Here is a 57,671-nt window from a genome sequence, read left to right on the forward strand (position 1 = left end):
AATTGTCTGGCTTACATGGACAAACCGGCAGAGTACCAGTCAGGAAAAACAACAGCAAATCGTAAACTTGCAGAAATAGATAGCCGATATTGTACTTTCTCCCCAATTCTTGTATAATTGAAGCAAGTTAGGTTGATCAGAAGACTGAAGGCCAAGCGGAGTTACTATCCGTTTGCCTTCAGTCTTTATTTTTTTCAAGAGGGTGATAAATAAATGGGTGACAAGACAAAGCTTAGTTTTGCGACAAAATGCATTCATACGGGCAATGGGATTGACAAAGAAACTAGCGGCCAACGTGCCTTTGCCGTTCCGCCCGGAATGGTATGCCAGTGACCCGTTTGACAATATCAAAGAAGCGCAACAAGGTTGATGAAATCCTTACAGAGGAAGCCAGCAAATACTGGCGGTAATGCAGAATAGAAGAGCCATCTTTTGGTATCATAAAGAATACTAGGGCACAGATAAGTGCGTACTTGCCCATATGGTAAATAAAGGTTACTATTAATATATATTCGCATTAAAGAAGTTTGCAGCGAATACCAAAGGAGGGTTTCATTTGAGCCATTTGTTAACCCCGTTACAGGCAGGCTCCTTATGCTTGGCAAATCGCTTAATTATGCCGCCTATGGCCACTTCCAAAGCGGAAGCAGACGGTAAGGTAAGCCGGGCTATTCTGGATTACTATCAGGAGAAGTCGGCCGGCGGTTATTTTTCTTTAATCATTATTGAACACAGCTTTATTCAGCAAGCCGGCAAGGCCAGTGAACGCCAGCTTTCCGTTGCCGATGACAGTGTTATTGACGGCCTACAAGAGCTTGCTGCCGTAATTCACCGTAATGGTTCTAAAGCCGTAATGCAAATCAATCATGCCGGCAGCGCGGCAATCACGGAGGTTACAGGCGTCAGGCCTGTCGGGCCGTCCGCTGTGAAAAACCCACGCAAAGGCGGAATTCCGCATGAACTTTCCCAGACGGAAATTCATGAGATTGTTGCCGAATTTGGCGCAGCCGCCCGGCGTGTAAAGCAGGCCGGTTTTGACGGTGTCGAAATTCACTCGGCCCATGGTTATTTTCTCAATCAATTTTTCTCGCCGCTGACGAACCGGCGGACAGATGAATATGGCGGCGATGTACTGGGAAGAATTCGAATTCATTTGGAAGCTATCAAGGCCGTGCGTGCTGCAGTAGGCGGAGATTTTCCCATCCTGTTGCGGCTGGGAGCCTGCGATTATGCAGAAGGCGGCACCACCGCTACCGACAGCCAAATTGCCGCCAAGGAATTTGCAAAGGCTGGCGTTGCTATTCTGGACATTTCTGGCGGATTTTCCGGCTATACCATTCCGGGAAATAACGAACAAGGCTATTTTGCCCCGCTTAGTGCGGCGGTGAAACAAGTCGTAGCTATGCCGGTCATTGTTACCGGCGGCGTTATTGACGCCCAGGCAGCCGAACAGCTTTTAGCCCTGGGAAAAGCCGATCTTATTGGCGTTGGTCGGGCAGTGCTGCAAGATTCCCTGTGGGCGAAGAAGGCCATTGAAAGTTTTCAGTGACGCTATAGGAAACCTGCAGTGAATACTATAAAATAATTGGAGGTTGGTAAGATGGTCAATGATGTTCTGGCAGCAATAAAAAGACGGCGAAGCATTCGGGCCTTTACAGAGGCGCCGGTCACTGTCGAGGAAGTGCAAACCGTTCTGGAAGCAGCTGTTTATGCGCCTAGTGCGGGCAATCAGCAGCTTTGGCATTTTACGGTAATACAGAATCAGCAACTGCTTGCCGATTTAAATGTCAGGGCTAAGGCAGGGGCCGCGCAAATTGACAACGAACATATTCAGCAGCTGGCTAAGAATGAAAAGTTTAATATATTTTATGGAGCGTCAACAGTGATACTGGTTTCCGGCAAGGTGGACGGCATGGCGATTGAGGCTGATTGCGCCGCCGCTACGCAGAATATCTTGCTGGCAGCCGAATCGATCGGCTTGGGAGCATGCTGGATTAATCTGATTTTGTTTGCTTTTGCGGGAGAAGCGGGGAAACAATTTAGCCAGCAGCTGGGTTTGCCGCCAAGGTATAAGCCCTTTTATTCTGTTGCCTTAGGCCATAAAAAGGTGGATTCGGTTAACATACCTCACCGCAAAAAAGATGTAGTCAATTATATTAAATAGTTTCCAACACAAAGAACCGGCAGACGTAAGTGTCGCCGGTTCTTTGCTGTTTCTATTCCTGTGTAGCTTGAGTCTGGCGTTTAGCTAATCTGTTTTTCATAGCCTTATCGCCTGCGGTACAGAAGATCATACAACGTCCGCATAAGGTTGCGCCGTAGTTCCCTTCGTCATGTTCGCTGCAGCGAAGCATACCTCAGCAATATGTTAATTTAGATTTTGCTCGGCAAATCTTTTTTCCAGCCCTTTGAAAAAGGCATCGTCCGGATAGGTTTTTAACACTTTAGCCAGTGCATTTTGATATAATTCAATGTTGATATAATCGGCAGGATTTATTTGCGGCTGCAAGTAACCCATAGCGGCCATTTCCTCAAAGGTTCTGATTACTCCCTTGCGATTGGGGTCAGAACTGTTAATGGAGTGCGGCTCTAACGTAAAGTCACGGATTACAGCTTCATCTAATTTGAGATATTTATTGTTGATTTTTACCGCTAACTCCGGATTTTCTGCTTTTATCTTTTCAGAGCGGATAATTCCTTCCAAAAATGCCTGAAAACGCTGCGGATCTTCCTTTAGCAACTTACATCCTTTTTGCTGTCAATACCGGCTTTGGCCAGCGCGCCGCGGAAGACAATGTCCGCCGTGTATAACCGGGGTGAAGCGACGGTTTTTCCTCTGTAATCTTCAATTGATTTAAACTGAGACGCTTTTTCCTGGGTGGCAATGATGGGATGGCCGCCGGCCAGTGACCCGCCGATGATGACCAAATCGGCGCCGTTATTATCTAAGGTTAAGGGGCCGGCCGTGCCGAAACCGATTCCCAAATCGATTTTTCCACTGTTTAACGCATTGAGCCCGTCAGCCGTGCTGGTAAAGGGAAGTAATTCCACCTCTATGCCGGCTTCTTTAAAATAACCCTGGTCTAAAGCGATAAAGGTCAGCAAACTGCTGCCGCCGGCAGGACTGTAGCCAACCGTTATTTTCTTTAATGGTTTCGGTTGATCTGTTGTTGCCTGCTGTTTGCTGCCGCAGCCACTAAACATGATGGAAGCAACAATGAGCAGTAACACAATAGCTACGATACTTGATTTTTTTTTCATAAGATTTCCTCCTCGTGTAGTTTGGGCCTCGTCAACGTCATGGGTAACAAAAACAATTGTCTTTTGCTGATCCTTGCGCTGCTTCCATAGAACGGAAACTAAGTCTTGCAGGAGGGCTCTGGTGACGGCATCCAAGGCGCCAAAGGGCTCATCCATTAGTAAAATCGGCGGGTCCATGGAGAATGATCTGGCAATGGCGGCGCGTTGCCGCATACCGCCTGAGAGTTGAGAAGGAAGTTTTTCATAAACATCAGGCAGTCCCACCAAGTTTAGGTATTCAATCGCTAATTCTTTTAACGTTTTTTGGGGTTTGTCCGGAAAAGCCTGTTCTAACCCTAACACGATGTTATCCCCTATGCTCATCCAGGGGAACAGACTGTATTCCTGAAAGACCACGCTGCGGTCCAAGCCGGGGCCGGTAATTTTCTTATCGTCAATATAGATGGACCCGGTTGTCGGTTCCGATAGACCGGCTATTAGACGTAACAGAGAGCTTTTGCCGGAACCGGACGGCCCGATTAAGCAGATAAAATCACCGGCAGTGATTTCTAAATTAATGTTGCTTAATACAACCTGTTGCCCATATTGCAAACCAATGTCTTTGAGCTCAATTGAATGCATGCTTTTTCCTCCAAAATTATTAAATTGTTATAGGCTATAGGCAAAAATAAAAAAGGCCAAATGCGGTTTAGTCCCGGTGTTTGGCCAGCAGTGTGGAATAAATGTCTTCCACAAGATTGAGACCGCCGTTGTAGCCTATGCAAGTGTGATGGAGAATCAGGCGGTCAATAATCGGTAACGTGACACTCAGATGCAGGCCGGGGATATCCTTGGCAACATCAACCTCCCAGGAGCTGGCGAGTAAGAGGGGAGTGGTTACCGGTTTCCCGGAACGGATTTTTTCCTCGATTATGCCGCTGTCCTGCGCGAAGGTGATCTCGGAAGAAATCGCGGGACTAAGCTCTTAAAGTAGTTTTCAATCGTTCCCCGGTATTCTTCCGGTACATCTTCGGTGATAAACTGGTGGATGGGGAAATAACCAAGTTCATTTACTAAAAACTTGCTAAAAGCGAGGGCATAGGCAGCATCATTAATATTATAGAAGCGTTTTGGCTGGTTAAGCTGGTATTCTGTCAATACGTCGGATGCCTTGGCTGCCTGGTTGCCGGCTTATCGAGGCAGTCATATTGATCCCAGTGTGGTTATGACCAGAGGCGAATTTGATTAAGAAAGAGGGAAAAATATGAGTAATCTGCTGGAATGGCAAAGTATTAGCAAAAGCTATGGCGACGATGCTATTTTATCTAATATTTGGTTTACGCTGAACCGGGGAACGGCAATAGCAATCGTTGGGCATTCCGGGGGTGGTAAAACGACGCTGTTATCGATCATGGGATTATTACAAACAGCAACCTCAGGGCAAATATTGATTGAAGGCCAGGAGATTGATCATTTAGATTCCCGCAGACTGGCTAAACTGCGTGGTCAGTATTTGAGCTTTGTTTTTCAGAGAGCCCGTTTGATTAACTCGTTGACTGCGCTGGAAAATGTCATGGCACCGGCCTGGTTTATTCGCAAGGGGGAAAATGTGGAGCAACAGGCAAAAGATCTATTAGAGCAATTCGGCTTGTCTCACCGTCTATACTATAAACCCCAGGAGCTGAGCCTCGGCCAGTTGTGGCGAATTTCTCTTGCCAGGGCGCTGTTGTTAAAGCCTTCTATTTTATTGGCCGATGAACCAACCAATGATTTGGACCCGGCTTTAGCCGAGGAAGTTGCCCAATGCCTGCTGCAAGCGCGCCAAAACGGGGCTGGGGTGGTCATTGTTACTCATGATGTAGGTCTGGCAGCACAAGCGGATCAACCTTTCCGCCTGGAAGCGGGAACGTTGCTGCCGGTTGTCTGCCAATAATGTTGATAGTGGAAGCTGTGATGGAAAAAGCATAGAAAACAAAGGAGAGCTTACCTAGCTTGAATTTTGGTAAGCTCTCCTTTGTTTTTCATTAATAGTTGCTGTGCGGGATAATTAGTTCTTTTTTTGTTTTAGTAACCATTCGGTAATAATGGAGACTAGCTCAGTGTGGGAGTTTGCGTCACAGTAAAGTTATGGGCCTGGACCATGGCGGAAAGCTTGCGGTCTTGACTGATTATCCATTCATGTTGTTTCATGGTATAGTTTCCCCCTTAAAATAAGCAAAGACCCAAAAGCGACAGGTGTCGCTTTAAGGCCTTTAGTTTGTCTAATCAGCATTTATATTAAATTTAATTCATAGTTTACCAAGGTTTCAAAGATTTGTAAAGAGCATTTTATTTGCTTTCAAGGAAACAAGGGAACGGCAGCAATTTATCTTAGCTGTTTAACTGCTAAGGCGATTCGTTGTAGCCCTTCTGCTAACAACGGGCGCGGGCAGCCAAAATTGAGCCGCATAAAGCCAGTGCCCTGCCGACCAAAGGTTATGCCGTCATTAAGACCTACCTTGGCTTTTTTGGCAAAGAATTGGACGAGCTCCTGCTGGGAAAGGTTTAAGTTGCGGCAATCCAGCCAGGCCAAATAGGTGCCTTGCGGTTTATTAACTTTAAGCGCGGGAATATTGTCGCTAATAAATTCTGTCAGGTACTCAGCGTTTCCCTCCAGATAGATTAACAGCTCATCAAGCCAGGGAGCACCATGGCGGTAAGCTGCTTCCAGCGCGGTAATGCCGAATACATTGCTTTTATTTATACCTAATTTTTGGATAGTTTGAGAAAATTGTCTGCGCAGCTCACTGTCCGCAATAATGGCAATTGAGGTATAGAGACCAGCCGTGTTAAAGGTTTTGCTGGGAGCGGTCAGTGTGATTATTTTGTCTTCCGTGCCAGTTTCCAGGGAAGCCAGCGGTATATGCTGATGGCCGGTATATACCAAATCTCCGTGTATTTCATCTGTCAAAACCAGAACGTTGTTTTCCAGGCAGATTTCTAGCAATTTGGCCAGCTCCGGGCGCGACCAAACCCGGCCGACAGGGTTGTGAGGACTGCACAAAATCAGCATTTTAGCTTCACGGGCTTTGACCGCTAAGTCGTCAAAATCCATATGATAGCTGCCGTCTTTATAGAACAAAGGATTTTCTATGACAGTACGATTCTGATTTTGTACGCTGGCAAAGAAAGGGGGATAAACCGGAGGCTGGATAATTATTTTATCACCAGCTTTGGTAAAAGTTTGAACCGCTAACGTTATAGCCGTTACAACTCCCGGAGTGCTTACCATCCAAGCTGGCTTGGTTTGCCAGTTATGGCGTTTTTCCATCCAGCTTACAACGGCATCATACGCATAGGAATGGGGAGAAGGATAACCGAAAATACCATGCCGGACCCGGGCAGCGAGTGCCTCGGTAATGGCGGGTGGAGAGGGAAAATCCATGTCGGCAACCCAGAATGGGAGTACATCCGTTGAACCAAAGAGGGTTGCGGCATCATCCCATTTTGTGCTGCCACTGTTTTGGCGGGTAATTACAGTATCAAATTTATTGGTCATAGTATCACCCTATTCGTAAAAAATAAGTGAATTCAAAATGCCGGAGCGCAAATAAAGATGCACGAAAAGGCTAAAGTACGTCCGGAAAAGACAGTACTTTAGCCTTCAGGCCTTCTGATCAGCTAAATGAAAACCAGTAATATATATTTATAAGCTACCATTCAGAAAGACAATTGTCAAGGAAGGAAATAAATACGCAAAAACATTTTTTTTATAATCTTGTTTTTTTGGTAATTGCTCGCTATAATAAAAAATAAGTTTAAAATTCAATAGACTGATTGGTATGAGCCGAAGGTCAGAATAACAGTTCCCGGGGGACTGTCGTTCTGGCCTTTTTGGTTTTCTAAACAATCCGGGAGGGGTATTTATATGGGCAAAAAAATTAAACAAATTGCAATCTATGGTAAAGGTGGTATTGGCAAATCAACGACAACATCCAACATTAGTGCATCCTTATCAAAGCTAGGTTATAAAGTCATGCAGTTTGGCTGCGACCCCAAAGCGGATTCTACGAATACGCTAAGGGGCGGCACTTATATTCCCACCGTGCTTGATACGCTGCGGGAGAAAAATAAAGTTCAGCCGGAAGATGTTATTTTTAAAGGCTTTATTAAAGGTATATGATGAATTGGAGCTTGACGTTGTTATCTATGATGTGTTAGGTGACGTGGTTTGCGGTGGCTTTGCCGTCCCTATTCGTAAAGGGATTGCCGAGCACGTATTTACCGTATCTTTGGCTGATTTTATGGCTATTTATGCGGCCAATAATTTGTTTAAAGGCATAAAAAAATACTCTAATTCAGGTGGCGCACTGCTGGGCGGTTTGATTGCCAACTCGATTAACGCCCCATATGCCAAAGAAATCGTTGACGATTTCGTTAAGCGGGATAAAATTTTGGAGGCCTTGCAAGATTGTCAGGCCATATTGACCATGCGCATCGGTTATCATGCCAAAGAACAGTTAGGGAGAAAGGGAATATTTATTTCAGAATACTGCGATACCGTCGAAAGTGGCCTTCGTTATACGGTTAATCAAATGACAAAATTGCCGCGTAGGCAAATCAGTGTGTAAAGAAATTTTTAGATTGACAAATATTTCCTGATAAGTATAATTATAGGTGTTAATATAGTAAATGATATTAGCTGATCAGAAAGACTGAAGGCTAAGGTATTTCCGTGAGGATGTGCCTTAGTCTTTTTATTTTCTTGGTGACGCGGGGAGTACCAATGGCAGACATTATAAATTAGAGTCTTTTAATCCAGGCGGGAGTATTAAGGATCGTATTGGTTTTAGCATGATTAAAGATGCTGAAGAAAAAGGGCTTATCAATAAGGATACGGTAATTATTGAACCCACCAGCGGCAATACGGGGATTGCGCTGGCTTTCATATCAAGGCGTAGACGGAGAAGGTATATAGTTTTTCGGGCGGAGGAAAGTTCAGTGACGATTACTTACGAGCTTGGCAATGCTTTATATATTAATATGACTACCGTTGTACCCAAAATTGCTCATTTTGCATAAGAAATGAACCGGAAGGGATGTCTCAGACAGTCTTTTTCTTGTTTTAAACGCTTTAATTGTAAAGAATTAGAAAGATTAAAAATAGAAGACAATATAAGCTATATATTAGTTTATGGCTTGATAAAAAACAGACACTATTTGTTGAGAAACGATAGTGCCTATTTTATTGCTTTATGTTCCAAAAATTCTCCTTAATATATACAAAAAAATTTTTATGACGATCCAACAGTGACAAATGTACTTTTTCTGTGAACAGATAAAAATACTGACATTTAATAATGTGGTTCAACAAGTATTGCGTAGAATTACATAGGTCTAAAGTCCCGAATGTTATTTATCTTGCGATACCAGCTATAGCGTGTCGAAGATAGTAACAATAAAATTGTTGAAAATAATTGACCCTGTAGTAGAATAAACATTGCCGGCTGAATTTACAGTTATTGCCAATAAAAATCTTTGCTCTTTGAGTGATTGATCGTTTGATTTATATTTTATACCTCGGTGATGTAAGTAAAGGGGCTACTCGTGAACGGATAAACGCAACTTACACAAAATGGCTTGTTTGGTAAATTCTGTCTGGTATAATGAATAAAAAATAGGTCAAAGGTCCTAGAAAACACGGAATGCGCTTAACTTTGCGATACTGATTATAGTTGTTAAGGCAAAAATATAAAAATTATTAATAAGAATTGACTTTACTTTAAGTCTACATTCTTCCATGTTTATCTCCGGACAATATGCTATGGATTCCTTTGATAGTTTGAGCCTTTGTCTCATCACAGTGTGTTGGACTAGTCGTGCTATGGCTAGAGTAAAACCCGCTTTCTAGGAGGATGGAGAGATGGTGAAAGTCATTTTAGTTAATAATGAGCATTGTTCGTTGGAGGAACTGGCGTGCGTGTTCGGCCCAAATGTGGAGGTTGCCGGCAGATTTCTTAACTTATCTGAAGCTATGGCTCAAATAAGAGAAATGAAAGCGAATGCCATGTTCTTAAACAATGATGCTAGTGACAAAGAAAGGCTAAAGGTAGTGAATACGGCAATCGGACGAACTTCAGATAACGGTGTTGTTTTTGTCTTAACGAGTGCGCAACCTAATGGAAAGCGAATTAAAGAGTTGCGTATCCCTGCCATATCGGCCAACAACGAAACTAAAGCTGCCCATGGCAATCCAATAGCAAATAAGACAGAAGAGATGGTACATCAATATGCACTTAGAAAAAAATCGGAACGGATAACGCTGTGGGAAAATGAGCGGATCGTATTGATAAATGCCGCTAAAATTGCCTGCTGTTTTATGCAAAAAGGACAGCGGAAAGTAACTGTTGCGGTTGAGAACAAGCTTTATAAAAGTAACGATACATTAAACGCCTTTATTGATAAGATTGGCCAAAGCCAGCTAATACGTTGCCACCGTAGTTTTGCTCTCAACCCCAATTATTTGTTAGAAATGGTTCCCGCAGAAAATAATACTATGGTTGCCAAGGTTGCCGGTTATGACCGTGAAATTCCGATTAGCAGGCAATATAGTCCGGTACTTAGGAGTATAGCCGGACTACATATTCGTGCTGATTGTAAAAAAATATTTTAAATTAGGATAATCAACTAATGAACGTATAAACGCAATTCATACAAAAATCACTTGTTTGCAAAAGTCTGTAGAGTATAATTAAGATCTGTATTAACAATATTTACCAAACGGTTGCCGCTGTAAATAAAGGACACGGAGGTTGTTAATGAAAAAATTGGTAGGTGTCATCCTGGTTCTGGTCATGCTGCTGAGCATTGTCAATATTACTTATGCCGAAGATTATCTTCTTGGACCGGGCGATGTGATAGCCATCGGTGTACTGGGGTTTGACGAATTGCAGGTGAAAGACTTGACTGTTAGGAATGACGGCAAAATTGCCTTTCCAATAGTCGGCGAGGTACAGGCCGGTGGACTTTCTCCCGGCCAGTTAACTAAGGTTATTACCGCAGGCATCAGTCGCTATACGAAAGACCCGCAGGTAACCATTAACGTTTTAAAATTCCGTACTACCCGCATTTACGTATTGGGCGAGGTTGCCAAGCCCGGACTCTATGAACTGGAGAAGCAACATACGTTAATTGACGCCATAGGTGCCGCCGGCGGTTATACCAAGGATGCCCTGAAAAAGAAAGTTTTTATTATTCGTAAAGATAGCACCACTAAACCGGTAGCGGTTAATCTTCTTAAGTTGCTGCGCGATGGCGACATGTCGCAAAATTATCTCTTACATGATGGCGATACGGTATACCTTGCACCTAACGGGCGGATCGATATTAGCCGGGATATACTCCCGTTTATGTATCTTGCTGCACAGATTGCCGACAATGATTAGAAGGTAGGGACAACGCTGAAAAAATAACGGAGGATTTCTAGTATGATTCAGAAAACAATCAATCTGCAAGATTGTGCTGCGATTGTAAAAAAAAGGTTTTGGCTAATCCTGGTGATTAGTTTGGTAGGTCTCCTGGCAGCGATACTTATTAATTTAATGGTTCCACCAACCTATGAAGCGGTAACAAGTCTGAGGGTTAAAGTACCGAGAGGACTTGCAACCTCACTCTTGTCAGATATGCCGGGAGCTTCAACGGCTGACAGCAGACAAAACCTGGCCAATTATGCCGAAATGCTTAAAAGCCGTACGGTAGTGCAACCGGCAATTGATCGGGTCTATGCGAATGAGAACGTTGTACCCCAATATGAACAACTGGTAGGTCGTATCAATGTACAACCCTCGAAAACCGCCGATATGTTGTACGTAAGGGTCCAAGCCAGGACTCCGGATGAAGCACAGTTAATAGCCAATGCTCTTAGTGATTCCCTTATTTCCTTACTTACGGCTGAGCAAGGAGCGGTGCGAGAGTTCATCGGCCAGCGCTTGCAGGAATCAAAGCAGGAACTGGAAAAAGCGGAAAGTGCTTTGGAACAATATAAGCGGACACAAAAGATGGTTGCTCCCGATGTACAGTCTAAGGCGATGCTGGATAAAATGATCGGCATTGATAAACTTAAAGCAGAGAACCGAGTCAATTTAATGGCCGCGCAGGCAAAGTTGAGCAGTATCGATAACCAGTTAGCGGGAGAAAAACCAGGTTTTATTGCCGATAATCCACTTATTCAACAGTACAAGTCTAAATTGGCGGATCTGGAAGTGGAATTAGTAAGTACCTTGCCTAAGTATTCTGAAAGTCATCCTAAGGTAATCTCTCTCAGAGCAGCTATTGAGGAAGTTAAAGCAAAATTGAAAAACGAAGCCGCCCTGGTTGTTAACGCTGATGCTGCTTCCGGCAACGCCATTCATCAGAATTTGCTGCAGGGAAAAATTACCGCTGAAGCAGAAGTTGCCGCCACAACGGCGCAAAGAAGTGCGCTTGACAGTATCATCGCCGCCAGTGATAAAGAACTGTCAGCGTTACCAGCCAAGGAACAGGGAATAACCCGTTTAATGCGAGAGGCACAGGTTGCTCAAGAGATCTATATCATGTTAGACAAACGCTACGAAGAAGCACGAATTAATGAGGTTATGCGCCCCTCTGATGTAAAAGTCCTTGATCCTGCGATTGTTCCCCAAGTGCCGATTAAACCTAACATAGTAATCAATGCATTTATCGGTGCGTTGATAGGATTATTTGCCGGTACAACAGTAGCACTTTTCTTAGAATTAACAAACTGGACAATTCGTAATGAACAAGAGGCTATGGAGTTGTTAAGTTTACCTGTTATTGGAATTATCCCGGATTTTGCAAAACCGGTAACTAAGAAAGAACTCCTTTGGCATAAAATCCGTAAATTATTCTTCCGTAGAAAGCATTAAATTGAGATGATTGGAGGTGAGATCATTGAAAAGCCAATTGTATCTAAATAATGTGATTGACCAAACATCTCTTACTAAAGAAGCCTTTCGAGTCATAAGAACAAAAATTTTATATTCCAAGTTATATGCCAATACCAAGTCCCTGTTGTTTACAAGTGCCGGAGCGGGAGAAGGAAAGTCCATGGTTGTTATCAATACAGCCATTACTTTAGCCCAGACCGGGAAAAAGGTAATAATATTGGACTGTGATTTACGCAATCCCAGTCAACACAAGCTTTTTGTAAAACCTAATATTGGGTTAACAAATTTTTTTGATCAACCATGTTCCATCAATAATATCGTGCAAGACACAGGCATTCATAATCTCCAGTTGGTTACCAGCGGGCCTATACCGGCAAACCCTGCTGAATTGCTGGATTCCAATCAATTGACGGAAATACTATCCTTGCTGTGCAACCGGTCAGACTACTTGCTTATTGACAGTCCGCCGGTACTGCCGGTTACCGATGCCTGCATACTCGGATCAAAGGCCGATGGAATTTTGCTGGTGGTAAGCATTGGGAAAGTAAGACCCGAAATGTTGCAAAGAGCAAAGGCTCATTTGGAAGAGGCTAACGGTAATCTTCTGGGCTTAATTATTAACCGTTCTGAATTATACAGTGAGCAGCGGGCCTACTATCACTATTATGAAAATATTGCTAAAACAGCAAATTAACTTTTATGGGAGATGCTGGAATGCGACGCAACATGCGCTTGGTTTTGTTGGTATTGATTGATATAGCAATAGTTAGTATAGTACCGCTGCTGGCACTGATCATACGCTTCGAAGAAATGGCCGATATGGAGCCTTATTTTAACATACTATGTTCAATTCTGCCGGTAATTATTACAGTTCGCCTGCTGTGTTTCTATAGTTTTGGCTTATATCACCGTTTATGGCGTTATGCCAGTATTAATGAATTATTTGCGATTGGGTCGGCAGTAACTGTAAGTTCGATTATCCTTGCGGTATATACAGCTTTTGTAGGTCCTGTTATACCGAGAAGCATTCATTTTATTAGTTGGATTTTTACGATCTTTGTAATTGGGTTTTCCCGCTTATGCCTGAGAATCCTTTTTTATCTGCGTCATAAGCGCAGCGAAAAGATGTGTTGTAATGTATTAATTGTCGGCGCCGGTGATGCCGGAGCTATGATTGCCAGAGAAATTAAACAGCGATATCACGAAAGCAAAAAGTTGGTGGGCTTTGTTGATGATGACCCATATAAGCAAAACAAAATGATGTTCGGGATAAAAATACTCGGAGGGCGGTCAACGATCAGACGATTTGTGAATGATTTTCAGGTGCAAGAAATTATTATTGCCTTACCTTCCGCCGGTGGCAACATAGTGCGGGATATCGTGCAAGAATGCAAAGATACCGGCTGTGCGGTTAAAACCCTGCCGGGAATATATGAACTACTTGATGGCAAAGTCACGATCCAGCAGCTGCGGGATGTTGACGTAGAGGATTTGCTAAAACGGGAACCTGTCCGACTGAATCTGGACGAGATTGCCGGATATATTACCGGCAAAAAGGTACTGGTAACAGGTGCCGGGGGATCAATCGGCTCGGAGCTATGCCGTCAAATTGCAAAGCTGTCGCCGGGTTGCCTGTGCCTCCTTGGTAAAGGGGAAAATAGCATTTACGAAATTGACAGGGAATTGGGCACAAAATTTCCTCAACTAGACATTCGGCCCATTATTGCTGACATACGTGACAAGGAGAGAATGGACGAAGTTTTCTCCAGTAACACGCCGCAAGTCGTTTTTCATGCTGCAGCCCACAAACACGTACCGCTTATGGAAATGCAACCGAAAGAGGCTGTGCGCAATAACATCTTTGGCACGAAAGTGCTGGCTGAAGCAGCAGACAAGTTCGGGGCAGAAGTCTTTGTCATGGTTTCAACAGACAAAGCAGTCAACCCGACCAGTGTCATGGGGGCTACCAAAAGAGTGGCCGAATTAGTGATTCAAAGTATCAATCATTGCAGTAATACAAAATTCGTTGCCGTTCGTTTTGGCAATGTACTTGGCAGCCGCGGCAGCGTAATACCGCTTTTTAAAAAGCAAATAGCCGCAGGGGGACCAATTACCATTACTCACCCGGACATGAGACGCTACTTCATGACTATTCCCGAAGCCGTACAACTAATACTACAAGCCGGCTCAATGGCCAAGGGCGGAGAAGTCTTTGTTCTGGATATGGGCAAACCGGTTAAAATTGTCGATTTAGCCCGTGACCTGATAGAACTTTCAGGGTTGATACCGTCTATAGACATAGCCGTAGAGTATACCGGAATAAGGCCAGGCGAAAAGTTGTTTGAAGAGCTGCTTACTGCCGATGAAGGCACTAATGCAACCAAACATGAGAAAATTTTTGTCGCCAATATAAAAGCTGTTGATGAAGTGCAATTCAGTCAAGGAATTATAGCCCTGAGGAGGGCGGTGAATAATAATGAGTTAATGGGGATTATTCGAAAAATGGTACCGATGTATTCAGTGGCGATTTTATCTAATAATGACTCAACGTGCAACCAAGCAACAACAAAAGACGGCGAAAGCAACGGCTACGCTCGATCCTACCAGACGGCAGCAGGAATGTTACGATAAACCCAGGGTATAGTGATACAAAGGAGAGAATCTATTGCGAACTAGTTGGAGTGAGATCTATAAAAAATTGTCTCCTGAACTAAGGTTAATATTACTATGTTCTAATATAGAGACGAGGGACGCTAATCGTAGACAGATAAAATTGTTAATTAGTGGTAACGTTAATTGGCCTGACTTTACTCGTTTAGTATTACGTCACAGGCTATATCCTATCGTTTATCGATATTTTAAAAAGTTAGCACATCCTGGAGTACCTGACGACGTAATGACAAACTTAAGTCAATTTGATAAAGAGAACATTTACAAAACTCTAAAAATGCTAACGGAATTTCAAACACTATTAAAATCTTTTGATGAAGGCGGAATTACTGCGGTACCCATTAAGGGATTTCCCCTTGCATACCAGCTTTTTGGCGATATTACACTTAGGACGTCAAGGGATTTAGATATATTGATAAGTCCAGTTGATGTTGATAGATCAATGAAAATACTAGAAAGAAAAGGATATGTTTGTAACCAATCACTAAACGGTGCATTTTCCTTAAAGAGATGGATGAAATTCAACAAGCATTTGGAGTATCAAAATCATCACCTAGGGATATGTGTGGAACTTCACTGGCGTTTGAATTGTCACTGTATGGATTTACCACAAGATATCATCAGGGGCAATATGCAACTAGTGCGAATGTTAGACTACTCAGTAAAAATTTTTGGGAGAGAATCACTTCTTCTGTATTTAGTCATTCATGGTGCAGCTCACGGTTGGTTCCGGCTTAAATGGTTACTCGATATTGACACAATGATCAGAAAAGGAGATTTTTGCTGGGATAAGTTATATCAGTTAGCCAACCATCTTGAGTTAAGAACTGTAGTTAATCAGACACTTATTTTAGTAAGGACGTTCTTTGGAACGCCTCTTCCCGACGATGTTACTCAATCAGCTAGGATGGATACGAGAGCACATTGCCTGGCAAACATGGCTCTACATTTAATAACAGATGAAGATAATCAGCCGAGTAATACGAAACCTCTGATAGAAAAGTGTCAACTATTCTATAGGCAAAAACTATATGAATGTAGCCTGCTTAGAACTCAGAATAAACTATCTTTTATTTCATGCGTTTTTTCACCGTCAGTCGAAGATCTAGAGCTTCTTCCGTTGCCTGAAAAGCTATATTTTATTTATTATATTATATCGCCTTTGACATGGATCTATAGAAGCACATTTAAAGTTATGTTGAGCTTATTTCAAGGATGTGATAGCGATACACTTTAATATATTTGCAACTAACGGTTAGTTGGATGTAGAGAAAAAACGAGGGAGAGAACATGAGATATTTGGTTGTTGTTGCTCATCCTGATGATGAGGTTTTAGGAGCTGGGGCGACAATATACAAGCTTGCCCAAATTGGTCATAAAATAACTGTCTGTATTTTGTCGGGAGAAGTTAGTGCACGGGATCATCGGCCTAGAATAGACGAACTTCATAAAGATATTAATAGTTCTAGCAGTATTTTAGGGGTTAAAGGAGTTATTACAGGAGATTTCCCCAATATAGAATTTAACATAGTACCACATCTAAAATTAGTCCAATTTATTGAGTCAGCAATTATTGAGACAGAAGCAGAAATTGTCTTCACTCATCACCCCTCTGATCTAAATAATGATCATGTCCATACTTCTCTTGCCTGTCAAGCAGCCGTAAGGCTATTTCAAAGAAAAAGCGACGTCTGTCCTATTAGAGAACTGTTGTTTATGGAAGTACCGTCTGCCACAGAATGGGGATTGAATGAGGCTATACGCAAGTTTACTCCCAATACTTTTATTGAGGTAGACGAGAAAGGTGTAAATAAGAAGATTGAGGCACTTATACAGTACAGGGATGTTATGAGAGCTTACCCTCATCCACGCAGTCAAGAAGCTATAAAAGGATTAGCTGCTTATCGCGGCGGGCAGGCAGGGATGATCTATGCGGAAGCCTTTGAATGTGTTTTTAGGAGAGGGCTTTAAAGTGAGGTATACATGGAAGATAAAAAAATACAAAGAATGCTGAAACGGTTATTTGATATTTGTTTTTCGATACTCTTGTTCATAGGTACTTCACCAGTTCTACTTATAGCAATAGTGATCGTGAAATTATATTCTTCCGAGAGTCCGGCCTTTTTTAAACAGGTTCGCGTGGGATATAAATGTAAGCTGTTTACTATATACAAGTTAAGAAGCATGACAAATGAACGTGATGAGAATGGTGAACTGCTGCCAGATCACAAGCGATTGAAGACTTGGGGAAAGGTTATAAGAAAAACTAATATCGATGAAATACCTCAAGTAATAAACATCCTAAAAGGCGAAATGTCGTTGATTGGACCAAGACCCGTACTGCCATCTGATGTTGAAAAGTTTAATAAATACCAGCTGCGTCGACAAGATGCACTGCCGGGAATATCAGGCTGGGAAGCGGTTAATGAATGGAATACTCCGACTTGGGAGAAGAAGTTTGAATATGACATATACTATGTAGATAATTTTTCTCTTTGGCTGGACTTTAAAATCATTTTGAAAACGATATATGTAGTCTTTTTAGCCAAGCGCCCTGGAGAAGACTATAGGCCGGCAAGGTTTGAAGGTAATAGTGTTTTTCAGAGACAGAAACCTCATGCATGATTTATACGAGGAGTGATACTATGATTGTTTCTATACACCAACCTGATTATATACCATATATAGGTTATTTTTATAAGATATCCTGCTCAGATGTATTTGTATTTTTAGATGATGCACAGTTTTCTAATGATAATATGCATCACTGGAACCGGATAAAAACCCCTCAAGGGGAACACCGTTTAAAGATACCGGTAGAGTATAAGTTCGGAGACCCTATTACCCAAGTCCGTACAAAAGATGAACTAAACTGGAAGGAAAAGCATCTAAAAACAATACAGATGAACTATATGAAAGCACCCGCATTTCGGGAGATATTTCCGATGTTCAGAGAACTGCTGATGGCTCACTACGATAATCTTGCAGAAATGAATATCGCTATAAACCAATGGATATGTACAGGTTTTGGCCTACGGCCAAAATATTATCGTAGTTCTGATATGAAGCTGCTCACGATAAAAGAGCAAAGGGTAATAGATATTTGCCTTGCGGTCGGAGGTAAAACGTATATTTCTGGAAACGGTGCCAGAGCTTATCAGATCGAGCAGCATTTCTCAGATAATGGGGTAACCCTTCAGTACACTAACTATCACCCTATTACCTACAAGCAGCTTTGGAAGGAATTTATACCCAATATGTCTATTCTTGATTACTTATTCATTTATGGATTTAATTGGAATCACATTGATGAGGCTGTGTGAGGATTAGATGGAGATTGGCAGTTTTATTGAAATGGAATTTCCTAGACAAAATGAGTACTATTCGGGACCTGGTATAGCGAGATTAAATAGCGGCAGGGCAGGAATTTTTCATGCAGCTCGTGTGCTAGAATGTAGTACAGTATTTCTTCCTTTTTATCAGTGTGATACGGTTAGAGACTTTCTTGTTAGGAAGGAAATTGGCGTCCGTTACTATTCGATTGATGAAAAGTTTAACCCGTTGATACAGAAAATTCCTACTGATTCTGCCATAGTTATTGCCAATTATTTTGGCATAATGGGTCAGAGCAGGTTGGAAAATTTATCAAGTAGGTATAAAAACGTGATAATTGATAACTCACAAGCCTTTTTTTCCAAACCACTTTCTGACTGTATCAGTGTGTATTCCGCAAGAAAGTTTATTGGTGTGCCGGATGGTGCTTATGTTATAGGAACTGGTACAGTTACACAGCTGGAAGAATATGAGCAGGACATCTCGTCTGATACCAGCCTATTTCTCCTGCAAAGAATCGAATATGGCTGTGCAGGCAAGAGCTATGAGGCAAAATTACTAAACGAGCAGCGAATTAATAATTCCGATATCAAAAAGATGTCAAAGTTAACACGCGCCATACTAGATGGAACCAACTATGATTTAATCAAAAAGAAACGTAGAGAAAACTTTGACATTGCTTGTAACTTATTTGGCGGAATTAATAAGATTAACCCAAGAATGTATTATGATGAAGACTGTATCCCCATGGTGTACCCTTTGGTGGTTGAGAACGATGATTTGCTTGCGAAGCTGTTAGCAAACAAAATTTATCAAGGTCATTGGTGGAGTTATTTATTAGAAAGTTTACCAGAAGATTCGTATGAATATTGGCTATCAAAGTATATTATTCCAGTTACTATTGATCAGAGATATGACAAAGCTGAGTTGGACTTCACAGCAAAAATAATTTATGAATTTTTGGATGGGATAAAGTGAAGAAGGTATTACTATTAGCACCTATGTCGTCTGTACATGAACGATTTAATAAAGTCAATATTAATATTTTGAAAGACCTGCAGTGTGAAATACACATTGCTGCAAATTTTGAGCATGGTACTAATGAAACTATACAACATAACTTACGCTATAAAAAACAAATTGAGTATCAAGGAATTGTGGTGCATCAAATGCCATTTCAGCGCAGCTCTTTAATAAAAAACTTAGCCGTAATTAAAATTTGTCGAGAGCTATTCAAAAAAGAAAAATTTGATATGATTCATGCTCATACAGAAACGGGTGGCTTAATAACTCGAATAGCTATGTCTAGTAACAGCACTACAAAATACGTGTTTACGCCGCATGGAATGTCATTTTATAAGGGTAGTTCATTAAAAAGCTGGATGTTATATTACCCGATCGAAAAATGGATTTGTGATAAGATGGTCGCTGTAATGGCAATGAATCAAGAAGAATTAGAAGTGCTAAAAAAGTGGAATAAAAATAATGAAAGATATATTCATGGCATAGGCTTTGATGTAAATGCAATACAAAAAACAATTGTGAATAAAAATGTTAAAAGAGCCGAATTAGGAATTCCACAAGAATCTTTCCTTATATTATCAATTGGCGAACTAAACGAAAATAAAAACCATGAAACAATAATTAGAGCATTAGCAAAAATTAAAGCACCTAATTTATATTACTTGATTTGTGGAGAAGGACACTTGAAAAGCTATCTTGAGGATATTTGTAATTCATATAATTTATCAAATAAGATAATTTTTGCGGGATATCGTAGAGATATTTCTGAGATTGTACACATAGCTGACTTGTTTGCGTTTGCTTCATATCATGAAGGGTTGCCTGTTTCAGTGATGGAAGCAATGGCAGCCGGATTACCTATTGTTTGTTCTAAAATTCGGGGTAATATCGATTTGCTTGAGGACGGCAAAGGCGGTTACTTGTGTAAGCCGGGTGATGTCGATTCATTCGCAGAAAAATTGAATCTATTGATTTATAAAGAGGAACAAAGAAAGAAGATGGCAAGAACTAATTTAGAAAATATACAAAAGTTCAGTAAAGATGTTGTCTATGTCGAGACAAATCAAATTTATAGGGAGATATTGATGTGATGCCGGGAAAACAAAATTTTATCAGCTCTCCTCCTAAAATCAGCATTATCGTACCAGTATACGATGTGGAACTATATCTTAGACAGTGTTTAGATAGTCTTGTGAATCAAACTTTGGAAAATATTGAAATTATATGTATTAATGATGGAAGTCCGGATAATTCAATAGGAATATTAAACGAATATGCTCAAAATGATTCTAGAATAATGGTTATTAACCAAAAGAATATGGGTTTATCTGGTGCAAGAAATAGGGGGTTAAAAGTAGCAACTGGTGAATATATTATGTTTGTTGATGGTGACGATTGGGTTGACTTAAATATTTGTGAGAAATTATATGGCACTGCGAGTTTAGAAAACGCTGATTGTGTCATGTGTTCCTATGTAAAGGAGTTCAAAAATAGATCCGTAGTCAATCACATTTTTAAGGAAGAATATTTGGTATTAGAGAAAAACGAAACAAAATATAGATTCCATAGAAGATTATTCGGTCTTGTAGAAAAGGAATTAAGTAGACCGGAGGATTGTGATTTAATTGTGTCTGCTTGTATGCAACTTTATAGAAGAGAAATTGCCGCAAGTGTAGACTTTCTCGATACAAAACTAATTGGAACAGAAGATGCTTTATTCCAAATTTATGTTTATTATTACTTTGCTAAATTTGTTTATATAGATATGCCGCTATACCATTACCGAAAAACAAATCAATCTTCTTTAACATCTACACATAAGACAGATTTATTTGAAAGATGGCAAAATTTATATGATATTATGCAAGATTTCATATATAAATACTGTGATGAACCTGTTTATCATGAGGCGCTTGATAATAGAATAGTGTTTAGCATGATTGGATTGGGCTTAAATGAAATTTATGCATCTGAAAAATCAATAATTAAAAAGGCCAGGCGCTTAAAGAACATGTTAGAAACAGAACGATACCGCGAAGCATATGAAAGATTTAAATTCAAATGTTTACCGTTAAAATGGAAGATGTTTTTTGGATTATGCAAATTTAAACTTACGCTTGCTTTGGTCTTTATGCTCTTGGCAGTTGAGTATTTAAGAAAAAGGCAGTAGGGATTATATTTTTCAAGTGATAAGACAAGCTATGCTCTTCAAATGTTGCGGAATAATTGATCAAAATAACAACAAAATTTAGATGTTTTGGAGGTAATTATGCAGCCAATTAGAGTTCTGAATTTATTTACAATCATGAACCGTGGTGGGGCAGAAACGATGGTAATGAATTTATATCGTCAGATAGACCGTACTAAAATCCAATTTGATTTTATGGTGTACTACCAAGAACGAGGAAGCTATGATGATGAAATAGAATCGATGGGAGGCAAAATTTATCGGATGCCAAAACTTCGATTTTTAAATTTATATAGATATACAAAATGTCTAAAAACATTTTTTTATGAACATAAGGAATATAAGATTTTACACGGGCATATGGGAGAAACGGGTTTTTTTGTATACAGAGAGGCAAGCAGACAAGGTGTTCCGATTATTATAGTCCATTCTCATTGTGCAAATTCACCGATAAAAGGTATTCAAATCCACGCTCGAATAAAAAAAATGATAAAGATCACTTTTGAGCAATTAATGTGGAGGTATGTGACCGATGGATTTGCATGTGGCTATGCAGCTAGAGATGCTTTATTTGGTTCTAAAAGTAAGCCAGCAATTATTCTAAATAATGCAATCGATACAGAAAAATTTGTTTATAATTCTCAAATCGCTTATGAAGTGAAAACAAAACTTGGCATCAAGAATAAGTTCGTTATAGGACACGTTGGCAGGATGGATGTAAATAAAAATCAATGGTTTATAGTTGATATTTTTAAATGTATTCATGATAAAAATCCTGATACAGTTTTACTTCTAATCGGGGACGGTGAATTAAAAAGAAAAATAGCATCTAAAATTAAAAAACTAAATCTTAATGATAGTGTGATTTTAACGGGTGTACGTTCTGATATTCCTAATTTGATGCAGGCAATAGATGTATTTTTATTTCCTTCGCTCTATGAAGGAGTTCCTGTTGCAGTTATTGAGGCACAGGCAGCAGGCTTACCATGTATTTTGTCTGATGCAATTTCAAAAGAGACCAATATAGTTGGTCAATGTCAGTTTATATCGTTAAATAAACCACCTCACGAATGGGCTAAGATAGTTCTCAAATATGAAAGAGGATTCAAAAGGAAGGATATGCAAGTTGAGTTTGGCAAGGCTGGTTATGATATAAAAACGACTGCAAAGTGGCTAGAAGAATATTATTTAAAAAAATATGTAGAGTTGAAGGATATGAAATGAGTATATTTCTTTTATTTACCATTATAGAGGGATTATTATTATATTTTATTAAAATTAATGGGTTACATTTAAATGGAGATGTTATTTCGTGGATTATTATTACTCTTTCTTCTATCGGGTTATTTACGTCTGTTTTGTATAAATATAAGAGACCAACGGATTCGTTTTTTGTTACTGTATTGTGCCTGGCTTATGTACTTAGGATTTTTGCCTTGTTGTGGGATATTTACGCACGTGACATTTGGCTATTGCCTAATAGTGGACTTGATTCTGAGTTCTTTCAGAATTCCGCTTTAGATTTTGCAATATATAATGATAGTAATGCTGGTATGGTGACGAAAACATTTGGTTTATTTTATCGTTATTTCGGTGAATACAGGATATTACTACAGTATCTAAACTTACTTTGTTCTATTTTTACAATAATGCTTTGCAATTCAATATTTAACAGATTAGAAATATCGGATAAATCAAAAAAGATTGGGTTATTTTTAATTTCTTTCCTTCCTAATTACATAATTTTATCAGTTATTCTTTTGCGAGAGTCATTGATGATTTTTATTTTAGCCTTGTCCTTGTATTTTTTTATCAGGTGGTGGAAGTCGGGCGTAATTGCTAACTTTGTATTAGCTTGCGCATTATCTTTTTTTGCGGCCATGTATCATAGTGGTGGTATAACAAATGCAATAGGTTATGCCGTTGTATATGTTTTTTATAATCATAAAAAAAAGGACTTTCAATTTTCTTTTAAATCAATTGTTTCAGGTACGCTATTACTAACGTTATTTCTGGCTACTTTCATTAATTATGGCAATGTTTTTTTTGGCTATGTAAATCGCGTAGACTCTGTATCTGTCATAACAACTAAGGTTGTTGATGCGGGTGGCGGTAGATCTGGATACGATCATATTGGTGGGGCAAATGTGACATCGCTTAGTGAACTTTTACTATATACCCCAATTAGAATGCTCTACTTTGTTGCGTCTCCGTTGCCATGGGATTGGCGAGGAATTAACGATATTATTGCATTTGTCTTTAGTAGTATGTTTTATTTTTTAGTGCTGTATATGGCTTTAAAAGTATTAAAATCTGTCAACATAGTAATGGAAAAAAAGACACTTATCATCGCCTTATTAATTATAAATTTATTTGGTATGGCATTATTTGCTTGGGGAGTTAGCAATGCCGGAACAGCCTTAAGACATAGAGACAAATATATAGCTCAGTACGTGATCCTACTAACAATATGTTTAACCGTGAAGTCTAAAAGTTTAAAAGGCATAAGAAGTATTAAAAATAATGCATGATGTTTTTTGAGCAGTCAATTGGTTATTTAACGTTAGGAGGAAGCAATGAAAAAAATTATACTTTTTGACACATCTGTAGCAACCGCTAATAAAGGTGATGAGATTATTATGGAGGCCTCTAGAAAAGCAATACATAGCATAACAAAAAACAGCTTTGTAATGACGATGCCTACCCATACTCCCATATTTCACTGGTATCAAACTACTAGGCGAAATTCGTTGGTAACAGATCTAAATAATATAGACTATAAATTTGTTTGTGGAACGAATTTATTATCAACAAACATGATATCACCATGGCCATCATGGAATATTAATCTATTTAATTGTAAACCAATCAAAGATTGTATATTACTTGGTGTAGGGTGTGGAATAATCAGTAACAAAATTAATTATTATACAAGAAAATTGTATCGCTCAATACTATCACACGATTTTATTCATAGCGTACGTGATAATATAACTAAAGAAATGCTCAGTTCACTAGGATTTAAAGCAATCAATACTGGTTGTACAACTATTTGGTCCCTGGATTCGAATTTGTGCAACCAGATACCGCATAATAAGGCCAAAGCTGTCGTATTTACACTGACTGATTATTTCAAAGACAGAAATAATGATCAAAAACTAATTAATGTTTTAAAGGAAAATTATGAGGAAATATATTTTTGGCCACAAGGATTGGGAGACTATGAATACTTTCATACTCTAGATGAGATTGGTGATATTTCAATTATACCGCCCAGTATTTGTGAATATGCCAAGATACTTGAAAAAGATATAGATTATGTTGGAACTCGGCTTCATGGTGGGATCTATGCTATGCAACATAAAAAGCGTTCAATAATTATTGTTGTAGATCATCGCGCAAGGGAAATGAACAAAACATATAAATTGAATTGTATCGAAAGAAACAATTTAGATCAATTATCGGGTTTTATAAATTCTAGTATTAGTACACAGATTAATCCTAAACAAAAAAATATTGAAGTATGGCTTAGTCAATTCAAATAATTAAGAAATTTAAAGGAAAGTTTAAATGAACAAATCAAAGTATCTTTTAAAAAACACTATTTTGTTTTCTATTGGAAATTTTGGCTCTAAGTTTTTAACTTTCTTTCTTGTTCCAATCTATACCTTATATTTGTCAACAGAAGAATTGGGGATGGTAGATTTAATACAAAGTACAATGAATTTATTAATTCCGCTACTTTCACTAGGCTTATCTGAAGCAACAATAAGATTTATAATGGATAAAAGTACAGATAATGCGCAGGTATTGTCTTTCTCATTGTATGTAATATTTATTGGAACAGCTATTCTGGTTGTAATAACTCCGTTTATATATTTGGTAACCGAATTCTCCAACTATATTTTATATTTTCCTTTTATTTACTTTTCTACAGCCGGCAAAGGAGTTCTGTCACAATTCATTAGAGGAAAAGAAAAAGTGAAGCTTTATGTTTTTGATAGTCTAATTACGGCAATCTCATTATTGTCTTTTACAATTATATTCTTAACTTGGCTGAGGCTTGGGGCACATGGTTTCCTTTTATCATGGGGATTATCAAATGTGGTTTCATGTATTTTTCTTTTAATTTCTGGAAAAATTTTTCGAGATATAATAAATCTTTCGGCAATATCAAAAGAAATAGCAAGACCAATGTTACACTATGGATTACCGTTAGTTCCGAATTACCTTTCGTGGTGGATTACAAGTCTGTCTGGCAGATATTTTGTTACTATGTTTTGGGGATTCGCGGTAAATGGACTTTACTCGATTGCATACCGGGTACCTTCGATAATGGGTGTTTTTGTTGAAGTGTTTATGCAGGCATGGCAGCTTTCTGCCATAAAAGAATATGAAGGCGATCGGGATAAAAATTTCTATAGTGAAGTATACAAATTCTACTGTACTATTACATTTTTAGTTAGTTCTGGACTGATTCTTTGTTCCAAGTTGGTAGCCTTATTATTATTTCAAAATGAGTTTTATATAGCCTGGAGGTATGTACCGCTCTTAATGTGTGCCTTTACTATTGGAAATTTACAGACTTATTTGGGAAGTTTATATACTGCAGCAAAAAAGACTAAAAAGGTTTTTGTAACAACTATGACTGGTGCATTTACCAATATTGTTTTGAATATGGTACTAACTCCCTTATATGGAGTGTATGGTTCAATAATTGCAATATATATTAGCTATACAGTCATATATGCCTACCGCTTAGTAGATTTATCAAAATTTATGAATATGGAATTTAACTTAAAAAGAGTGAACGTTTCCCTGGTGGTTATTACTACCCAAGCAACACTTGTTACTCTCGATTTTAACTTATCAATGTTGTTTAGCCTAGTAGGATTTATTTTAATTATTATCTTTCATATAAAGGGAATTATTGGCATGTTTGATGCGGGATGCAGATACGTTAAAGGGTTTAAAAATAATATAAAAGCTATATATACGAAAGTGTAATACAAAAAATGCTCCAGGAAATGGATTTTTTCTTTTCACCAAAAACATACAAAAGTAACAAACAACATTTATCAGTTTTTAAATCGTCATAACTTCACTGTTTATTTATTTCATGCCCCTGTTATTTACGTTATTTCCAGTAGACTAGCCGATAAAATGATTTCTCCTTATTTTTTGGTGGGTATATGTTTTGGTGGTAGCTTACTTGTATGTTTTTTGTTATCAAAGATTATAGAAAAATCGCGTTTCCTACAAATAGCGACGGGTCAAAACTATTCACGCGAAATGCACATGCCGGCATGGTCGAAAACAGACTGGGAGAGCTATAAAGCATAGCTTTCCCAGTCTGTCTTCGATAACAATAAACATTATTAACAGTATAGAAGTGAACTATTATTTTAATAGAAACTAAAGAAAGTTCATAATGTATAATTTTTGCCAAGAATATGTGCGGTATTTACATTAAACATATTTGCGTAAGTTCCATATCTGGCAATATTACCATTTAGAATGCTGGGTATTGTTGGTGTAGTGTTTAATGCCATTGCGGGCCTTGTGCTTACCGAACAAACAAAAACGTTATTTAGATATGAACAATTTTCTGGAGATTGCTTAATGGCAGCTTCACCATTGGCTGAACCACACTCACAAAAATAATTGTCGGCGATGAGCGAATTTGTGGGAGAACCAACCAGCGCGGCCTCTAATGTTGTCAGGGTATTGTTAGTAATAGTTCCCGTAGTAAATGATGATGTGGTATATATACCATTCTTGCTACTAATAAACTTATTACCGCTAATCGTTATATTTGTTCCAGACCCACACACGACACCGCCTGTACCGCCGTAATATATATTTCCCAAAACATTTACATTTTTAAAAGTACCGTTAAGTTGCAATCCGACACCATTATTTTTAAAAATATTATTGCTGATTATTACATTACAAAAACCACGGCCACTCCCGCCAATAATGCCATATTCAACATTATTCTCAAATAAACAGTTAGAGATAAAAATGGAACCTGTATCTGAAGTACTTGATTCGATGTCTATACCGCAATTAGGATTTGCGCCATTTGTGTGATAAAAGGTACAATTAATCACTTTTATATTATACACGGAATTAATCGTTAAACCGTCCATTGTGTTGTTTTCAAAAACTACATTATCATAGACAATGTTTTTACAATTAATATTCATATTTGTCTCACAAAAACAGCAAGAACCATCACCAATGAAATCACCCAAGTGAATATCTCTTATTGTAACATTATAAGAACTAAAAATTTCGACACCTATTCCCATAAAAACGGTAATTTCGTTACCAGTAAAACTATGATCGACCCGTTCACCTAATATTTTACCACCATTGATGGTGACATTTTTTGCTTGCCTTATGTTGAGAATGGAATGAACTTTTTCGCTTGATAATGGAACCTGTTTGATCACGGCATTTGGATGCATTTCAAAGGTCATTGGGGAGTAAATTATTATACCCCTATTGTGATTATCACTATAACCATTGACCATGTAAGGATTAAAAGAAGCGGGAACATAGACTTTACCCGGACTTATATAGCCATCGCTTAATTTCGTCCAAACTACAGTACCATCTGTAACGGTGTCTAATACTTTTTTGCCTGTAATATCCGGCGCAGTAGCACCTGAGGTTCCTGCGGAAGTACATCTCCATATTGATAGATAATCGTCGTTTTCAGTGATACACCAACGAACAACCTGATTTAAGACATACTTTATGTTGTTTGCTCGTACATAATTCCAAGGGTTAAGCGAGTCATCGGATAAATAGTATTCAGAACGCAAAGTTACGGAATATACAGCTCGTTTAAAGGCTGTAGTATCATCTGTAATGCCGTCTCCCTTAGCTCCCCACCATAGTGGAGTTGCATATTTTAGACCGACAACCTTGCTATTGGAGGAAAATATTTGCTGAGCATCAGGCGCGCTAAACGGACCATTAATAGTTAATACCCCATTGGAAACCGTAAAGCATCCGTTATCTACCATTTGTATTCCTATATTAGTGGGAATCGTTGCATCACTAGAAATAACCACATTACTCGATACTATCAATGTGACTGCATTTGTCGCATATGTTTTAATAATTTCTTTAAATGCAGCCGTATCGTCAGTAATACCATCACCTATAACTCCAAAATTTTTAACATCAATAAATCCATAATTTATTGCGCGAGGCTCAATTGGTTCTTCTATCGCCTCGGGTTCAACTCCAGGAAGTTCTATTGCCATTTTAATACCTCCACCTCGATTTGTAACGGTATGAATCGCTACTGTTTTTTATAGATAGCTCCTGCTTTAACTCATTTACTACATAATATTCGCTGGTGACTTTTATTGACTTAACATTGCAAAGAGATTAAAGTTATGTCCTTGAATGGAGTAATGGCGTTGTTAACAATAATATCAATTGGCAACAAAAACCCCAATGCCTGAGGGAATAAAGCTGTTTTTAATATCAGATATTGGGGTGTTTTTGACTAATTTTTATAAATGTTTTTAGGGTCAGAAAAATTACATCCGTGAAGAGGAGATATTTCACCGGTTTTTAGAAAATGCTTAATTCTATTTTCAAAAAGTAATTTTATAAACGTAACTAGAAGGATGAAGCCGCCAACAAATTCTAGCACTAATAAAAGTTGAAAATGAAATTCCCCAAAGTAGATTGTCTGTCCCCAGGGGCCATAAGGTTCTTCGGGCAAATTCGGTAGAGGAACAGGCCAAAATAATACTTTGGGAAAATGCCACATAAGGTCAAATAAATCATGTAAAATTGAACCTATCCAGAGAGTTAGGCATAAACTCCTATGTCGGTTATTTCGTAGAAGTTTACTTATGTTATACAGTAAAACGAGAAAAAATAATGAATGCCCGAAACTTTTTATGAAGATGTGATTACCGGCAGACAGTATTCCTACGGGTTTATCGATTAAATCAGGTAGAAGGGAACCGACTAAACATATTCATATTTATCAAAGATAAGATAGACAACCTCTTAATACTAGGCAATGGTTATAAGGTTGTCTTTTGTGTTGAAATAAGTGCAGTTCACGCGAGAAAACTTGCTGGGAAAATAAGGGTAAACTATAATTTGATTAAGACTGAGGCAGTAACACTTTAAGGAAAGGATTTATACCGGTGAGGCAATGTAATAATGATGTAAATAATAACTATTGCTATTCGGCTTTTGGCCTTCGAATTGATTCTGAAGTTGTGCTGCCGGAGTTGCCTATAGTAGCGGGCAATGCTGCCGATGTCAGGATTCGTTATGGAGATGCGCGGGATAAACTGGACTTTTCGCTGAACGAGGGATATGATTATCAGGCGGCAGCCGGCAGTTTTTTGTTCCGGGTGGATAGAGTTGCTTCCTATAGTATAACCAACGGGGAGGAAATCGTAGTAAGACCCTGCAACCAAGCGAGCTTTCGGATGATTAGACTGTATCTCCTGGGAACTGTTATGGGAGTGCTGCTGATGCAGCGAGGACTGTTGCCGATACATGGCAGCACGGTTGTGATTAATGGTTGCGGCGTGATATTTACCGGCATATCTGGCGCTGGTAAGTCAACTATGGCAGCGGCGCTGCATAAAAAAGGGTATCCCTTACTGGCTGATGATGTTTCCGCCATTATATGCGACCCCAACGGTATATTTTGGGTGAACCCCGGATATCCGCAACAAAAATTGTGGCAGGCTAGCGCTGCAATGATGGGCATAGATACTGCCGCTTTTGATAGGGTTTGTGAAGATAAGGATAAGTATGCGGTCCCGGTAGCTGCGGGTTTTAGGAGATCCCCGGTACCAGTTGCCGCAGTTTATGAAATTGTTGTAAAACCGTGTGCAGATGTTTCAATAGTACCTCTAAAAGGGGCAGCGAAACTTACGACAATCATGGGGAATACCTACCGGGGAGAATTTATAAACGGTTTGGGAATGCAAGTCACTCATTTTAAACAGTGTGCACATTTGATAAAACAAGTACAGGCTTTTCGGCTGACGCGGCCGGAACTAGGAATATCGCTGGATAGACAGATAGAAATTCTGCTGCAGCATAATAAACAATCTTTTGCCGCTGATGAAACTGGTAGGTTTTATCATTTGGCATGATTATAGCGGCAAGATGGCTTTATATCCAAGGTGAGAGGCTACTTTGAGGGAGGCTATAAGTTAATGAACAAACAAGGTATTAGTCCTGATGCCAAGGTATTTCGGATTATGGAAATAGTAGCTGCTGAAATGGACGGAGAAACCGTAATGATCAGTATAGAAAATGGCAAGTATTATGGAATGGATGCTATTGGCAGCAGAATTTGGGAGTTGCTTGAAACTCCCAAAAGTGTGGCGGAAGTAATTCAGGTTTTAGGTGAAGAATATGAGGTTGAGCAACAACAGTGCCAGGCGGACACTATTGAATTTCTTGACTTTTTATTCCAAGAAGGACTTGTTAAGGTTGCTTAGGATAGTCTTAAAATACATTCGCTGTTCGTGGAATGACAAGCTGCTATTATTGTATGTGTTTTTTTTACTGGCAATTGTCAGGTTGCTTATTGTACTTGTTCCTTTTCGCTATATTACCACTTACTTAGGCAAGCATATGCAAGAATCTCCTTATGCTGATGATAATGAGAATATATTTATTAATCAGGTAGGATGGGCTATTTTGGCTGTTAGCCGCCATACCCCTTTTGAAAGTAAATGCCTGGTTCAGGCAATAACCGGAAAAATATTACTTCGCCGTCGACACCTGAAAAATACGATGTATTTGGGGGTTGCAAAGAATTTAGAAAATCAAATGATGGCTCATGCCTGGCTTCGCTCTGGAAACGTAATTGTGACAGGAGGCGATATTAGTAATAAGTTTACTGTCGTTGCTAAGTTTGCTGATGTTGAAAGTGGATAGAACGTAGAGACGGAGGTATTTTAATGGTAGAGTTAGTTGGTATGTTGATAGTAGCATGGTTATTATTGTCTACCGTTTTTTTTTTTAGGATCGATATCTGCCGTATCAGTGAAAAAGTCTAAACGGTCTTAAGTGAAACGCGTTGCATTGTACAAATATCTATACGAACAGGGAGGCCGTCGGCGCAAGAATTAATTAGCATTTAGATAAAGGCAGGCGTTAATCTGGCTTTCGAGAGACAAAATATACGAGAAAGGGGGTGAGTGTGGATGAGCAAAAAGGAGTGGGGTAAACCGCTGGTTACAAAATTAGATATATTGATGACGGAATATTGGTTAGATGATTTTGAAAAATGGTTTAGAGGGCTATATCCAGGCCTTCCTATGCCTGACGGAGATCATTTCAAGAAATATTACGAGCAATGGCAGGCTACATTAGGCGGTTCCTAACGGTGAGAAGCTTTGGGACAGTTTTGTAAAAGATGCTTAGGCTGTCCCAAAACTTCTCATTGTCAGGTAATGTCGTTATTGACTTGTCTGGCAGCAGTGAAAGGCGTTGAGGATGAAACTATGCTAAAGCCTTTATTTATGTATGTTTTAAAATTATATAATTTTGTACAGGCAAAATTGATACTTGACTTATTCTTAACTATTGGCTTAGGCTTGCTTGAAGGGGCTAGCATTATGATGTTACTCCCACTCCTTACCCTTGCCGGTATTACTAGCAATCAAACGACGGGGGTTGGGCATCTGGTCGAGGAATACTTAAATATTTCAGGCATTGCTTTGCCGCTTGTTCTTATGGTCTATATTGGCATCAATGCCGGGCAGGCATGGCTGCAAAGCTATGAGTCTATCTTAAACAGCAGTATCAGGGAGAGCTTTGCTACATATTTATATACAAATATCTATCAGACGATAACCTATGCCCGTTGGTCATTCTTTCTTGAGACAAAGAGGGCGGACATTATTCATGTTATAACTACAGAAATGCCTAAAGTAATCACAGGGGCCTATCAGTTTTTGCAAATGATTATCACGGCGATGATTGCCGTGATTCATGTGGGAATTGCTTTTATTTTAGCCCCTTATCTAACATTATTAGTACTTTTCTGCGGTTTAATATTATCTGGCTGCTTGCAGTTTACCATACGCAGAACCCGTAAAATGAGTACCACTCTCTCAGATTGCGCCAGTCTGCTGTTTTCCGAAATCAGTGAGCATTTTAACGGAATTAAAGAGATTAAAAGCTATGGTGTTGAAGCGCAACAGGTAAAAAACTTTGAAAATCATTGGAGAAAAATTGGCGGCGTGCTTGTTGAATTAGCTAAGCTGCGTAGTCAGTCTTCCTTTATATATAGAGTGGGGGCAGCAGTTTTTATCAGCGTTTTTTACTTTTTTGCCATTGAAATTTTTCACAGTGACCCCAGAGAGTTAATTATAGTATTTGTTATTTTCACTAGATTGTGGCCGCGATTTTCTTCTTTTCAGGCGGGATTTCAGTCGTTGACTATGATGCTGCCGGCATTTCAAAAGGTTACCGATCTTAATAACCGATGCAAGGCCGAAACGGAGCAGGGAGATTTGCATCAAAGAACAGAGAAGTTTAATTTGCGAACAGGAATACGGGTTGCTAATGTTTCTTTCCGTTATGGCGCGAGTAACCAGCGGTATGCAGTAAGAAAAGTTAACTTTTTTATACCTGCAGGAACAACAACCGCTATTGTGGGAGTATCAGGCGCCGGTAAAAGTACGTTGGCTGATTTGGTTCTTGGCTTAATTGAGCCTGAACAAGGAGAAATATGGATTGATGATAAGCGGCTTGCTGCTGATAGTAATCGCTACTTGTGGCGGCATTCCATCGGCTATGTGCCGCAAGATGCTTTTCTGTTTAATGCCAGTATTCGGGATAATTTAACTTGGGCCTACCCTGCGGCAACAGAGCAAGACCTGTGGCAAGCGCTGCAGTTAGCCGCAATTGATGATTTTGTCAAAGGGTTGCCTAATGGGCTGGACTCATTGGTTGGGGACCGGGGAATACGGCTATCGGGTGGCGAACGGCAGCGTATCGTTTTGGCTAGGGCCCTATTAAGAAAACCCGCATTGCTTATTTTGGATGAAGCGACCAGTTCGCTGGATACAGAAAACGAAAGGCGTATCCAAGAGGCGATCGACGGTCTTAGGGGGAAATTGACAATTCTTATCGTGGCTCACCGGATTTCAACGATAAAAAATGCCGATCAGATTCTTGTTATGGAAAAAGGAAGGATCGTGGAGCGAGGCCGTTATCAAACTTTTATTGAGGATGAGGAAAGCCGTTTTTATCGGTTGGCTGCAATGTCGTAAAGCGCTAGCGTTATTTAGATTGCATATGTAAAAGCGTTGTTACATATTAATATACCAATATAGACTGCCTAATGGAATTTTGTTGGGTAAGTACCATAGATTTAGTTGAAAATTATAAAATGGAATCGTAAACAATCTGTTTTACTAGAAAGGAGCTGTATTCATGTCACGAAAAAAGTGGAGTAAACCTTGTGTAGCAGAACTTGATATTCTGAGGACAGGTTTAATTTTGGGTAATGGTTTAACAAATGATGCTATAGCTGCATGGCTGCTTAGTTTGATTGATGGAGGAGGTCACCATCATTCAAAGTCGAATCCGGTTGAATCCTAATTAATTAAGAAACGGTCGGGAGAAATTCATTTTTCTCCAAGAATCGGAAAATTAAATGCATATGGTAAACTATAATGGCTTTAACTAGTAATTTTAGTGGTCAAACTGCTTGGTAAGGGGAAAAGGAATGCGTAAGAAATTATTGTTATGCATGAATGAACTAGGTTTGGCCGAAAAGGCTTTGGTCAGAATGACTCAGTTGGTTTTTTATAAGTCAGGTCGTAAAGATTTCAGTAATGAGGAACTGGAGGAATTTACCGATCATTACCTGCAATTGGGGCTTTTAGAACACACGCTGCACAAATTAAGAATGGAGTTAACGGAGTGGATGAAAGCAACGAATGAAGGTAAATAATCTATACAGAGAAATAGTGGGGGGCTGTATGGATGGCTGAATTTAGGAAGCTTAAACATGCGGGGGGATTGGCTAAAATCTCGGATATGCCGATGATTGAGACCGCGAGAAACAATCATTTAGATGCGATTAACTGATTTTGACAAAAAGGCTAGGGCAGTTCAGTAAACTGCCCTAGCCTTTTTGTTAAATAGTGAATATACTTTCTTATGTCACATCAAGACTATGCCTAGATGAAAACTGAAATTTTCTATTTGTAGGCCAAAGCCGTGTCTAATGTCATGACCGGATATTTACCAGCCTTTCCTGAAGTAGTTTAATAAAAGCTTTCATGGCGTGGTTGACCCATCTGTCTTTATGATGAACTAAAAAGGCAGTAACCTCAATTTCAGGTCCCTTCCAGGGTAACAGTACCAATTCTCCTGACTCAAGTTCGTTGGCTACCGAAATTAATGGCAATAATGTAATCCCTGTATTTTGCATAATGAGTTGTTTGATTGCCTGTATTTGTCCAACTTCAAGGATGGTTTTCAGGTGTATATTTTCCCGCTGGAGTGTCTTTTCCAAAAGAATGCGATAATTGCTATCCGATTCAACCGAAACCAGCGTTTGATCATTTAACATTTTGGGATCTAACTCATCGAGTTTGGCAAGCTCATGCGCGGGGGAAGTCACTAAAACAATTGATTCCGGCCAAAGAGCCGTGCTGATTAAGTCCGAATCATTAATTGAAGGTTCCAGAAATAAGGCAAGATCCATTACTTTTTTGCGTAATAGAATACGAAAATCATTACTGGTGCCGTATTTGATCTTTAATTCCACGTCCGGATAAAGTGAACTGTATTCTTTTAGTATCGGGGTCATTCGGAATACACACAATGATTCGGGCATGCCAATAATGAGCGGTCCACTGGGTATATTCGATTTATTCAGGGCGTTCTTGGCGTCATCTTCGAGTTTAATAATTTTCTCGGCATAGTCATAAAGACGCTGACCATCTTCCGTTAACGTAATTTGTTGGCCGAACCGTTCAAATAAGAGTGTGTTTAGCTCTTTTTCAAGCAACTGAATATGAGTGGTCACCGTGGATTGCGTATAGCCTGAGAATTGGGCGGCATGGGAAAAGTTTCCCAATTTTACAATATTAATAAAGGTCTTTAGTTGGCGAATTTCCACCATAAATCACTCCTTCAATAAAATCGAATAGGAGTATTTAATCTTTCAATTTTACGACTACATCTATTAATGATATTATAAATGTCGAAAGATGTCTAGCGTGTTACAATGTTACAAGCACATCATAAAAAATGGAATGATCCCGAATATCGTTAAATTTCTGAATGTTATCAAAGTTTTGATAGCGGCAGTTTGATACTCTGAATCACAAAGGAGTATTTTATGGACGATTATATCAAAAATGTAAGAATACTGGTTGCAGGCGAACAAGGAATCGTAATTGACTTTGGTAATGAAATCACGACTGCAATTAACCGGCTCGTTCAGCAGTTGGTTGAAGTTTTAAACAGTTGGGCAGTGAGCGGAATCGTCGAAGTTGTGCCGACATACCGGTCGGTTATCATTTATTTCGATCCGTTGCAGATTGCTCGCGGTGAACTGACCCTGGGGATTCAACGCTTTTTAACCCAAATAGGCAATGGGGAAATGCAAGAGATTCCGCGCAGGGTAATCCAAGTTCCCGTATGTTATGGTGGCGTTTTTGGTCCGGACATTGATTATGTTGTTCGCCGGACAAAATTATCCATAGAAGAAGTCATTCGTATTCATACATCAAGAAAATATTTGGTCTACATGTTGGGATTTACGCCGGGGTTTCCCTATTTGGGCGGCCTTGATGAGAGACTTGTGGTTCCCCGGCTGAAACAAGGCAGAAATAAAATTCCAACCGGCTCGGTAGGAATTGCCGGCCGACAGACCGGTTTTTACACAGTGGAAAGTTCCGGCGAATGGCGTTTAATCGGGCGTACACCCTTACGGGCATTTTATCCGGGCAACCCGAATCCCTTTTTGTTTGCCGCCGGCGACTACTTGCAATTTAAGCCCATATCTGTAGACGAATTTTTCGAAATCTTCAGCAAGGTTGAAGCGGGTTCTTATTCCCCGGAGATTACGGCTTTTTAAAGAACGAAAAGGCCCTAGAGGAATATGGGTATAGTGTTCTTTATTTTCATGAACACATAATACATCATACAATATACAAATATGCTAAATGGATAATTTGATTTTATATAGGGGGAGGTGAGGTAATGAAGATAAAAACAATCGTTGCCCATTGTAAAGGATGTGGCATTTGTATAGAGTTTTGTCCTAAAAAAGTTCTTGAATTAAATGAAATGGGCAAAGTCAATGTCGCTCAAGAAGAGGAATGCGTAAGTTGCGGCCAATGTGAGCTGCGTTGTCCGGACTATGCCATCTTTGTCAGAAAAGGGTAATTTAGGAGGTATCAATCCAATGTCTAAAGCAGTATTAATGCAAGGCAACCAGGCTTGTGCCGAAGGGGCTATTGTTGCGGGCGCACGGTTTTTCGCAGGCTATCCCATAACCCCTTCGACAGAGATCGCTGAAATGCTTGCCAAAAGACTTCCCCAGGTCGGTGGGACTTTTATTCAAATGGAAGACGAGATTGCCGGTATTGCCGCTGTAATCGGCAGTTCGATAGCCGGAACAAAATCACTGACAGCCACAAGTGGACCGGGTTTCTCACTCAAACAGGAGCTTATCGGCTATGCTTCGATAGCGGAAGTACCTTGTGTGATTGTAAATGTGCAGCGTACCGGCCCAAGTACCGGTCAGCCGACCTCGCCTGCGCAGGGAGATGTTATGCAGGCTCGCTGGGGCTCGCATGGCGACAGGGGAGTAATTGCACTTAGTCCGTCGAGTGTTCCGGAAACTTTTACGCTTACAATTGATGCTTTTAATCTGGCTGAAAAATACCGTACGCCTGTTGTTCTCTTATTGGATGAAGTAATTGGCCATATGCGCGAAAAATTTATCATGCCGGACGTTAATCAACAAGTTATTTTTAATCGCAAGAAACCGACTCTGCCGCCCAGTGAGTTCTTACCATACAAACCGGATGAGGATGGTGTTCCGCCAATGCCGGCATATGGCGACGGCTATCGTTTTCATACAACCGGACTAGTTCATGATTACACCGGATTTCCCACCGGCAGCAATGCTGTTACTAACGAAGTCATTGACCGGCTTCACACCAAAATTACAAACCACCTTGACGATATTGTGAAATACGAGAATTTTAAACTGGACGGGGCGGAAATAGCGGTGGTTGCTTTTGGCGGGACTGCCCGCAGTGCGTATGCTGCCGTCGAAAATGCGCGGTCACAGGGGATTAAGGCCGGTTTATTCCGCCCGATTACGATTTGGCCTGCGCCGGAAAAACAACTTTCAAGACTGGCGGCCAATGTCAGTACGATCATTGTGGCTGAAATGAATCATGGCCAATATGTAAGTGAGGTTCGCCGGATTGTAAACGGTGAAACAAATGTAATTTCACTGGCGAAATGGAATAACGAACCGATTACGCCGGCGGAGATGCTTGCAGCTATTCAGGCAAGCCGCTAAGGGGGGAGCAGTATGGAAAAATTATTAGCAAAATATTTTCGGCAAAATTTGCCGCATATCTGGTGTCCGGGGTGTGGAAACGGGATTGTTACGGCAAGTGTTGTCAGAGCAATTGATAAGTTACAGCTTGATCAGGATAAGACGGCAATTATATCCGGTATTGGTTGTTCGTCACGGGCGTCAGGTTATCTGAATTTTGATACTGTGCATACAGCCCATGGACGGGCCATTCCGTTTGCTACCGGCATCAAGCTGACTAAGCCTGATCATAATGTAATCGTACTTACCGGAGACGGCGATGCCACCGCGATTGGCGGCAATCATTTTATTCATGCCGCACGCCGCAATATTAACCTTACGGTTGTTGTTTATAATAACAGCATTTACGGGATGACAGGCGGCCAGTATTCGCCGTTGACACCGCATATGAGCATGGCAACTACGGCTCCTTATGGCAATGTTGACCGGCCGTTTGATTTATTTGAACTTGCCAAAGGGGCTGGCGCCACTTTTATTGCCAGGGCAACAACGTATCATGCCAACCTGCTTGCCAACCTTATCGCCCAGGCCATCAGTCATAAGGGCTTTGCTCTTGTGGAAGCCATTTCTGCATGCCCGATCTCTTTTGGACGCCAGAACAAAATGGGCGGCCCGGCTAATATGATGAAATGGCAGCGGGATCATGCTTTTATGATAGAAGCTAAAGCTAAAATGGATCCAACCCAGCTTGAGGGGAAATTCCCTATTGGCGTATTATATCAGGGCGAAGGTCCGGAATATGTGACTGAGTACCAGAAGGTAATTCAGCGGGCGATGGGGAGTGAAAAATAAATGAGAGAATTTCGATTAAGCGGCTCCGGCGGACAGGGGCTGATTCTGGCCGGCATTATTTTGGCAGAAGCTGCTATCGGTGACGGTAAGGAAGCGGTTCAGTCACAGTCTTACGGCCCGGAAGCGCGTGGCGGCTCCAGCAAATCGGAAGTAATTATCAGTGATTCGGCAATTTATTATCCCAAAGTGGAGAACCCGGATTTTCTGCTGGCAATGACGCAAGAAGCACTTGATAAATATAGCGGTGACCTTAAAGCGGATGGCGTTCTCGTAGTGGACAGCACCTTTGTTAAGGAAGTGCCTGAGCGCTTCCAAAAGGTGCATGCAGTACCTATTACGCGGCTGGCCAAGGAACAACTGGGACGAGATTTATTTGCCAATATTATTGCGTTGGGAATAGTTGCCAAGATTACCAAGGCCGTAAGTCTTGCCGCCTTGGAACAAGCTGTGCTGGCACGCGTTCCCAAAGGAACGGAACAAAAAAACAAACAGGCATTGGAACTGGGAATTGCTTCGATAAAATAAAATGAAAAACGCACAAGGTAGGAAATCCTTGTGCGTTTCCTGACATAGTCCAGTTGTATAGATAAGCTTGGCGTGCGATACAAAAACTTAGATACTTATAAACGGAAGCTGGTGAAGAAATGAATGGTGTGGAGTTGTTCTATGCGGGCGAGCAGGGGCTGGTCGTAGAGTTTGGCAAGGGTATTGATAAAACGGTCAATCGTAAGGTTCATAATTTGACAAAAAAATTAAGTAACAGAGCCAATAAGGCAATTCTGGAAATTGTGCCAACCTACCGGTCATTGCTTGTTTATTTTGACCCAATTATTATGAAGCGAAAAGATTTGATTGCGCAGGTTGAAACTTTGCTGATGTCTGAAAATTGCGAATTACCGTCAGCGGAGAAAGCGGAAAAGGCCAAGATTGTCCACATTCCTGTTTGCTACCAGGAAAAGTTTGCTCCTGACTTGGAATTTGTAGCCGAGTATAACGGGATTTCTGCGGAAGAGGTTGTTCGTATTCATACGTCTACTCCTTATTTGGTTTATATGCTTGGGTTTACACCTGGCTTTCCCTATCTTGGCGGTATGTCACCCCAGATAGCGACGCCGCGTCTGGAAAAACCCAGAGTAAAGATTCCGGCCGGATCTGTTGGTATCGCCGGCAGTCAAACCGGTTTTTATCCTATTGAAAGCCCGGGAGGCTGGCGGTTAATTGGCCGTACCCCCGTAAAAGCCTTTGACCCGGCTGCGGCCAATCCATTTCTGTTTGCTGCCGGTGATTATTTGCAGTTTGAGCCAATTTCACTAAAAGAATATACCGATATTCGCCAGCAGGTGGATGCAGGCCAGTATCTTCCTGAAATTTCAGAATTATAGAGGGGGTGAGAAGATGTTTACAACAACAAATCCGGGATTTTTTACAACCATTCAGGATGGCGGCCGTTGGGGCTATCAAGCATACGGTATGCCGGTGGCGGGAGCCATGGATCGCTATGCATACCGGGTTGCCAATCTTTTAGTTGGCAATAACACAAATGCTGCTGCTATTGAAATGACGATACTTGGCGCTTCCTTCAAATTTGACGAGAGTCAGCTGGTTGCTCTATGCGGCGCCGATATGCAGGCCAAACTGGATGGTGTAAGTGTAAAAAATTGGTCTGCCTTTGTTGTACAAAAAGGCAGCGAACTTAAGCTGGAATATGCTGTGACAGGCTGCAGAGCCTATCTGGCTGTTCGCGGCGGCATTGACGTACCCAGTGTGCTGGGGAGCCGCTCAACCTATACGCGTGCCAAGGTTGGCGGCTTGGAAGGACGGGCTCTTAGTCAGGGCGATGTGCTGAATGTCGGCAAGGAAACAGAAACCGAAGCTCAGGCGGGAAGCCTGGAGGCTCACTATATTCCCCAGTATGAACAAAGTTTGACATTACGCATTCTTCTGGGGCCGCAGGATGATATGTTTACGGCGGAAGCAGTAGCGACTCTGCTAAAGAACGGGTATGTCATTACGGATGAGGCGGACCGTATGGGGTACCGGCTGGTAGGTCCGAAGATTACCCATAAGGATAAAGCCGATATTGTATCGGACGCATTGCCTTTTGGCGCGATTCAAGTACCGGCGCATGGGATGCCGATTATCATGATGGCCGACCGGCAAACCACCGGCGGCTACGCTAAAATCGGCACAGTGATCGGGCCGGATTTATCTAAACTTGCACAAGCCAAGCCGGGTGACGAAGTCTGCTTCAGGCTATGCTCGGAAGAGGAAGCAATACAGGCTTTACAAGCAGAGCAGCAAGCGTATGCTGATATTGCCCAAAGTATTCAGCCGGGCAAGCGGGTTTCTGAAACGGTCCGTCAGTTTACCATTACCATCGGCAATCAGGGGTATACCGTCCAAGTGGAAGAGTGCGATTAAGGCTCGCACTTGAACGAGATAGGATTGTGTAATAAAGGAGAGGAGCTGTAAGACATGGAGAGTTTAGGCTGTATGAATTCCCAGGATGTGAGGAGCTTGATCCGGAAAAAGCAGTTAGTAAAACCAACCGCCGGTATAGCGCAAGGTTATACGCAGGCTAATTTAGCTATTCTGCCCAGGGAATTGGCCTATGATTTCTTATTGTTTGCTCAACGTAATCCCAAGCCTTGTCCGATACTTGACGTAACTGAGGTGGGGTCGCCGAAACCCAGGCTGATCGCACCGGGAGCAGACTTACGTTACGATATACCCAAGTACCGGGTATATAAACAAGGTGTGCTATGCGATGAAGTGCTTGATTTAGAGAAGTATTGGAGCAACGATTTAGTGGCCTTTTTGCTGGGATGCAGCTTTACTTTTGAAACACCTATGCTGAAAAATGGCATACCTGTGCGGCATATTGAAGAGAACTGCAATGTTCCCATGTATATTACGAATATGGAATGTAAACCGGCGGGGATTTTTTCCGGCCCTATGGTTGTCAGTATGCGCCCGATTCCTGCAGAATTAGTCGTACGTGCTGTTCAGGTAACATCACGTTTCCCCGCGGTTCATGGTGCCCCCGTCCATATTGGGTCTCCGGAAAGAATCGGCATTAAAGATATTAATAAACCGGATTTCGGCGATGCAGTTACGATCAAGCAAGGGGAAGTGCCGGTGTTTTGGGCTTGCGGCGTTACTCCCCAGGCAGTGGCAATGCGGGTAAAACCTGATTTGATGATTACTCACGCTCCGGGATATATGTTCATCTGCGACATTCGCGATGAAGACCTGTCGGTGTTTTAAAACAAACGAATCAGTCCTGAAAAAGAGTAGGAGGTTGTTAGCATGAATATCGACTTGAATTGTGATATGGGAGAAAGTTTTGGAATTTATACTCTTGGCCATGATGAGACAGCCATGCCTTATGTAACTTCAATTAATGTTGCGTGTGGTTTTCACGCATCAGATCCCAATAATATTGTTAAGACAATAAAAAAGGCAAAAAAGTATAACCTGGCGATTGGGGCGCACCCTTCTTTTCCTGATTTGGTAGGGTTCGGCAGACGGGCTATGGCGGCATCGCATGAGGAGATTTACGCGGATGTCGTTTATCAGATTGGCGCCTTAATGGGTATTTGTAAAACCGAAGGCCTTACCCTGCAGCATGTTAAACCCCATGGGGCTCTTTATAATATGGCGGAAAAGGATAGTAAGGTAGCGGCTGCCATTGCCAAAGCCATAAAAAGCATTGATCCCAATCTTTACATGGTTTGTTCCTGCGGTTCGATGATGGTGCAAGGGGCTCAAGCTGTGGGGGTTAACTATGTGGAAGAGGCATTTGCGGATAGAGCTTACACGAAAGACGGCACACTGGTACCAAGGCGGGAGCCGGGAGCGGTTATTCAGGATCCTCAGGCGGTGGCCGACAGGGTACTCGCCATAATTAAGAACGGAAAAGTACAATCGATCGATGGATTTGACGTGGCGTTAAAACCACAAACCATATGCGTGCATGGCGACACGCCGGGAGCTGTTGATATGATCAAGGCAATTAGAACAAGACTAGTTCAGGACGGAATTGCAGTTAGACCATTCAGCGTTAAATAATGTGCCCGGTCATGGTGTAATCGATCCATGCGGCCGCTTGGGATTGATTGCATCATGACCTTATAGCAAGAAGCGTAAGTTTGACAGGAAGGGACAAGCATTGAGGTGCGATGAATGCAGGCGATAAATTTTTCTTTACCCGAGTCCTATAGTATTTTGCAAGCGCAAAGCTCAGGCTGCACCATCCGTTATGGCGTTAAAACAGACTGCTATCAAGAGGGACAAGTCGTAGATATTACTGTCGGTGACACTTATATGAAAAAGGTAAAAGTTTACACTGCCTATATTGATAAAGTATTGGTAAAGCCAATTGCTTTGCTGACAGGCCGGGAGATAAAAGGGGAAAACCAAAAACTAAATACCGTTGATGAGTTTCTGGTCTGGTATGGCCGTGTCTTAAAAAAAGCAGTGAGTGGTTCAGATCTTGTTACGGTCATTTATTTTTCTGAGATAACGGGTTGCTATGGTGAAGTTTAGGCAAACTGCCGGCATAAATTATTTTTATCTTCGCGTCAAAAGTAACAACAGATTAGTAAGTTAAAGGAGAACGAAAAATGTCCGATGAATCGATAAAAGTCAAACAGGCGGCGTATGAGGCTAAGGTTGAAAAAGTAACGGCAAAAAATCCTGAACGCAAAAATCTGCCGTATAACAGACTCTATAGTCCACTTGATCTTAAAAATTTTGATTATGAGCATAAACTCGGCTTCCCGGGTGATTATCCCTATACCCGCGGCGTGCAGCCCACCATGTATCGCGGCCGGTTTTGGACCATGAGAATGTATGCCGGCTTTTCCACGGCCGAAGAATCCAACAAGCGCTATCGTTATCTAATCGAGTCAGGAGCCACCGGGTTATCCTGTGCCTTTGACCTGCCTACGCAGATTGGCTATGACTCTGATGACGCAATCGCCGAGGGTGAAGTAGGCAAAGTAGGCGTGGCTATTGACTCGCTGGCCGATATGGAGCTCCTGTTTAGCGGCATAGACCTTGGCAAAGTTTCTACATCCATGACGATTAATGCTCCGGCTGCCGTACTGCTAGCAATGTACATTGCGGTTGCGGAAAAGCAAGGCGTAAGTCTTGACCAGCTTAAAGGCACTATTCAAAACGACATTCTCAAAGAATATGCGGCTCGCGGTACGTATATCTTTCCTCCCAAACCGTCCATGCGCCTTATTACCAACATTTTTGCATATTGTTCAAAAAATGTCCCCAATTGGAATACCATTTCTATTTCGGGTTATCACATTCGGGAAGCCGGTTCGACCGCATCCCAGGAAATTGCGTTTACCATTGCGGATGGAATTGCCTATGTCGAAGCTGCTATCAAGGCCGGCCTGAATGTTGATGATTTCGCAGGCAGACTGTCTTTTTTCTGGAATGCGCATAACAACGTATTGGAAGAAGTGGCCAAGTTCCGGGCTTCCCGCCGTATCTGGGCCAAAATCATGAAAGAACGGTTTGGGGCGACCAAACCCAAATCCATGATGCTGCGGTTCCACACCCAGACCGCCGGTTCCATGCTTACAGCCCAGCAGCCGGCTAACAACATTGTCCGGGTTGCTCTGCAAACCGCGGCGGCAGTTCTTGGCGGGACCCAGTCATTACACACAAATTCGCAAGACGAAGCTTTGGCATTGCCTACGGAGGATTCGGTACGGGTAGCTCTCAGGACGCAGCAGATTGTTGCCTATGAAAGCGGCCTGGCTGATGTTGTTGACCCGTTAGGGGGCTCTTACTTTATCGAAGCGCTTACCGATAAGATTGAACAAGAAGCCATGGCATATATTGAGAAAATTGATGAACTCGGCGGGGCTGTTGTTGCTATTGAAAAAGGTTATATTCAAAGAGAGATTCAGGAAAGTGCCTACAAATGGCAAATGGAGGTTGAGTCCAAGCAGCGGATTATTGTTGGTGTCAACAAGTTCCAGATAGAGGAAAAGCCGGTAGAAGGCCTGCTGCGGGTTGATGCTTCTGTAGGTGAACTGCAAAAACAAAAGCTGGCTGAACTGCGTGCCAAACGGGATAATGCGGCTGTCAAGGAAAAACTGGCAAAACTTGATGCGGCTGCTCAGAATGAAACAACCAATCTTATGCCGTTTATCCTGGAAGCGGTTAAGGCGTATGCAACCCTTGGCGAAATCTGCGGTGTACTGCGTAAGGTATTTGGCGAATACGAAGCGCACGTAAGCTTATAACAAACCATCACCTACAGGAACGTTATATCAAAAAAGTTATGTGGCAAGCTGTAACCATTTTACAATCAAATAATTGAGGAGTGTGATCGGCAATGGGGGAGAGTAAAATAGAGAATAGATTTAAAGGATCTTATCTCGGCGCTATTTTTTTGATGGCCATCACGGCAATTGGCCCGGGATTTTTGATGCAAACCACCGTGTTCACTCAAAAAACAGGAGCCAGCTTTGGCTTTGTAATCTTGGCGTCGGTAGTCATTGATATTTTGGTTCAGATCAATGTTTGGCGGATTATCGTTGCTTCCGGTATGCGTGGCCAGGAAATTGGCAATACGGTCCTGCCAGGGTTAGGTTACTTTATTTCGATTTTAATTGTAATGGGCGGTTTATGTTTCAACATCGGCAATGTCGCCGGCGCATCATTGGGGCTAAACGTTTTGTTTGGCACATCCATTCAAACCGGCGCCATCATTAGCGGTATCATTGCTTTATCTATTTTCTGTTTTAAGCAGATAGGCAAAATCATGGACAGCTTTGTAAGCAGCTTTGGTATTGTCAGGATTCTGCTGGCTGTATTTGTCGCTGTAGCCGCTATGCCGCCGGTAGGTGAAGCGGTCGTTAAATCTTTTGTGCCTGATCAGATTGATGTCATGGCACTGATCACCCTCATTGGCGGCAGTGTAGGCGGCTATATAACATTTTCCGGTGGACACCGGCTTTTGGACGCTGGCATCCAGGGCATAAAATATATTCCGCAGGCAACGCGCAGCGCCGTAAGCGGTATTTTAATTACCGGTGTTATGCGTGTGGTTCTGTTCTTAGGCGCTCTGGGTGTTATCGTACATGGCCATTTTATCGATCCGGCGAATCCGGCTGCTTCGGTCTTCCAAGCCGCGGCAGGCGACATAGGCTATAAGCTGTTCGGTATTGTAATATGGTCAGCCGGTACGACTTCGGTTATTGGCTGTGCGTACACGTCGGTATCCTTCTTAAAATCTTTTAGCAAAAAAGTCGATGAATATTACAGTAAAATCATCATCGGATTTATTATTTTTTCGACGATTGTATTTGTTATCGTTGGCCAGCCGGTTAAAGTGCTTGTAGTCGTGGGGACAATCAATGGGTTTATCCTGCCGCTGGCTTTGGCTTCAATATTAGTCGGGGCTTACAATAAAAAGATTGTCGGTGAATACAAGCATCCTGTCTGGATGACCGTTACCGGTGTTCTTGTTGTTGCTATCATGGGCTATATGAGTGTACGTACCTTTATTAATCAATTTTTAATGTAACCATAGTATGTTTTACTTTCTGTAGGTGATAGGTTCTTTTAAATAGACAGTTTAGATATTTGAGGTAGGAGGACAATCATGGAACCAAGAATTAGAGTATTAGTAGCTAAACCCGGACTTGACGGTCATGACCGCGGTGCAAAAGTCGTAGCCCGGGCACTGCGTGATGCCGGTTTCGAAGTAATCTATACCGGCCTTCGCCAAACCCCGGAGCAAATTGCAGAAGCAGCCCTGCAGGAAGACGTTAATGTTGTGGCGTTGAGTCTGTTGTCAGGCGCCCATAATACCCTGTTTCCTAAAGTGGTAAAGCTGTTGCGGGACAGGAAGATGGAGGATGTACTGATTATTGGCGGGGGAGTAATTCCTGATACGGATATTCCGGGATTAAAACAGGCTGGCATTGCCGAGGTATTTACCCCCGGTACAGCCACCGCCAGTATTGTGGAATTTATTAAGACTAAAATTGCGGCAAATTACTAAACGGCTAGCCGGATTATGAGGTGGTGGAAAATCAGTGGACATCGTAGACGAAATGTTAAACGGGTCCAAGCGTGCTCTCGCCCGGGCGATTACGATGGTTGAAAATGAATGCCACGACGCTGCCGGTATGATGCGGCGGCTTTATCCGCGAACCGGCCGGGCACAGGTAATCGGCATAACCGGCCCGCCGGGAGCAGGTAAAAGTACGCTGACCGACAAGCTGGCCAAAAGATTGCGGCAGCAGGGAAAAACAATCGGGATTATTGCTGTGGATCCGACGAGTCCTTTTTCCGGCGGTGCCATCTTAGGAGACCGAATCCGCATGAATGAATTAATACTGGATGAGGAAATATTTATTCGCAGTATGGGAACCAGAGGCAGCCTTGGCGGCTTGTCACGGAAAACAGCGGATGTAGCCGCTGTTCTTGACGCGTTTGGTAAAGATGTTATCTTTATTGAGACAGTAGGCGTTGGACAGTCGGAGGTTGATATTGTAAAGGCTGCCGATACTACGGTGGTTGTCTTGGTTCCCGGGCTCGGTGACGACATTCAGGCCATAAAGGCGGGAATTCTGGAAATCGGTGATATTTTCGTAATTAATAAAGCGGATCGTGAGGGCGCCGAACGCCTTAACAGCGAGCTTGAAATGATGCTTGTCCTTAATCAGGGGAATTTGGCCTGGCAGCCGCCCATCAAAAAAACGGTGGCCAGCAGTGGAAACGGCATCGAAGAACTTGTAGATGCAATTGACAGTCATGTTAAGTATCTGACTAAGTCCGGTGAACTGCACCGTCGGCGCAGCCTGCGGGCAAAAAATGAACTGCTGGCCCTTATGGAGGCGAGCGTTGGCCGTTATATTGTTAACAGGATAAACCAGTCAGGCCGGTTTGAATCGATGATAGCCAGTATGGAACGGCGTGAAAAAGATCCCTATACAGTTGCCAACATTATTTTGTCAGAATGCTTAAAATAGCGGTACGGAGGAGAAAACAGGATGTTTAACGTGCTCAAAGTGGATCACATTGGCATTGCGGTGAAGGATTTGGCCGCCGCCAAGAAGTTTTATACAGATGTTCTAGGTATGAATGTTCAAGGTGAAGAAGTTATTGAACAGCAAAAGGTAAAGGTTTGTTTTATTCCCAGCGGGGACAGTGAAGTGGAACTGTTAGAATCAACATCGCCTGACGGACCTGTTGCCAGGTTTATTGAAAAAAACGGTGAGGGAATTCAGCACATTGCGCTGAGAGTTGACAATATCGAAAATGCCTTAAAGGAACTTAAAGCAAAAGGAATCCGGTTGATCGACGAGTCGCCGCGCTATGGCGCCGGCGGTGCAAGTATTGCTTTTGTTCATCCGAAAGCTACTGGCGGTATCTTACTTGAACTTTCGGAACGAAGTTGATCCGGGGAGTTTACTATATATATCGTTTTTATAGGGGGGTAGGTTATGGCTACAGTTCAGGAAAAGATAACGCAATTAAAAAAAATCCAGGGAAAAATCATACTTGGCGGCGGAGAAAAACGGATTGAAAAGCAACACGCCAAGGGTAAACTGACTGCCCGTGAACGGATAGACAAACTATTGGATCCTGGCACATTTGTGGAACTCGATCAATTTGTCAAACATCGCTGTACGAATTTTGGCATGGAGGCTACAGTAGCACCCGGCGAAGGTGTGGTAACCGGCTATGGGACTGTCGACGGACGGCTGGTTTATGTTTTCGCGCAGGACTTTACCGTTATCGGCGGCTCGCTGGGAGAAATGCATGCTGCCAAAATTGTTAAAGTGCAGGACTTGTCGCTGAAAATGGGGGCGCCGCTGGTTGGTCTTAATGACTCCGGTGGCGCGCGGATCCAAGAAGCTGTGGACGCACTGTCCGGCTACGGGAAAATTTTCTACCGCAACACCCAGGCTTCCGGTGTAATTCCCCAAATATCAGTCATTATGGGTCCTTGTGCCGGCGGAGCAGTTTATTCGCCTGCTTTGACTGACTTTGTATTTATGGTTAAAAATACAAGTCAGATGTTTATCACTGGTCCGCAAGTCATTAAATCGGTTACGGCCGAAGAGGTTACCGCCGAAGAATTAGGCGGTGCCATGACTCATAATGCTACATCCGGTGTGGCTCATTTCGCGGCGGAGAACGACGACGATTGCATGCAAAAAGTACGCTGTCTTCTAAGCTTTTTACCCAGCAATAATCTGGAAGACGCGCCAATTGTTGCAACCGGCGACGACCCAGACCGGATTGAGCCCGGACTGAATGCCATAGTGCCTGACAATTCAAATCAGCCCTATGATATGCTTCAGGTTATTAGAATGATTGTGGACAATGGTGAATATTACGAAGTCCATGCCCACTATGCCGCTAATATTATTACCTGCTTTGCCCGGTTTGACGGTCAGACAGTCGGTATTATCGCCAACCAACCGGCAGTCATGGCCGGTTGTCTGGACATTAATGCCTCCGATAAGGCTGCCCGCTTTATCCGGTTTTGCGATGCATTTAATATTCCATTGGTCAATATTGTTGATGTACCTGGCTTTTTGCCCGGTACCGGCCAGGAATACGGCGGTATTATCCGCCATGGGGCCAAGATGTTGTACGCCTACTCCGAGGCGACAGTGCCGAAAATAACACTGATTACAAGAAAAGCCTATGGCGGATCGTATTTGGCAATGTGCTCGCAGGATCTGGGGGCTGATCAGGTGTTGGCATGGCCTTCGGCTGAAATTGCCGTTATGGGCCCGGCAGGCGCTGCCAATATTATTTTTCGGGGCGACCCGGAAGTGGCGGCAAAAACCGCTCAGTATGTAGAGGAATTTGCCACTCCTTATAAGGCTGCCGAACGCGGTTTTGTCGATCAGGTTATTGAACCTAGTGAAACCAGACCGCGGATTATTACCGCTCTGTCGATGCTGGCCAGCAAACGCGAAGAGCGGCCGGCAAAGAAACATGGCAATATTCCATTGTAAATTGCTGGTAGGAGAGGACAGTGAAGCACGTGAAAGAAACACAAGGTATTACGCCGGAAATCGTTGCTGCAATTAGTGCCGGCATTGGCATTGTGCTTGGCGAAGACAGGGCAAAGCCGGGAAAAAGCCGGCAAGGCATCCTTGCCCTCCGGATTAACCGTACACAAAGAGTTTGGATTGATAGCGGCCGACAAAATAATATGAATAATCGTCTGGTTAGATAAAAAGGTGGGAACAAGAGAAATGAGAAAATTTAGGGTTACTGTCAATGGTGTTACCTATAACGTCAAGGTACAGGAAGAAATCAAATCTGTTGCTGCTGTTGCCGGCAGTCAGGCTGTTGTTCCTGTTGCTCCTGCTGTTGCAGCCCCATCTCCGGCTGCTGCTCCGGTGGATATTGCCGCCGGCGATACTGCGGTTAAGGCACCAATGCCTGGCAAGGTTACTAAAGTTCTCGTAAAAAAAGGTGATAGGGTTAAAAAAGGTGATGTCCTGCTGATTCTTGAAGCCATGAAGATGCAGAATGAAATCACTTCTCCGGCCAGCGGCTGTGTTAAATTGATGAATATAGCCAATGGCCAAGGAGTTAAACCCGGTGAAGTGATGGCTGTTATTGGTTAGCGATTTGTTTATCAAATAAAATTGACAAACCCCGCTATTAAGCTGTGAGGCAAAAAGCGGGGTTTCATCTACTTCAAGCACTTATTCAAATACTAAACTCTAAACTGACTGACAGCCGTCTGAAGATCCTGAGCTAGATTGGCAAGATTTTGGCTGGATGAGGCAATTTCCTCCATAGCCGCCGATTGTTCTTCGGTCGCTGCCGACACGGTTTGAGCTTGACCAACTGCGGTTTTGCTGTAATCGTCGATTTCGCCCACTGCTTCCACAATCTGTTGAGTACTATTGGCCATCTGCCGAATAGCAGCGGAAATCGATTTCACTTGTTCCGCTACTTGTGTTACCAGTGTGGCAATTTCTTTAAAGGTGTGTCCGGCCATAGTGACAACCTCGGTTCCAACTTTGACCTCGCGCGTACCTTCGCCCATAGCAAGGACGGCTTTATCGGTGTCCTTTTTGATATCATTAATGAGGGCGGCGATTTGCTTGGTTGCGGCTTGTGACTGTTCGGCAAGCTTGCGGACTTCTTCCGCCACAACGGCAAATCCTTTTCCTTGTTCGCCTGCTCTGGCCGCTTCTATCGCCGCGTTGAGAGCAAGAAGGTTTGTTTGCCCGGCTATACCGGCTATCGCATTGACAATCTGCCCGATTTCCTTAGATCCTTCGCCTAACTTCGTAACAACTGCCGCTGAATTGTTGACAGTCTGCTCGATATGAAGCATCTGACTAACGGCTTTCTCTACCGCTGCACTACCTTCTTTGGCTTTATCAGCAGCTTGAACGGATTGTTCGGCTACCTGGTTGGAACTGGCCGCTACTTGTTGGACGCCGGCTGACAGTTGTCCTATCACAGACGATGTTTTGTCTGTTGCCTTTAATTGCTCTTCTGCACCGTTGGCTACATCGCTAATAGCGCCGGCAACTTGACTGACAGCCTGAGCTGACTGTTCGGCGTTGGCTGTCAGTTCTTCGGAAGAAGCTGCTACTTGTTCAGCACCGGCTTGTATTTTACGAATCAACGCAACCATATTTGTCGTCATTTTTTCAAAGCTCCCAGCTAACTGACCCAATTCATCCTGTGATATGATATTTAATTTTCCTAACCGCAAATCGCCGCCGGCAACCTTTTCTGCTATTTGCCGGATAACATCAATAGGTTTTACAATGCGCAGCGTCATTTTGTATGTAATAAAGACACTAATGATAAGGCTTAACAACGTTAACAGGAAGAACACTAACAGTAAAGAATTCAGACGATTGGCCAATTCCCGCATTTCCATATTGGCCGCAATTGCCCAGTCTGTTCCCGCAACCGGTGCATAGGCCGCGAGCTGTTCAACGCCATTGAAGCTATACTTGGCAATTCCGGCTTCACCCTGTGCCATTTTTTCAGCAGCGTTTTTTAAGTCTGCTGAAATTGTTTTATCCGCAAGCAGATTGAGGTTCATTACGAAATCCATATTGGGATGGACAATAATAAAACCGTCTTTTTGCATCATAAAATTACTGCCGGTTTGGCCAACTTTGGTTAGATTAACCTGCTCCTGAATAATGCTGAAGGGAATATTGGCACCAACCAAGCCAATAACTTTTCCGTCTTTTTTTATCGGCGAAGTAACGATAATTGATAATTTGCCGGTTGACTTATTTAACAGTACTTCCGAAAAAACAGTTTTTTCGGTTTTCATAACGTCCTGAAAATATTTCCGTTCCTTAACAGATCCTTTCCAGCCCCGCGACGAAAATCCATCGCCATTACTATTAGCAACAAATATACCGTCATAAAGATTTAGTCTCTTATCCTCTTGCGTAATATACGCAAGAATGGTTTCCGGATTACCGGCAACCAAATCATTGGTATTCGCCAGCATTTCCATATCATTTTGCCGCGCAGACAACCATAAACTGCACTCTTTGCTAATAGCATCGGCCTGTATTTTGAGCGTATCTTCTGTCTGTCCTGTTAATAGCTCGCTGCATTTCCAATAACTAAAACCCGCAACAACCGTCAATGCTAAACTCATCATAATGGCGATCGCAAGCATCAGTTTTGTTTTAATACTTTTCATGTTTATACCGCCCTCTATAATTAAATTTTAAAAAACAATGGGGATATTCAAGCCGGTCCTAGCTTCGAATACCCCATTGTTTTTTTATTTAACTGTTTAATTACACATTGATTCTTTTACACCAAGCCTTGTGCTTTCATTGCCTCGGCGACTTTAATAAACCCAGCTATATTGGCGCCAACAACCAGGTTGTCTTTAAACCCATAATTTTCAGCCGCCTTACTGGCGTTTTTATAAATATTAAGCATAATCGTTTTGAGTTTAGCATCAACTTCCTCAAACGACCAGGCGATCCGCATGCTGTTTTGAGACATCTCCAGGCCGGAAACGGCTACGCCGCCGGCATTGGCCGCCTTGGATGGTCCAAGATATACGCCATTTTCCAGGAAGTATTCAATTGCGTCGTTAGTGCAGGGCATATTGGAGCCCTCACATACAAACTTTACGCCGTTGGCAACAATTTTTTTGGCATCTTCCAATAGAATTTCATTTTGCGTGGCGCAAGGAATAATAACATCCACTTTAACTCCCCACGGTTTTTCACCCGGGAAGAATTTAACGCCATATTTATCCGCATAATCTTTTACCTGGTCGCGGCAGGATGCTCTCAGTTCAAGTAAATATTCGATTTTGTCGCCACTGATGCCGTCAGGATCGTATATATAGCCGTCAGGACCTGAAAGGGTAACAACTTTGCCGCCCAGTTCCGTAACCTTTCTAACCGTTCCCCAGGCAACATTGCCAAACCCGGATACAGCCACAGTTTTGCCTTCAAAGGAGGTTCCTTTGGATTTCAGCATTTCCTGGCAGAAATAAACAATGCCGAAGCCGGTAGCTTCCGGGCGAGCCAGACTGCCGCCATAGGATAGGCTCTTGCCGGTTAAAACGCCATTTTCATAACTGCCGCGGATTCTTTTATATTGCCCGAAAAGGTAGCCAATCTCCCTGCCGCCAACGCCAAGATCACCAGCCGGCACATCTGTATTCGGGCCGACATACCGATACAATTCGGTCATGAAGCTCTGGCAGAACCGCATAACCTCGTCATCAGATTTGCCTTTCGGGTCGAAATCGGAACCGCCTTTGCCGCCGCCCATCGGTAAACTTGTTAGCGAATTCTTAAAGGTCTGCTCAAACCCGAGAAATTTAATAATTCCGAGATTCACCGATGGATGAAAGCGCAAGCCGCCTTTGTATGGTCCAATCGCGCTATTAAACTGCACCCTGAAGCCGCGGTTCACTCTTACTTTGCCGTTGTCATCCATCCAAGGTACACGGAAAATAAACTGACGCTCCGGTTCTACAATCCTATCAACAATTCCGAGTTCAATATATTCGGGATTCTTCTCAAGAACAGGAACTAAAGAACTAAGCACTTCCTGCACAGTTTGGTGGAATTCCGGTTCATTAGCGTTTCGTTCAACCACTCGGCGATAAAGTTCGTCACAGTACTTTTGAGCATTGGTAGTCATAGTAAGATCCCCCTTAATGTTTTTTGTTGATCAATGCATCCAATCAACTTTCGTTATGCTTCTTCGCGAACACCATGTACGTTACTAAATGAATCTAAAGCGAGTACATCTAGAATAAAATTTTTACACAAATGTCACACGCTTACGACTTGCAACAATCAATTTCAAATAGATACACCTCACCTTCTATAAAATATAAAAATCTATTATATTTTCCAGGGTATAACACAACATATTAAATTTTGTATACTGTATTATATCTATAAGAAATAGCAGGTCCTCCTTTGAATAGTAATAAATTCTACTATTAAAAAATTTAATAATATTTAGATATTTTAAAATGGACTCTTTTTAAGGTAATCCGCTTTTGTAGAATCGTATGCACTAGACCCTTCATAGACCTTTCAATATTTATCATATCATTAATGGAGATATTGGTAAAATTGAAAAAATAAATACGCATATTCTATTTTATTGAAGGCAGGGATAAGGAAACGCTGCCTATTACCGCTATCATTACAATTAAAATGGTTGTTATTGTTCCAGCGCTTGCGCCAAATCGGCAATGATGTCCTCAACATCTTCAATGCCGACAGACAAGCGCAGTAGACAGTCGCTGATACCCAGGCGTTCACGGATCGTTACTGGGATGTCGGCATGGGTTTGTATGGCCGGGAAGGTGATTAATGATTCAACACCACCAAGGCTTTCGGCAAATTGGAGGACTTTCACCTTGCGCAGCACCTGCGCGGGCAGACGGGGATGATCCACGACAAATGACAGCATACCGCCATAGCCTGTAGCCTGTGCATCCTGGATTGCTTTGCCGGGATGGTCTTTTAAGCCGGGATAATAAACCTTGGTAACACTGGGATGTTGAGTGAGCCATTCGGCGACCGCCTGCGCATTTTTTTCGTGTTGGCGGAGCCTGATTGCCAGTGTTTTGATGCCCCGCAGCAATAGCCAACAGTCTTGGGGCCCCAGGATAGAGCCGGTAGCATTTTGAATAAAGCCGATCTTTTCACAGAGGAGGGGATCGCCGGCCACCACCAAACCGCATACTACGTCATTATGGCCGGACAGGTATTTACTGCCACTGTGGATAACAATGTCCGCACCAAGCGTTAGCGGACGCTGCAGATAGGGTGATAAAAAAGTGTTATCAACAATGACGTGAATGGGCTGGGCGCCGGCTTCACGGGCGATTGCCGTGATAGCTTTGATATCGGCGATTTTCATCAGCGGATTGGTAGGAGTTTCCAAAATTATTGCCTTGGTTGCCGGCTGCAGTGCCTGACGCACCTGCTGGGTATCACTGGTGTCGACGAAAGTGGCTGATAAGCCAAACTGAGTAAACAATTTGTCCAAGACACGATAGGTTCCGCCGTAGCAATCTTCAGTAATGATCAGATGATCGCCGGGACGATATAGCATGAGGACTGCTGTAATAGCCGCCATGCCAGAGGCAAAGGCAAAGCCTGCCTGGCCTTCTTCAAGGGCTGCCAGGGTTTCTTCGACAGCTTTGCGGGTGGGGTTCTGACTGCGGGAATAGTCGTAACCGGTGCTCCGGCCAAGCTCCGGGTGACGGAAGGTGGCGGTCTGATAGATCGGCGTGCTGATGGCACCTGTGGATTTATCGGTAACCAGGCCGGCGCGAACAATTTTGGTGGAAATTTTCATCGACAATCATCTCCTTAAAGTTAGGATTCGCAATAAAAAGACGGCTTTCCGTAAGAAAAGCCGTCTGCTCACGTAATTACTCATCTTCCGGATTGCTCCGCTGGAATTAGCACCTTGCATAAATGCCGGTTGCCGGGTGTCATAGGGCCAGTCCCTCGACCACTCTTGATAAGTTTATTATTCACATGTAAAATTCTTGCATTTAACTTTGCCACAGTTATGTGGTTTTGTCAATAGAAAATTTTGATTGGTCAGCTATGCCTTCTTTTTTTATTGACGTCACTAAAAAAACCATATATCATGAGTAAAAAAGGAAGTAAGTGTTTTACGGAAGAGAAGGAGAGGTATTAATACCATGTCTGCTGGGAGAGATATTCAGGCATTAATTCGCAAAGTCGAAGTTACTCATGCTCTTGCTAAAGACGATGTTGTTGCGCTGTTAAGGGACACTCACTATGTGGAGGATTTTTTTGCCGCGGCTGACCGGGTTCGACGGAAATATGTGGGCGATGACGTGCATTTGCGCGGATTGATTGAATTTTCCAATATATGCAAGCAAAATTGTCTGTACTGCGGTCTTAGGCGTGATAACCACAAGCTAAAACGGTACCGGCTGAAACCGGAAACCATTGTTGAATTTGCGGAAAAAGCCCAATCCTATGGTTATCGTACCGTTGTGCTGCAGTCTGGTGAAGATGAATGGTTTGATGTTGAGACCATGACTTACTTAATAAAAAAGATCAAAGAAATGGATTTGGCAGTAACTTTGAGCGTGGGCGAGAAACCGCGTGAAGTCTATCAAAAATACCGGGAAGCCGGTGCCGATCGCTATTTGCTCCGCATCGAGACTACTGATAAAGATTTGTATGAAAAACTGGACCCGGGAATGAGTTGGGACAACCGGGTGCGGTGTTTGATTGATCTGAAAGAATTGGGCTTTGAACTGGGAACCGGTTGTCTTGTGGGCATTCCCGGGCAGACGGTGGAATCCTTAGCCGATGATATTCTGTTTTTTAAAAAACTGGATGCCGATATGATTGGCGTAGGCCCCTTTATTCCCAATCCGGATACGCCGCTGGCTGCCGAGAAAGGCGGTACTTTTGAGCAAAGTACCAAAGTCATGGCTATGACGCGTCTGCTGCTGCCTGATAGTAATATTCCGGCCACGACCGCTATGGAATCGTTAAATCCGCAAGGTAGGGTACTGGCGCTACAACGGGGGGCGAATGTGGTTATGCCCAATGTCACTGAAGGAGAATACCGTCAGCTATACCAGCTTTATCCGGGAAAAATTTGCATAAATGACACGCCGGCTCACTGCCGTTTTTGTATTACCGGAAAAATTCTGGGGATTGGTCGAAGAATTTCAGAGACCCAGGGATTTCGTGTCAAGCAGGCATAATTCTCCCAGAAAGGAGTTTAGCAATGGGTAATCATGTTTCCGATCAAATTCTTGGTCTGATTGAACAGGCTGTGCTGACGATCAGTTTTGGCTCTGTTACATTGGTACTACAAGATTCAAAGATTATTCAAATGGAGAAGCTTGAGAAAATTCGAATTGACGGATCGGCGGCTAAACCGGTGGCAGGTAAGCCTGCAACCGGTGGGCCTGCTCTTAGGACACGCCTGTTGCAATCAGTCAGCGGTATGGAATATGGCAAGGTAGTTATCCAAATCCAGGCAGGTCAAATTACGCAAGTTGAAAGAACGGAAAAATACCGGGTTACCAAGTTGACCGGCCTTTATGGAGATGGAATATAATAAAATTTTAGAAAAATAGGCAGCCTTTTCGCTAGCGAAGAGGTTGTCTTTTTTATACATGTTAAAAGTACATGTGTTTTCGTATAAAATACAATAAATAGTATATTGACAAGAATCGTGTTAACGTGTATAGTTTGTTTTGAGTACAAAATACATAAAATCCTTAATGCAGATACACTCTGAGCGGAAACCTCTGACTATCCGGGGCAGGAGTAAGCTGTAAAGGAAAAGGGGGAGTAAGAGAAAAATGCGAAAAAAATTTATG

Annotated in this window: 57 protein-coding genes, 2 pseudogenes and 1 riboswitch; of the genes and pseudogenes, 49 read left to right on the top strand and 10 right to left on the bottom strand. The window is 42.1% G+C overall.

Going from position 1 to position 57,671, the window contains the following annotated elements:
* Nucleotides 1-217 precede the first annotated feature (217 nt).
* From BLR65_RS30545 to BLR65_RS20135, 3 genes are all read left to right on the top strand, one after another.
* Nucleotides 218-370 carry a hypothetical protein gene (locus BLR65_RS30545; RefSeq protein WP_218130651.1) on the top strand — a complete coding sequence of 51 codons (153 nt, stop codon included), beginning with the start codon at nt 218-220 and terminating at the stop codon, nt 368-370.
* Nucleotides 371-556: 186 nt separating this feature from the next.
* Complete coding sequence (locus BLR65_RS20130; protein ID WP_093795976.1) at nt 557-1,549, top strand: NADH:flavin oxidoreductase; 993 nt, start codon at nt 557-559, stop codon at nt 1,547-1,549.
* A 51-nt stretch (nt 1,550-1,600) separates the two neighbouring features.
* Nucleotides 1,601-2,164, top strand: a complete 564-nt coding sequence (locus BLR65_RS20135; RefSeq protein ID WP_093795977.1) for a nitroreductase family protein — start codon at nt 1,601-1,603, stop codon at nt 2,162-2,164.
* Nucleotides 2,165-2,368: 204 nt separating this feature from the next.
* Here the strand turns inward: BLR65_RS20135 and BLR65_RS20140 are convergent, their stop codons facing one another.
* From BLR65_RS20140 to BLR65_RS31015, 3 genes are all read right to left on the bottom strand, one after another.
* Nucleotides 2,369-2,740 (bottom strand): substrate-binding domain-containing protein, encoded by a 372-nt coding sequence (locus BLR65_RS20140; protein WP_093795978.1) that lies wholly within the window; start codon nt 2,738-2,740, stop codon nt 2,369-2,371.
* A complete protein-coding gene (locus BLR65_RS20145) occupies nt 2,734-3,882 on the bottom strand; it encodes an ATP-binding cassette domain-containing protein (RefSeq protein WP_093795979.1) in 1,149 nt (382 codons plus the stop codon). The genes BLR65_RS20140 and BLR65_RS20145 overlap by 7 nt, the downstream gene beginning before the upstream one ends.
* 288 nt (nt 3,883-4,170) lie before the next feature.
* Nucleotides 4,171-4,398, bottom strand: coding sequence for a hypothetical protein (locus BLR65_RS31015; RefSeq protein ID WP_245692945.1), 228 nt, complete (start codon nt 4,396-4,398; stop codon nt 4,171-4,173).
* A gap of 106 nt (nt 4,399-4,504) precedes the next feature.
* Here BLR65_RS31015 and BLR65_RS20155 point away from each other — a divergent pair, with 106 nt between their 5' ends.
* On the top strand, nt 4,505-5,173 hold the full coding sequence (locus BLR65_RS20155; protein ID WP_093795980.1) for an ABC transporter ATP-binding protein: 669 nt from the start codon (nt 4,505-4,507) through the stop codon (nt 5,171-5,173).
* 432 nt (nt 5,174-5,605) lie between these two features.
* Here BLR65_RS20155 and BLR65_RS20160 read toward each other — a convergent pair whose 3' ends face one another.
* Nucleotides 5,606-6,778, bottom strand: a complete 1,173-nt coding sequence (locus tag BLR65_RS20160) for a MalY/PatB family protein (RefSeq protein ID WP_093795981.1) — start codon at nt 6,776-6,778, stop codon at nt 5,606-5,608.
* 369 nt (nt 6,779-7,147) lie between these two features.
* Between BLR65_RS20160 and BLR65_RS20165 the strand changes: the two are divergent.
* The 18 genes and pseudogenes from BLR65_RS20165 to BLR65_RS20250 all read left to right on the top strand — a co-directional run bounded on the left by BLR65_RS20165 (nt 7,148) and on the right by BLR65_RS20250 (nt 26,385).
* Nucleotides 7,148-7,850: pseudogene (locus BLR65_RS20165) on the top strand (nucleotide-binding protein).
* Between the two features lie 169 nt (nt 7,851-8,019).
* A pseudogene (locus BLR65_RS31490) lies at nt 8,020-8,220 on the top strand (pyridoxal-phosphate dependent enzyme); the annotation flags it as partial.
* Nucleotides 8,221-9,142: 922 nt separating this feature from the next.
* On the top strand, nt 9,143-9,892 hold the full coding sequence (locus BLR65_RS20175) for a LytTR family DNA-binding domain-containing protein (RefSeq protein ID WP_093795982.1): 750 nt from the start codon (nt 9,143-9,145) through the stop codon (nt 9,890-9,892).
* 145 nt (nt 9,893-10,037) lie between these two features.
* Nucleotides 10,038-10,664, top strand: a complete 627-nt coding sequence (locus BLR65_RS20180) for a polysaccharide biosynthesis/export family protein (protein WP_093795983.1) — start codon at nt 10,038-10,040, stop codon at nt 10,662-10,664.
* Nucleotides 10,665-10,706: 42 nt separating this feature from the next.
* A complete protein-coding gene (locus BLR65_RS20185; protein WP_093795984.1) occupies nt 10,707-12,143 on the top strand; it encodes a GumC family protein in 1,437 nt (478 codons plus the stop codon).
* A gap of 25 nt (nt 12,144-12,168) precedes the next feature.
* Nucleotides 12,169-12,858 (top strand): CpsD/CapB family tyrosine-protein kinase, encoded by a 690-nt coding sequence (locus BLR65_RS20190; RefSeq protein ID WP_093795985.1) that lies wholly within the window; start codon nt 12,169-12,171, stop codon nt 12,856-12,858.
* A gap of 20 nt (nt 12,859-12,878) precedes the next feature.
* The gene (locus BLR65_RS20195) at nt 12,879-14,795 is read left to right on the top strand and encodes a polysaccharide biosynthesis protein (protein ID WP_093795986.1); all 1,917 of its coding nucleotides are present in this window, start codon (nt 12,879-12,881) and stop codon (nt 14,793-14,795) included.
* 142 nt (nt 14,796-14,937) lie between these two features.
* Complete coding sequence (locus tag BLR65_RS20200; protein ID WP_176772776.1) at nt 14,938-16,071, top strand: nucleotidyltransferase domain-containing protein; 1,134 nt, start codon at nt 14,938-14,940, stop codon at nt 16,069-16,071.
* A 53-nt stretch (nt 16,072-16,124) separates the two neighbouring features.
* The gene (locus tag BLR65_RS20205) at nt 16,125-16,805 is read left to right on the top strand and encodes a PIG-L deacetylase family protein (protein ID WP_093795988.1); all 681 of its coding nucleotides are present in this window, start codon (nt 16,125-16,127) and stop codon (nt 16,803-16,805) included.
* Nucleotides 16,806-16,817: 12 nt separating this feature from the next.
* A complete protein-coding gene (locus BLR65_RS20210; RefSeq protein ID WP_211285197.1) occupies nt 16,818-17,459 on the top strand; it encodes a sugar transferase in 642 nt (213 codons plus the stop codon).
* A 20-nt stretch (nt 17,460-17,479) separates the two neighbouring features.
* The gene (locus BLR65_RS20215; protein WP_093795989.1) at nt 17,480-18,157 is read left to right on the top strand and encodes a WbqC family protein; all 678 of its coding nucleotides are present in this window, start codon (nt 17,480-17,482) and stop codon (nt 18,155-18,157) included.
* Nucleotides 18,158-18,164: 7 nt separating this feature from the next.
* A complete protein-coding gene (locus BLR65_RS20220; RefSeq protein ID WP_093795990.1) occupies nt 18,165-19,145 on the top strand; it encodes a hypothetical protein in 981 nt (326 codons plus the stop codon).
* Nucleotides 19,142-20,281 carry a glycosyltransferase gene (locus BLR65_RS20225; protein WP_093795991.1) on the top strand — a complete coding sequence of 380 codons (1,140 nt, stop codon included), beginning with the start codon at nt 19,142-19,144 and terminating at the stop codon, nt 20,279-20,281. Before BLR65_RS20220 ends, BLR65_RS20225 begins: the two co-directional genes overlap by 4 nt.
* On the top strand, nt 20,281-21,360 hold the full coding sequence (locus BLR65_RS20230; protein ID WP_093795992.1) for a glycosyltransferase family 2 protein: 1,080 nt from the start codon (nt 20,281-20,283) through the stop codon (nt 21,358-21,360). The genes BLR65_RS20225 and BLR65_RS20230 overlap by 1 nt, the downstream gene beginning before the upstream one ends.
* A gap of 99 nt (nt 21,361-21,459) precedes the next feature.
* The gene (locus tag BLR65_RS20235) at nt 21,460-22,602 is read left to right on the top strand and encodes a glycosyltransferase family 1 protein (RefSeq protein WP_093795993.1); all 1,143 of its coding nucleotides are present in this window, start codon (nt 21,460-21,462) and stop codon (nt 22,600-22,602) included.
* Nucleotides 22,548-23,909, top strand: coding sequence for a hypothetical protein (locus BLR65_RS20240; protein WP_143122621.1), 1,362 nt, complete (start codon nt 22,548-22,550; stop codon nt 23,907-23,909). Before BLR65_RS20235 ends, BLR65_RS20240 begins: the two co-directional genes overlap by 55 nt.
* Before the next feature lie 45 nt (nt 23,910-23,954).
* On the top strand, nt 23,955-24,923 hold the full coding sequence (locus tag BLR65_RS20245) for a polysaccharide pyruvyl transferase family protein (RefSeq protein ID WP_093795995.1): 969 nt from the start codon (nt 23,955-23,957) through the stop codon (nt 24,921-24,923).
* Nucleotides 24,924-24,948: 25 nt separating this feature from the next.
* Nucleotides 24,949-26,385, top strand: a complete 1,437-nt coding sequence (locus BLR65_RS20250; RefSeq protein WP_093795996.1) for a lipopolysaccharide biosynthesis protein — start codon at nt 24,949-24,951, stop codon at nt 26,383-26,385.
* A 419-nt stretch (nt 26,386-26,804) separates the two neighbouring features.
* On the opposite strand, the gene BLR65_RS20255 is transcribed toward BLR65_RS20250, so the two are convergent.
* Nucleotides 26,805-28,658: a NosD domain-containing protein gene (locus BLR65_RS20255; protein ID WP_093795997.1), complete on the bottom strand. Its 1,854-nt coding sequence runs from the start codon at nt 28,656-28,658 to the stop codon at nt 26,805-26,807.
* A gap of 248 nt (nt 28,659-28,906) precedes the next feature.
* Complete coding sequence (locus BLR65_RS31850; protein ID WP_093795998.1) at nt 28,907-29,389, bottom strand: metal-dependent hydrolase; 483 nt, start codon at nt 29,387-29,389, stop codon at nt 28,907-28,909.
* Nucleotides 29,390-29,564: 175 nt separating this feature from the next.
* Between BLR65_RS31850 and BLR65_RS20265 the strand changes: the two genes are divergently transcribed.
* The 7 genes from BLR65_RS20265 (at nt 29,565) to BLR65_RS20290 (ending at nt 34,357) form a co-directional block, all read left to right on the top strand.
* Nucleotides 29,565-30,533, top strand: coding sequence for a phosphoenolpyruvate carboxykinase (ATP) (locus BLR65_RS20265; protein ID WP_093795999.1), 969 nt, complete (start codon nt 29,565-29,567; stop codon nt 30,531-30,533).
* A gap of 63 nt (nt 30,534-30,596) precedes the next feature.
* The gene (locus BLR65_RS20270) at nt 30,597-30,884 is read left to right on the top strand and encodes a lasso peptide biosynthesis PqqD family chaperone (protein WP_093796000.1); all 288 of its coding nucleotides are present in this window, start codon (nt 30,597-30,599) and stop codon (nt 30,882-30,884) included.
* The gene (locus tag BLR65_RS20275; RefSeq protein ID WP_093796001.1) at nt 30,799-31,326 is read left to right on the top strand and encodes a lasso peptide biosynthesis B2 protein; all 528 of its coding nucleotides are present in this window, start codon (nt 30,799-30,801) and stop codon (nt 31,324-31,326) included. The genes BLR65_RS20270 and BLR65_RS20275 overlap by 86 nt, the downstream gene beginning before the upstream one ends.
* Before the next feature lie 269 nt (nt 31,327-31,595).
* Nucleotides 31,596-31,775: a hypothetical protein gene (locus tag BLR65_RS20280; RefSeq protein WP_093796002.1), complete on the top strand. Its 180-nt coding sequence runs from the start codon at nt 31,596-31,598 to the stop codon at nt 31,773-31,775.
* A gap of 69 nt (nt 31,776-31,844) precedes the next feature.
* The gene (locus tag BLR65_RS20285) at nt 31,845-33,671 is read left to right on the top strand and encodes an ABC transporter ATP-binding protein (RefSeq protein ID WP_093796003.1); all 1,827 of its coding nucleotides are present in this window, start codon (nt 31,845-31,847) and stop codon (nt 33,669-33,671) included.
* Nucleotides 33,672-33,834: 163 nt separating this feature from the next.
* Nucleotides 33,835-34,002 carry a hypothetical protein gene (locus BLR65_RS29940; RefSeq protein ID WP_169716953.1) on the top strand — a complete coding sequence of 56 codons (168 nt, stop codon included), beginning with the start codon at nt 33,835-33,837 and terminating at the stop codon, nt 34,000-34,002.
* Nucleotides 34,003-34,129: 127 nt separating this feature from the next.
* Nucleotides 34,130-34,357 carry a hypothetical protein gene (locus BLR65_RS20290; protein WP_093796004.1) on the top strand — a complete coding sequence of 76 codons (228 nt, stop codon included), beginning with the start codon at nt 34,130-34,132 and terminating at the stop codon, nt 34,355-34,357.
* Nucleotides 34,358-34,636: 279 nt separating this feature from the next.
* Here the strand turns inward: BLR65_RS20290 and BLR65_RS20295 are convergent, their stop codons facing one another.
* Complete coding sequence (locus tag BLR65_RS20295) at nt 34,637-35,536, bottom strand: LysR family transcriptional regulator (protein WP_245692946.1); 900 nt, start codon at nt 35,534-35,536, stop codon at nt 34,637-34,639.
* Between the two features lie 219 nt (nt 35,537-35,755).
* On the opposite strand from BLR65_RS20295, the gene pxpB (BLR65_RS20300) reads away from it, so the two are divergent.
* The 18 genes from pxpB (BLR65_RS20300) (at nt 35,756) to BLR65_RS20385 (ending at nt 50,424) form a co-directional block, all read left to right on the top strand.
* Entirely contained in the window at nt 35,756-36,496 is a 741-nt protein-coding gene (gene pxpB / locus BLR65_RS20300; RefSeq protein ID WP_093796005.1) for a 5-oxoprolinase subunit PxpB, read from the top strand.
* 125 nt (nt 36,497-36,621) lie between these two features.
* Complete coding sequence (locus BLR65_RS20305) at nt 36,622-36,807, top strand: 4Fe-4S dicluster domain-containing protein (protein ID WP_093796006.1); 186 nt, start codon at nt 36,622-36,624, stop codon at nt 36,805-36,807.
* Nucleotides 36,808-36,826: 19 nt separating this feature from the next.
* Nucleotides 36,827-37,957, top strand: coding sequence for a 2-oxoacid:acceptor oxidoreductase subunit alpha (locus tag BLR65_RS20310; RefSeq protein ID WP_093796007.1), 1,131 nt, complete (start codon nt 36,827-36,829; stop codon nt 37,955-37,957).
* Nucleotides 37,958-37,969: 12 nt separating this feature from the next.
* Nucleotides 37,970-38,788, top strand: a complete 819-nt coding sequence (locus BLR65_RS20315) for a 2-oxoacid:ferredoxin oxidoreductase subunit beta (protein ID WP_093796008.1) — start codon at nt 37,970-37,972, stop codon at nt 38,786-38,788.
* A complete protein-coding gene (locus BLR65_RS20320) occupies nt 38,789-39,313 on the top strand; it encodes a 2-oxoacid:acceptor oxidoreductase family protein (RefSeq protein WP_093796009.1) in 525 nt (174 codons plus the stop codon).
* Nucleotides 39,314-39,432: 119 nt separating this feature from the next.
* Nucleotides 39,433-40,170 (top strand): 5-oxoprolinase subunit PxpB, encoded by a 738-nt coding sequence (gene pxpB, locus BLR65_RS20325; RefSeq protein ID WP_093796010.1) that lies wholly within the window; start codon nt 39,433-39,435, stop codon nt 40,168-40,170.
* Between the two features lie 13 nt (nt 40,171-40,183).
* Nucleotides 40,184-41,209: a 5-oxoprolinase subunit C family protein gene (locus BLR65_RS20330; protein ID WP_093796011.1), complete on the top strand. Its 1,026-nt coding sequence runs from the start codon at nt 40,184-40,186 to the stop codon at nt 41,207-41,209.
* A gap of 54 nt (nt 41,210-41,263) precedes the next feature.
* Nucleotides 41,264-42,055, top strand: a complete 792-nt coding sequence (locus tag BLR65_RS20335) for a putative hydro-lyase (RefSeq protein ID WP_093796012.1) — start codon at nt 41,264-41,266, stop codon at nt 42,053-42,055.
* A gap of 42 nt (nt 42,056-42,097) precedes the next feature.
* The gene (locus BLR65_RS20340; protein ID WP_093796013.1) at nt 42,098-42,859 is read left to right on the top strand and encodes a LamB/YcsF family protein; all 762 of its coding nucleotides are present in this window, start codon (nt 42,098-42,100) and stop codon (nt 42,857-42,859) included.
* A gap of 114 nt (nt 42,860-42,973) precedes the next feature.
* A complete protein-coding gene (locus BLR65_RS20345; RefSeq protein ID WP_093796014.1) occupies nt 42,974-43,336 on the top strand; it encodes a hypothetical protein in 363 nt (120 codons plus the stop codon).
* A gap of 77 nt (nt 43,337-43,413) precedes the next feature.
* The gene (locus tag BLR65_RS20350) at nt 43,414-45,060 is read left to right on the top strand and encodes an acyl-CoA mutase large subunit family protein (RefSeq protein ID WP_093796015.1); all 1,647 of its coding nucleotides are present in this window, start codon (nt 43,414-43,416) and stop codon (nt 45,058-45,060) included.
* Between the two features lie 92 nt (nt 45,061-45,152).
* On the top strand, nt 45,153-46,346 hold the full coding sequence (locus BLR65_RS20355; RefSeq protein ID WP_093796016.1) for an NRAMP family divalent metal transporter: 1,194 nt from the start codon (nt 45,153-45,155) through the stop codon (nt 46,344-46,346).
* Between the two features lie 78 nt (nt 46,347-46,424).
* Nucleotides 46,425-46,826 (top strand): cobalamin B12-binding domain-containing protein, encoded by a 402-nt coding sequence (locus BLR65_RS20360; RefSeq protein ID WP_211285198.1) that lies wholly within the window; start codon nt 46,425-46,427, stop codon nt 46,824-46,826.
* Nucleotides 46,827-46,860: 34 nt separating this feature from the next.
* Nucleotides 46,861-47,799 (top strand): methylmalonyl Co-A mutase-associated GTPase MeaB, encoded by a 939-nt coding sequence (meaB, locus tag BLR65_RS20365; protein WP_093796018.1) that lies wholly within the window; start codon nt 46,861-46,863, stop codon nt 47,797-47,799.
* A gap of 21 nt (nt 47,800-47,820) precedes the next feature.
* Entirely contained in the window at nt 47,821-48,228 is a 408-nt protein-coding gene (mce, locus tag BLR65_RS20370) for a methylmalonyl-CoA epimerase (protein ID WP_093796019.1), read from the top strand.
* Between the two features lie 45 nt (nt 48,229-48,273).
* Entirely contained in the window at nt 48,274-49,803 is a 1,530-nt protein-coding gene (gene mmdA, locus BLR65_RS20375; RefSeq protein ID WP_093796020.1) for a methylmalonyl-CoA decarboxylase subunit alpha, read from the top strand.
* A 20-nt stretch (nt 49,804-49,823) separates the two neighbouring features.
* Nucleotides 49,824-50,027 carry a hypothetical protein gene (locus BLR65_RS20380; protein WP_093796021.1) on the top strand — a complete coding sequence of 68 codons (204 nt, stop codon included), beginning with the start codon at nt 49,824-49,826 and terminating at the stop codon, nt 50,025-50,027.
* A gap of 19 nt (nt 50,028-50,046) precedes the next feature.
* Nucleotides 50,047-50,424, top strand: coding sequence for a biotin/lipoyl-containing protein (locus BLR65_RS20385; RefSeq protein WP_093796022.1), 378 nt, complete (start codon nt 50,047-50,049; stop codon nt 50,422-50,424).
* 92 nt (nt 50,425-50,516) lie between these two features.
* Here BLR65_RS20385 and BLR65_RS20390 read toward each other — a convergent pair whose 3' ends face one another.
* The 3 genes from BLR65_RS20390 to BLR65_RS20400 all read right to left on the bottom strand — a co-directional run bounded on the left by BLR65_RS20390 (nt 50,517) and on the right by BLR65_RS20400 (nt 55,645).
* On the bottom strand, nt 50,517-52,493 hold the full coding sequence (locus BLR65_RS20390) for a methyl-accepting chemotaxis protein (protein ID WP_245692947.1): 1,977 nt from the start codon (nt 52,491-52,493) through the stop codon (nt 50,517-50,519).
* A gap of 116 nt (nt 52,494-52,609) precedes the next feature.
* On the bottom strand, nt 52,610-53,965 hold the full coding sequence (gene gdhA / locus BLR65_RS20395; protein WP_093796023.1) for an NADP-specific glutamate dehydrogenase: 1,356 nt from the start codon (nt 53,963-53,965) through the stop codon (nt 52,610-52,612).
* Between the two features lie 534 nt (nt 53,966-54,499).
* Entirely contained in the window at nt 54,500-55,645 is a 1,146-nt protein-coding gene (locus BLR65_RS20400) for a trans-sulfuration enzyme family protein (protein ID WP_093796024.1), read from the bottom strand.
* Between the two features lie 77 nt (nt 55,646-55,722).
* Nucleotides 55,723-55,820: riboswitch (SAM riboswitch) on the bottom strand.
* A gap of 180 nt (nt 55,821-56,000) precedes the next feature.
* Between BLR65_RS20400 and hydE the strand changes: the two genes are divergently transcribed.
* Entirely contained in the window at nt 56,001-57,047 is a 1,047-nt protein-coding gene (gene hydE / locus BLR65_RS20405) for a [FeFe] hydrogenase H-cluster radical SAM maturase HydE (RefSeq protein WP_093796025.1), read from the top strand.
* A 23-nt stretch (nt 57,048-57,070) separates the two neighbouring features.
* A complete protein-coding gene (locus tag BLR65_RS29950) occupies nt 57,071-57,406 on the top strand; it encodes a YezD family protein (protein WP_093796026.1) in 336 nt (111 codons plus the stop codon).
* The last annotated feature ends 265 nt before the right edge of the window (nt 57,407-57,671 follow it).

Origin of the sequence: Sporomusa acidovorans, assembly GCF_900101845.1 — a bacterium.
Classification (GTDB): domain Bacteria; phylum Bacillota; class Negativicutes; order Sporomusales; family Sporomusaceae; genus Sporomusa; species Sporomusa acidovorans.

Coding starts and splice junctions, on each gene's coding strand:
- mmdA (WP_093796020.1), top strand. CDS start 48,274: ATGGCTACAGTTCAGGAAAAGATAACGCAATTAAAAAAAATCCAGGGA.
- BLR65_RS20230 (WP_093795992.1), top strand. CDS start 20,281: ATGCCGGGAAAACAAAATTTTATCAGCTCTCCTCCTAAAATCAGCATT.
- BLR65_RS29940 (WP_169716953.1), top strand. CDS start 33,835: ATGTCACGAAAAAAGTGGAGTAAACCTTGTGTAGCAGAACTTGATATT.
- BLR65_RS20255 (WP_093795997.1), bottom strand. CDS start 28,658: ATGGCAATAGAACTTCCTGGAGTTGAACCCGAGGCGATAGAAGAACCA.
- BLR65_RS20385 (WP_093796022.1), top strand. CDS start 50,047: ATGAGAAAATTTAGGGTTACTGTCAATGGTGTTACCTATAACGTCAAG.
- BLR65_RS20175 (WP_093795982.1), top strand. CDS start 9,143: ATGGTGAAAGTCATTTTAGTTAATAATGAGCATTGTTCGTTGGAGGAA.
- BLR65_RS20285 (WP_093796003.1), top strand. CDS start 31,845: ATGTCGTTATTGACTTGTCTGGCAGCAGTGAAAGGCGTTGAGGATGAA.
- BLR65_RS20305 (WP_093796006.1), top strand. CDS start 36,622: ATGAAGATAAAAACAATCGTTGCCCATTGTAAAGGATGTGGCATTTGT.
- BLR65_RS20180 (WP_093795983.1), top strand. CDS start 10,038: ATGAAAAAATTGGTAGGTGTCATCCTGGTTCTGGTCATGCTGCTGAGC.
- BLR65_RS20315 (WP_093796008.1), top strand. CDS start 37,970: ATGGAAAAATTATTAGCAAAATATTTTCGGCAAAATTTGCCGCATATC.
- BLR65_RS20235 (WP_093795993.1), top strand. CDS start 21,460: ATGCAGCCAATTAGAGTTCTGAATTTATTTACAATCATGAACCGTGGT.
- mce (WP_093796019.1), top strand. CDS start 47,821: ATGTTTAACGTGCTCAAAGTGGATCACATTGGCATTGCGGTGAAGGAT.
- BLR65_RS20390 (WP_245692947.1), bottom strand. CDS start 52,493: ATGAAAAGTATTAAAACAAAACTGATGCTTGCGATCGCCATTATGATG.
- BLR65_RS20135 (WP_093795977.1), top strand. CDS start 1,601: ATGGTCAATGATGTTCTGGCAGCAATAAAAAGACGGCGAAGCATTCGG.
- BLR65_RS20350 (WP_093796015.1), top strand. CDS start 43,414: ATGTCCGATGAATCGATAAAAGTCAAACAGGCGGCGTATGAGGCTAAG.
- BLR65_RS29950 (WP_093796026.1), top strand. CDS start 57,071: ATGGGTAATCATGTTTCCGATCAAATTCTTGGTCTGATTGAACAGGCT.
- BLR65_RS20295 (WP_245692946.1), bottom strand. CDS start 35,536: ATGGTGGAAATTCGCCAACTAAAGACCTTTATTAATATTGTAAAATTG.
- pxpB (WP_093796010.1), top strand. CDS start 39,433: ATGAATGGTGTGGAGTTGTTCTATGCGGGCGAGCAGGGGCTGGTCGTA.
- BLR65_RS20290 (WP_093796004.1), top strand. CDS start 34,130: ATGCGTAAGAAATTATTGTTATGCATGAATGAACTAGGTTTGGCCGAA.
- BLR65_RS20250 (WP_093795996.1), top strand. CDS start 24,949: ATGAACAAATCAAAGTATCTTTTAAAAAACACTATTTTGTTTTCTATT.
- BLR65_RS20145 (WP_093795979.1), bottom strand. CDS start 3,882: ATGCATTCAATTGAGCTCAAAGACATTGGTTTGCAATATGGGCAACAG.
- BLR65_RS20345 (WP_093796014.1), top strand. CDS start 42,974: ATGCAGGCGATAAATTTTTCTTTACCCGAGTCCTATAGTATTTTGCAA.
- BLR65_RS20185 (WP_093795984.1), top strand. CDS start 10,707: ATGATTCAGAAAACAATCAATCTGCAAGATTGTGCTGCGATTGTAAAA.
- BLR65_RS20160 (WP_093795981.1), bottom strand. CDS start 6,778: ATGACCAATAAATTTGATACTGTAATTACCCGCCAAAACAGTGGCAGC.
- BLR65_RS20310 (WP_093796007.1), top strand. CDS start 36,827: ATGTCTAAAGCAGTATTAATGCAAGGCAACCAGGCTTGTGCCGAAGGG.
- BLR65_RS20335 (WP_093796012.1), top strand. CDS start 41,264: ATGGAGAGTTTAGGCTGTATGAATTCCCAGGATGTGAGGAGCTTGATC.
- gdhA (WP_093796023.1), bottom strand. CDS start 53,965: ATGACTACCAATGCTCAAAAGTACTGTGACGAACTTTATCGCCGAGTG.
- BLR65_RS20400 (WP_093796024.1), bottom strand. CDS start 55,645: ATGAAAATTTCCACCAAAATTGTTCGCGCCGGCCTGGTTACCGATAAA.
- BLR65_RS20355 (WP_093796016.1), top strand. CDS start 45,153: ATGGGGGAGAGTAAAATAGAGAATAGATTTAAAGGATCTTATCTCGGC.
- BLR65_RS20340 (WP_093796013.1), top strand. CDS start 42,098: ATGAATATCGACTTGAATTGTGATATGGGAGAAAGTTTTGGAATTTAT.
- BLR65_RS20275 (WP_093796001.1), top strand. CDS start 30,799: ATGAGGTTGAGCAACAACAGTGCCAGGCGGACACTATTGAATTTCTTG.
- BLR65_RS20205 (WP_093795988.1), top strand. CDS start 16,125: ATGAGATATTTGGTTGTTGTTGCTCATCCTGATGATGAGGTTTTAGGA.
- BLR65_RS20195 (WP_093795986.1), top strand. CDS start 12,879: ATGCGACGCAACATGCGCTTGGTTTTGTTGGTATTGATTGATATAGCA.
- BLR65_RS20320 (WP_093796009.1), top strand. CDS start 38,789: ATGAGAGAATTTCGATTAAGCGGCTCCGGCGGACAGGGGCTGATTCTG.
- BLR65_RS20280 (WP_093796002.1), top strand. CDS start 31,596: ATGAGCAAAAAGGAGTGGGGTAAACCGCTGGTTACAAAATTAGATATA.
- BLR65_RS20220 (WP_093795990.1), top strand. CDS start 18,165: ATGGAGATTGGCAGTTTTATTGAAATGGAATTTCCTAGACAAAATGAG.
- BLR65_RS20155 (WP_093795980.1), top strand. CDS start 4,505: ATGAGTAATCTGCTGGAATGGCAAAGTATTAGCAAAAGCTATGGCGAC.
- BLR65_RS20215 (WP_093795989.1), top strand. CDS start 17,480: ATGATTGTTTCTATACACCAACCTGATTATATACCATATATAGGTTAT.
- pxpB (WP_093796005.1), top strand. CDS start 35,756: ATGGACGATTATATCAAAAATGTAAGAATACTGGTTGCAGGCGAACAA.
- hydE (WP_093796025.1), top strand. CDS start 56,001: ATGTCTGCTGGGAGAGATATTCAGGCATTAATTCGCAAAGTCGAAGTT.
- BLR65_RS20360 (WP_211285198.1), top strand. CDS start 46,425: ATGGAACCAAGAATTAGAGTATTAGTAGCTAAACCCGGACTTGACGGT.
- BLR65_RS20270 (WP_093796000.1), top strand. CDS start 30,597: ATGAACAAACAAGGTATTAGTCCTGATGCCAAGGTATTTCGGATTATG.
- BLR65_RS20210 (WP_211285197.1), top strand. CDS start 16,818: ATGGAAGATAAAAAAATACAAAGAATGCTGAAACGGTTATTTGATATT.
- BLR65_RS20245 (WP_093795995.1), top strand. CDS start 23,955: ATGAAAAAAATTATACTTTTTGACACATCTGTAGCAACCGCTAATAAA.
- BLR65_RS20330 (WP_093796011.1), top strand. CDS start 40,184: ATGTTTACAACAACAAATCCGGGATTTTTTACAACCATTCAGGATGGC.